Source organism: Pseudomonas sp. OV226 (assembly GCF_003148705.1).
Taxonomy (GTDB): domain Bacteria; phylum Pseudomonadota; class Gammaproteobacteria; order Pseudomonadales; family Pseudomonadaceae; genus Aquipseudomonas.
The window spans coordinates 1-57,671 of record NZ_QGGS01000026.1; the positions used below are offsets into that span (position 1 = coordinate 1).

48 protein-coding genes and 1 pseudogene (1 of these 49 running past the window's edge) are annotated in these 57,671 nt (G+C 59.9%); 9 read left to right on the plus strand and 40 right to left on the minus strand.

The features are described from left to right. The 5 genes and pseudogenes from C7534_RS27880 to C7534_RS27900 form a co-directional block, all read right to left on the minus strand. Nucleotides 1–1,280: pseudogene (locus C7534_RS27880) on the minus strand (hypothetical protein); the annotation flags it as partial. Nucleotides 1,281–1,921: 641 nt separating this feature from the next. After that, entirely contained in the window at nucleotides 1,922–2,500 is a 579-nt protein-coding gene (locus C7534_RS27885; protein ID WP_046027825.1) for a hypothetical protein, read from the minus strand. A gap of 230 nt (nucleotides 2,501–2,730) precedes the next feature. Continuing rightward, nucleotides 2,731–3,798 carry a lipocalin-like domain-containing protein gene (locus tag C7534_RS27890; RefSeq protein ID WP_109787737.1) on the minus strand — a complete coding sequence of 356 codons (1,068 nt, stop codon included), beginning with the start codon at nucleotides 3,796–3,798 and terminating at the stop codon, nucleotides 2,731–2,733. Further along, a complete protein-coding gene (locus C7534_RS27895) occupies nucleotides 3,788–6,259 on the minus strand; it encodes an ABC transporter permease (protein WP_109787794.1) in 2,472 nt (823 codons plus the stop codon). The genes C7534_RS27890 and C7534_RS27895 overlap by 11 nt, the downstream gene beginning before the upstream one ends. A 1-nt stretch (nucleotide 6,260) precedes the next feature. Continuing rightward, on the minus strand, nucleotides 6,261–6,929 hold the full coding sequence (locus tag C7534_RS27900) for an ABC transporter ATP-binding protein (protein WP_109787738.1): 669 nt from the start codon (nucleotides 6,927–6,929) through the stop codon (nucleotides 6,261–6,263). A gap of 138 nt (nucleotides 6,930–7,067) precedes the next feature. Here C7534_RS27900 and C7534_RS27905 point away from each other — a divergent pair, with 138 nt between their 5' ends. Then, nucleotides 7,068–9,041, plus strand: coding sequence for an alkyl/aryl-sulfatase (locus tag C7534_RS27905; protein WP_109787739.1), 1,974 nt, complete (start codon nucleotides 7,068–7,070; stop codon nucleotides 9,039–9,041). Nucleotides 9,042–9,160: 119 nt separating this feature from the next. Here C7534_RS27905 and C7534_RS27910 read toward each other — a convergent pair whose 3' ends face one another. The 5 genes from C7534_RS27910 to C7534_RS27930 all read right to left on the minus strand — a co-directional run bounded on the left by C7534_RS27910 (nucleotide 9,161) and on the right by C7534_RS27930 (nucleotide 16,408). Then, nucleotides 9,161–10,546 (minus strand): DUF1254 domain-containing protein, encoded by a 1,386-nt coding sequence (locus C7534_RS27910; RefSeq protein ID WP_109787740.1) that lies wholly within the window; start codon nucleotides 10,544–10,546, stop codon nucleotides 9,161–9,163. Next, nucleotides 10,543–11,892: a DUF1254 domain-containing protein gene (locus C7534_RS27915; RefSeq protein WP_109787741.1), complete on the minus strand. Its 1,350-nt coding sequence runs from the start codon at nucleotides 11,890–11,892 to the stop codon at nucleotides 10,543–10,545. The genes C7534_RS27910 and C7534_RS27915 overlap by 4 nt, the downstream gene beginning before the upstream one ends. A 153-nt stretch (nucleotides 11,893–12,045) precedes the next feature. Then, nucleotides 12,046–13,383 (minus strand): DUF1329 domain-containing protein, encoded by a 1,338-nt coding sequence (locus C7534_RS27920; protein ID WP_109787742.1) that lies wholly within the window; start codon nucleotides 13,381–13,383, stop codon nucleotides 12,046–12,048. An 11-nt stretch (nucleotides 13,384–13,394) separates the two neighbouring features. Next, nucleotides 13,395–15,221, minus strand: coding sequence for a DUF1302 domain-containing protein (locus tag C7534_RS27925; protein WP_109787743.1), 1,827 nt, complete (start codon nucleotides 15,219–15,221; stop codon nucleotides 13,395–13,397). A gap of 347 nt (nucleotides 15,222–15,568) precedes the next feature. Next, nucleotides 15,569–16,408, minus strand: a complete 840-nt coding sequence (locus C7534_RS27930; protein WP_109787744.1) for an AraC family transcriptional regulator — start codon at nucleotides 16,406–16,408, stop codon at nucleotides 15,569–15,571. 97 nt (nucleotides 16,409–16,505) lie between these two features. Between C7534_RS27930 and C7534_RS27935 the strand changes: the two genes are divergently transcribed. After that, nucleotides 16,506–17,429: a LysR family transcriptional regulator gene (locus C7534_RS27935; RefSeq protein WP_109787745.1), complete on the plus strand. Its 924-nt coding sequence runs from the start codon at nucleotides 16,506–16,508 to the stop codon at nucleotides 17,427–17,429. Between the two features lie 125 nt (nucleotides 17,430–17,554). Here the strand turns inward: C7534_RS27935 and C7534_RS27940 are convergent, their stop codons facing one another. Next, the gene (locus tag C7534_RS27940; protein ID WP_109787746.1) at nucleotides 17,555–18,472 is read right to left on the minus strand and encodes a LysR family transcriptional regulator; all 918 of its coding nucleotides are present in this window, start codon (nucleotides 18,470–18,472) and stop codon (nucleotides 17,555–17,557) included. A 71-nt stretch (nucleotides 18,473–18,543) separates the two neighbouring features. Between C7534_RS27940 and C7534_RS27945 the strand changes: the two genes are divergently transcribed. Next, the gene (locus C7534_RS27945) at nucleotides 18,544–19,614 is read left to right on the plus strand and encodes an AraC family transcriptional regulator ligand-binding domain-containing protein (RefSeq protein ID WP_109787747.1); all 1,071 of its coding nucleotides are present in this window, start codon (nucleotides 18,544–18,546) and stop codon (nucleotides 19,612–19,614) included. Nucleotides 19,615–19,724: 110 nt separating this feature from the next. On the opposite strand, the gene C7534_RS27950 is transcribed toward C7534_RS27945, so the two are convergent. After that, entirely contained in the window at nucleotides 19,725–20,999 is a 1,275-nt protein-coding gene (locus tag C7534_RS27950; RefSeq protein ID WP_109787748.1) for a glucarate dehydratase family protein, read from the minus strand. Beyond that, the gene (locus tag C7534_RS27955) at nucleotides 20,996–22,393 is read right to left on the minus strand and encodes an MFS transporter (protein WP_109787749.1); all 1,398 of its coding nucleotides are present in this window, start codon (nucleotides 22,391–22,393) and stop codon (nucleotides 20,996–20,998) included. The genes C7534_RS27950 and C7534_RS27955 overlap by 4 nt, the downstream gene beginning before the upstream one ends. Nucleotides 22,394–22,498: 105 nt before the next feature. On the opposite strand from C7534_RS27955, the gene C7534_RS27960 reads away from it, so the two are divergent. Next, a complete protein-coding gene (locus tag C7534_RS27960) occupies nucleotides 22,499–23,401 on the plus strand; it encodes a LysR substrate-binding domain-containing protein (RefSeq protein ID WP_109787750.1) in 903 nt (300 codons plus the stop codon). Nucleotides 23,402–23,544: 143 nt separating this feature from the next. Next, nucleotides 23,545–23,922 carry a hypothetical protein gene (locus C7534_RS27965; RefSeq protein WP_109787795.1) on the plus strand — a complete coding sequence of 126 codons (378 nt, stop codon included), beginning with the start codon at nucleotides 23,545–23,547 and terminating at the stop codon, nucleotides 23,920–23,922. Nucleotides 23,923–23,935: 13 nt separating this feature from the next. On the opposite strand, the gene C7534_RS27970 is transcribed toward C7534_RS27965, so the two are convergent. The 5 genes from C7534_RS27970 to C7534_RS27990 all read right to left on the minus strand — a co-directional run bounded on the left by C7534_RS27970 (nucleotide 23,936) and on the right by C7534_RS27990 (nucleotide 32,410). Beyond that, nucleotides 23,936–25,366: a sigma-54-dependent transcriptional regulator gene (locus C7534_RS27970; protein ID WP_109787751.1), complete on the minus strand. Its 1,431-nt coding sequence runs from the start codon at nucleotides 25,364–25,366 to the stop codon at nucleotides 23,936–23,938. Then, nucleotides 25,335–26,828, minus strand: coding sequence for a sensor histidine kinase (locus C7534_RS27975; RefSeq protein WP_109787752.1), 1,494 nt, complete (start codon nucleotides 26,826–26,828; stop codon nucleotides 25,335–25,337). Before C7534_RS27975 ends, C7534_RS27970 begins: the two co-directional genes overlap by 32 nt. A gap of 103 nt (nucleotides 26,829–26,931) precedes the next feature. Then, a complete protein-coding gene (locus C7534_RS27980; protein ID WP_109787753.1) occupies nucleotides 26,932–27,972 on the minus strand; it encodes an SCO family protein in 1,041 nt (346 codons plus the stop codon). Next, nucleotides 27,969–30,776 carry a multicopper oxidase domain-containing protein gene (locus C7534_RS27985; RefSeq protein WP_109787754.1) on the minus strand — a complete coding sequence of 936 codons (2,808 nt, stop codon included), beginning with the start codon at nucleotides 30,774–30,776 and terminating at the stop codon, nucleotides 27,969–27,971. Before C7534_RS27985 ends, C7534_RS27980 begins: the two co-directional genes overlap by 4 nt. 185 nt (nucleotides 30,777–30,961) lie before the next feature. Continuing rightward, the gene (locus C7534_RS27990; protein ID WP_109787755.1) at nucleotides 30,962–32,410 is read right to left on the minus strand and encodes a sensor histidine kinase; all 1,449 of its coding nucleotides are present in this window, start codon (nucleotides 32,408–32,410) and stop codon (nucleotides 30,962–30,964) included. Between the two features lie 288 nt (nucleotides 32,411–32,698). On the opposite strand from C7534_RS27990, the gene C7534_RS27995 reads away from it, so the two are divergent. Genes C7534_RS27995 through C7534_RS28010 form a run of 4 tightly spaced genes read left to right on the plus strand, consistent with a single transcriptional unit; the run spans nucleotide 32,699 to nucleotide 38,322 of the window. After that, on the plus strand, nucleotides 32,699–34,045 hold the full coding sequence (locus C7534_RS27995) for a hypothetical protein (protein ID WP_109787756.1): 1,347 nt from the start codon (nucleotides 32,699–32,701) through the stop codon (nucleotides 34,043–34,045). Nucleotides 34,046–34,080: 35 nt separating this feature from the next. Next, nucleotides 34,081–36,327: an Ig-like domain-containing protein gene (locus tag C7534_RS28000; RefSeq protein ID WP_109787757.1), complete on the plus strand. Its 2,247-nt coding sequence runs from the start codon at nucleotides 34,081–34,083 to the stop codon at nucleotides 36,325–36,327. Between the two features lie 60 nt (nucleotides 36,328–36,387). Continuing rightward, the gene (locus C7534_RS28005; protein ID WP_046027956.1) at nucleotides 36,388–36,849 is read left to right on the plus strand and encodes a curlin; all 462 of its coding nucleotides are present in this window, start codon (nucleotides 36,388–36,390) and stop codon (nucleotides 36,847–36,849) included. Between the two features lie 27 nt (nucleotides 36,850–36,876). Then, nucleotides 36,877–38,322, plus strand: coding sequence for a curlin (locus C7534_RS28010; protein WP_109787758.1), 1,446 nt, complete (start codon nucleotides 36,877–36,879; stop codon nucleotides 38,320–38,322). 71 nt (nucleotides 38,323–38,393) lie between these two features. On the opposite strand, the gene C7534_RS28015 is transcribed toward C7534_RS28010, so the two are convergent. From C7534_RS28015 to C7534_RS28120, 22 genes are all read right to left on the minus strand, one after another. Next, complete coding sequence (locus C7534_RS28015; protein WP_109787759.1) at nucleotides 38,394–39,776, minus strand: LLM class flavin-dependent oxidoreductase; 1,383 nt, start codon at nucleotides 39,774–39,776, stop codon at nucleotides 38,394–38,396. Between the two features lie 57 nt (nucleotides 39,777–39,833). Then, nucleotides 39,834–40,598, minus strand: coding sequence for an ABC transporter ATP-binding protein (locus C7534_RS28020; protein WP_109787760.1), 765 nt, complete (start codon nucleotides 40,596–40,598; stop codon nucleotides 39,834–39,836). 25 nt (nucleotides 40,599–40,623) lie between these two features. After that, nucleotides 40,624–41,409 (minus strand): ABC transporter permease, encoded by a 786-nt coding sequence (locus C7534_RS28025; RefSeq protein ID WP_046027960.1) that lies wholly within the window; start codon nucleotides 41,407–41,409, stop codon nucleotides 40,624–40,626. Continuing rightward, nucleotides 41,406–42,308 (minus strand): ABC transporter permease, encoded by a 903-nt coding sequence (locus C7534_RS28030; RefSeq protein WP_109787761.1) that lies wholly within the window; start codon nucleotides 42,306–42,308, stop codon nucleotides 41,406–41,408. The genes C7534_RS28025 and C7534_RS28030 overlap by 4 nt, the downstream gene beginning before the upstream one ends. A 4-nt stretch (nucleotides 42,309–42,312) precedes the next feature. Continuing rightward, the gene (locus tag C7534_RS28035; RefSeq protein ID WP_109787762.1) at nucleotides 42,313–43,425 is read right to left on the minus strand and encodes an ABC transporter substrate-binding protein; all 1,113 of its coding nucleotides are present in this window, start codon (nucleotides 43,423–43,425) and stop codon (nucleotides 42,313–42,315) included. Between the two features lie 36 nt (nucleotides 43,426–43,461). Then, complete coding sequence (locus C7534_RS28040; RefSeq protein WP_109787763.1) at nucleotides 43,462–44,373, minus strand: TauD/TfdA dioxygenase family protein; 912 nt, start codon at nucleotides 44,371–44,373, stop codon at nucleotides 43,462–43,464. 320 nt (nucleotides 44,374–44,693) lie between these two features. Continuing rightward, nucleotides 44,694–45,551 carry a CsgG/HfaB family protein gene (locus C7534_RS28045; RefSeq protein ID WP_109787764.1) on the minus strand — a complete coding sequence of 286 codons (858 nt, stop codon included), beginning with the start codon at nucleotides 45,549–45,551 and terminating at the stop codon, nucleotides 44,694–44,696. A 31-nt stretch (nucleotides 45,552–45,582) separates the two neighbouring features. Then, nucleotides 45,583–46,002: a curli assembly protein CsgF gene (locus C7534_RS28050; RefSeq protein ID WP_046027965.1), complete on the minus strand. Its 420-nt coding sequence runs from the start codon at nucleotides 46,000–46,002 to the stop codon at nucleotides 45,583–45,585. Beyond that, complete coding sequence (gene csgE / locus C7534_RS28055) at nucleotides 45,999–46,391, minus strand: curli production assembly/transport protein CsgE (RefSeq protein ID WP_109787765.1); 393 nt, start codon at nucleotides 46,389–46,391, stop codon at nucleotides 45,999–46,001. The genes C7534_RS28050 and csgE overlap by 4 nt, the downstream gene beginning before the upstream one ends. Next, nucleotides 46,388–46,927 (minus strand): type II secretion system protein, encoded by a 540-nt coding sequence (locus C7534_RS28060; protein ID WP_046027967.1) that lies wholly within the window; start codon nucleotides 46,925–46,927, stop codon nucleotides 46,388–46,390. The genes csgE and C7534_RS28060 overlap by 4 nt, the downstream gene beginning before the upstream one ends. Next, nucleotides 46,902–47,276: a type II secretion system protein gene (locus C7534_RS28065; protein ID WP_046027968.1), complete on the minus strand. Its 375-nt coding sequence runs from the start codon at nucleotides 47,274–47,276 to the stop codon at nucleotides 46,902–46,904. The genes C7534_RS28060 and C7534_RS28065 overlap by 26 nt, the downstream gene beginning before the upstream one ends. Before the next feature lie 4 nt (nucleotides 47,277–47,280). Continuing rightward, the gene (locus tag C7534_RS28070; protein WP_046027969.1) at nucleotides 47,281–47,754 is read right to left on the minus strand and encodes a type II secretion system protein; all 474 of its coding nucleotides are present in this window, start codon (nucleotides 47,752–47,754) and stop codon (nucleotides 47,281–47,283) included. Between the two features lie 2 nt (nucleotides 47,755–47,756). Continuing rightward, the gene (locus C7534_RS28075; RefSeq protein ID WP_109787766.1) at nucleotides 47,757–49,670 is read right to left on the minus strand and encodes a secretin N-terminal domain-containing protein; all 1,914 of its coding nucleotides are present in this window, start codon (nucleotides 49,668–49,670) and stop codon (nucleotides 47,757–47,759) included. Further along, nucleotides 49,667–50,188 (minus strand): hypothetical protein, encoded by a 522-nt coding sequence (locus C7534_RS28080; protein WP_109787767.1) that lies wholly within the window; start codon nucleotides 50,186–50,188, stop codon nucleotides 49,667–49,669. Before C7534_RS28080 ends, C7534_RS28075 begins: the two co-directional genes overlap by 4 nt. Then, a complete protein-coding gene (locus C7534_RS28085) occupies nucleotides 50,188–50,736 on the minus strand; it encodes a GspMb/PilO family protein (RefSeq protein WP_109787768.1) in 549 nt (182 codons plus the stop codon). The genes C7534_RS28080 and C7534_RS28085 overlap by 1 nt, the downstream gene beginning before the upstream one ends. Beyond that, nucleotides 50,723–51,268: a PilN domain-containing protein gene (locus tag C7534_RS28090; protein ID WP_046027973.1), complete on the minus strand. Its 546-nt coding sequence runs from the start codon at nucleotides 51,266–51,268 to the stop codon at nucleotides 50,723–50,725. Before C7534_RS28090 ends, C7534_RS28085 begins: the two co-directional genes overlap by 14 nt. A 1-nt stretch (nucleotide 51,269) precedes the next feature. Further along, entirely contained in the window at nucleotides 51,270–52,073 is an 804-nt protein-coding gene (locus C7534_RS28095; RefSeq protein WP_046027974.1) for a hypothetical protein, read from the minus strand. Continuing rightward, entirely contained in the window at nucleotides 52,054–53,760 is a 1,707-nt protein-coding gene (locus C7534_RS28100; protein ID WP_109787769.1) for a GspE/PulE family protein, read from the minus strand. The genes C7534_RS28095 and C7534_RS28100 overlap by 20 nt, the downstream gene beginning before the upstream one ends. A gap of 84 nt (nucleotides 53,761–53,844) precedes the next feature. Next, the gene (locus C7534_RS28105) at nucleotides 53,845–54,378 is read right to left on the minus strand and encodes a response regulator (protein WP_046027976.1); all 534 of its coding nucleotides are present in this window, start codon (nucleotides 54,376–54,378) and stop codon (nucleotides 53,845–53,847) included. 220 nt (nucleotides 54,379–54,598) lie between these two features. After that, nucleotides 54,599–55,552 carry a peptidylprolyl isomerase gene (locus tag C7534_RS28110; RefSeq protein ID WP_109787770.1) on the minus strand — a complete coding sequence of 318 codons (954 nt, stop codon included), beginning with the start codon at nucleotides 55,550–55,552 and terminating at the stop codon, nucleotides 54,599–54,601. 13 nt (nucleotides 55,553–55,565) lie between these two features. Continuing rightward, nucleotides 55,566–57,116 (minus strand): cytochrome c/ABC transporter substrate-binding protein, encoded by a 1,551-nt coding sequence (locus C7534_RS28115; protein WP_109787771.1) that lies wholly within the window; start codon nucleotides 57,114–57,116, stop codon nucleotides 55,566–55,568. A 7-nt stretch (nucleotides 57,117–57,123) separates the two neighbouring features. Next, on the minus strand, nucleotides 57,124–57,671 hold the 3' portion of the coding sequence (locus tag C7534_RS28120) for an SCO family protein (RefSeq protein ID WP_109787772.1). 73 nt of this gene lie beyond the right edge of the window; the window shows 548 of its 621 coding nt (coding positions 74–621); the start codon falls outside the window, past its right edge; its stop codon occupies nucleotides 57,124–57,126.

The window sequence follows — 57,671 nt, forward strand, 5'->3', positions numbered from 1 at the left end:
GATAAGCCTTGCCTGACATGAATCGACCAAGTCCTGTCAGAGTTAGACGACGGCCTCGCAGTAATGAACTGACACAACACATCAGCGTTTTCAGACGATGGGAATGGACAGTGGGAAGTGCTTGAGCGAGCGCGCTGTGTAAGAATCGAATAGCCTGCATGGGATCGGGATCTTGTTTTTGTGTGGTGCAATACAAGCTGCCGACCCATGCAGGTCTCTTCAATTCCCAACTTCTTGATTTCTCGTAGGAAAAAGCGGGGATTTCTCAGGGACAGATTTATTTTCACAAAAGATAATAAACCCTCCCCCGTTCTCGCTCTAAACCGAAACCCACCGCCCCACCGCCCCACCGCTACCGAACCCGGAATTTTAACCTCCAGACTTCCTAAAAACTGCTCATCAATCGAACGAAGCAAAACTTCCGGCCCCATCAACCCCAACTGAATTGCTTGAACCCCTGAACTGGCAAGCATTAAAGACTTAAACTCCGTTAACGGGCCTTTAACCACCTTGGTCTTAGTTAAATCCTTCTCATGCAACAAATCCGCAGATGCAAAAAACTCAGCCGTATCGAGTCCCAGGGCGGACAACTGGCCGGAGTCCTCCACATCAATTTCCGCATAATGTGTCGCCTGGGCTAAAAATTTTCGCCCGGAAACCTTCCCGTCGATGGCTAACAAAAAGAACGTGAAGGCTGTATTGCCCAAGCGGTTCCAGTCGTCTTCATTTGTGTTGCTGCCCTGAGTCCGATGAAGTGTTTTCACCCCTTTGTTAACCAACTCAAAATTCGGTTCAATCGCGTTAAATCTAGGCGGCCCATCGACTGAGGTGGTGTAGTGCCGGAGGGTAAACTTTTTATTCGATGCTTTATCCATTTGTTTTTGATTGGCTTTTTTATCAGAAAAAACCAGCGAGTCGTTTGTTACATCCTTCATGATGGTAAAGGGCAAAACTCTATCTGTTGCATCGTAGCCGGTCTTGTATTTGTCAAAGACCTCTTGAGCAGGAACAGATTTTCTAGCGATTGAAGGGGTCGGTGTCGACTTTTTAAGCGTACAAGCACCCGTGTGATTGGTCTTGCACTGGGGGCAGAGTTTAGGGATTTGAAAGGGAGCTGTTTTTGACGCCGCAGGTTTGGTCGCTGCGATCACCACGCCAGTGGGCACGGTGAAGGGAGGTGATGATGCAGAGGTTGCCCTTTGACCGAGTATTGGGCCTCGCGTTGATTTTTGATGACCGGAAGGATTGTTGGGGGACGCCGGTCGCAAAACGTTAGGCATTGGACTGTTCGATGGCGGATCAGTAGGCATAAATAAACTTACCCCAGACGTTGAGTGGTTATGAACCACGTTACATTTTGAGGCTTTGGTTATAGCAAAGAGGCACACTACAAAAATGTAGGAAATTTCCGAAGGAAATGAGGCCGGGCATATGCAGGCGGGAGCACCGCGTACGGGAATCTGATGGTCATTTGAACCGTGCGCTGGCCCCTTTGACCCATTGGCCCGACACATGCCCGACATCTGCATCAATGCGCCCTCGTCGCATTGCACGACACGACGACACCGCAGAGTGACTGCAAAAAAAACGGGCGATCCAGTGATCGCCCGTTTTTTATGTATTCATTGTCAGCACGTCGCATACGCACTGCCAAAAAGAGTTCGCCCAGTGAAACAGCCTCGGCATTCCATGCACTGGTAAAGAGCCATGACACTGGACGAACGGGGGAAGTTTAATAGAAGCAGGTGAAGATGTCCGCCTCGCGAACATGAAATTTATAAACACAATGTTTAACAACATGTCGGATGAAATACTATTCAGACGAATGAATAAAACTCACCAACCCGTTCATTAAAACTGATTGTTCTTGTACAAAAAGTTATACAAGAACAATCATTTTTTATAGAGCCAACACTCAATTTTAGTGTGCGCTGGTCACTTTCAGAAGGTCTGTGTAGGTGACAACAACGGTTTGCCCTACTTTCAGGTCCTTGAGTTTCGCTTGAACTTTCGGCTCTACCACTTCAACCGTTTTGGACTGGCCAGCCGGGTTTTCGAAGGTCAATTCATGTTTTGCCAAATCGATTTTGGTGATTTTCAGCTGAACTTGAACCTGACGGTAAGCTTCGCCGGCAGGCATGGAACCGCCCGGTGCCGCTCGGACTTCGCCCGTGCGCTCGGTGGAGCCTGGCAGGCCCTTGTCGACGTCGGTGTCGAGGTATGCCGCGACGGAGCGGGCAACTTCGACTGTGACCTTATCGCCAGCTTTGAGGTTGGCAAGGTTTTTCGCCTTGTCGGTCAGTTGCAGCGTCGTCTCGTTACCTTCTGGCCCTTTAAGGGTGACTTGATGGCTTTTGGCGTCGACCGAGACAACATCAGCGGTGATCGTTGCCGCTTCCACCACGTTAGACAGCGGAATGTCCGCCGCCATGGCGCCAAGGCTGACGGCAGACAGCAAGGTAGCAAGGGTGATGGCTTTGGTCAGTGCGTGGAGTTTCATAGGCGATACATTCCTTGGTAATAAATGACAACAGACCGCTCTGGCTCAGGCGCCGACGCGATCCGTGCCCATGAGCATAGACGCAGTTCAAGGAGTGTTCGAAGTTTCTTCTGCGAGGTATTCACCACCGTCGGTGCTATTGGCGCTTTCCTTGCGCCAGGTCAAGGGAGTGGCACGCAGCGCGTCGTGAACATGCTCGACTTAGCCCGCGATCTACCGAAAGCTGCGACTCAATACCCGGTCATTTCCAGATAGCCTTGCCCCGCGTGGCTGCCACTCAGTTGCACCGGCCCTTCCCAATAGGGAATGCGCAAATCCATCCAGGCGTTTGGATTAAGGGCGTTGAGGGTGAGGTCGAGGTGTTTGCCGGGTATTTTGATCGACCAGCGCACAGGCATCGAACGGCCAGCGACGTTGGCGGTGTCTTGCGGTGTGAGGCGGATGTCGTCGGCGTGCAATGGCTGCGTCTGCCCCTGAGCGTCGATCCAGGTGCCAGTGAGGTACGGCGCGCCTTCCTTGTTGCGCATGCGATAAAGCATCACCTGCTCACCGCTGTCCAGGTGCAGCGAGAACCAGTCCCAACCGGTCTGATTGGCGGTCAGCGGCTGGCTGCTCCATTCGCGGTCGAGCCAGGCCGGGCCGCTGACTTGATAGGTGTTGCCATCGATTTCCAGCGTGCCGCTGGCCTGGAAAAACGGTTGGCTGTAGTAGTACGACGCCTGGCCCTGTTCGGATTTCTGGCTGAAGCCTTTGTCGCCCTGAAGCACCGGCGGACGACTGGACATCAGGCGAAGTTGATAGCCAAAATCCTTGTCCCGGGCACTGAGTTGAAGATCCGCTAAAGGATCAGAACGTTGACTGCTGAAACGCCAGTCATCAATCCAGGCATCAAAAGGAGCCACGCTCACACCTGCCTGCCCCACACCGCCACGGGCATAGCGTTCGGCAGCATGATGCACCGTCGCCGACGTCACGGCGGCGTGCCCCAGCCAGATTGTCTGATTACCCCACCCCGCCACCTCGGGCGCTGCTTTCAAGGCGCTGCGAAACAGTGTCCATTGCACGCCGAACTCGCGGCCCTGCTCGTCCTTGAGATTGGCGGTGACGTACCACCACTCGATGCGAAAGCCGTCATGTGGCCCATGATCTTCCGGGAAGTTGAACACCCGACCGGGCACCACCGGGGTAAAAGCCGCCGCCTCGCCGCCCATACCCGCGAAGCCTTTTTCATCCGGCGCCGGGTGATCGCAGCCGCTCAACAGAAGCATCAGCAACACCACGCCGAGGTTAATCCTCATGAGCAAACGTCCTCAGCAGGTCCGCCGGTTGCGTGCGGTACAGCGAGTACAGCGGCCACGCCGACGCCAGTAATGTTGCGATCAAGGCCAGCCCCATCAACTGCATCAGTTGCAGCGGAAAAACCCGCAACGGCAGGCGCCAACCGAACGCCTGAACGTTGATCACCGCGTCCAGGCACCACGCCAGCGCGATCCCCAGCGGTAACGCCAGCACCAGCGTCAACAGCGCCAGCAACCAGGTTTGCCCGAGGTTGAGCAGCATCAATTGCCGACGCGTCACGCCCAGCGCCCACAACGGCGCCAGTTGCCCGAGGCGGCTTTGGCTTTGGGTCAGCAGGCTGATAAACAGCGCCACGCCCGCCACGCAGAGGGTCAGGCTGTTGAGTGCGGCGGTGGCGGCGAAGGTGCGTTCGAACACTTGCGTCGACCAGCCCTTGAGCCGCGCCTGGTCGACGATACGGCTGTCGTCCAGCGCGAACTGTGCCTGTAACGCGGTGATGAACGGGGGGATCGCTTCCGGCTCGATACGCAGATTAAAGCGGTTGGGGGCTTGCTGTGGCCAGCCCCGCAGCAGATGGCTGACATTGACCAGCAGGTGGCCCTTGGGATTGCCGTAATCGGCGTAGATCCCGACGATGCGCGGCGACCACGAACCGTTCGGCGTGGGAATCGTCAGGTGATCGCCGAGCCGCACCTTCAGGCGGCGGGCCAGTTGTTCGCTGAGCATCAGCGTGTCGTCCCTGGCCAGTTGATCCCATGGGTTATCGCCCAAGGCCTCCAGCAACGGCCAGTGCTGGCGATAGGTCGGGTGGTCGATCACGCCAAAAATATCCGCCGGCCAGCCTTGCAACTGGATCGAAACTTGCCAGCTAGGCAGTACCGCCGAGACGTGCGGTTGCTGTTTGAGCCACGTGTGCAGTTCGCGAGACTGCGCCGGGTTTTGCGGATTGATGTACAACTCGGCCGTCAGGCGTTGTTCGAGCCAGTTGCTGAAGGTCTGGCGAAAACCGGCGGTCATGCTGCCGGCGCCGATATTCGCCGCGAGTGCCAACAGCAGCGCCATCAACGCCAGACTCAGGGCCGGTAATTGCTGCCGGCAATCGGCGATAAACCATTGGCCAAGCACTGAATGACTGCGCGGCAATACCAGGTTGAGCGCGGCATTGAGCACCACCGGCAGCGCCAGCGCGGCGCCGAGCAACAGCGCCGCCATCAGTACAAAGCCACTGGCCAGGCTGTCGCCCCAGATCAAGGCGCTGAGCGCAATCACGGCCGCCATCGCTGCCACCCAGCCCTGGCGCCGCAACCAACGCGCATGAGCCTGATGCCAGGCTTGAGGATCGGCCAGCGCCAGCAGTGGCAAACGCGCCGCTCGCAGCAGACTGTTCGCGCCGGCCAGCAACGCACCGAGCACACTCAGGCCGACTCCGCTGAGCCACCACCACGGGCTGAGGCTCAACTGCCCCGCCACTTCGGCGCCGTACAAACCGCGCAGGCTGGCGGCGACGTCCGGTAACAGCACGCTGGCCAACAGGTAGCCGCTGACCACACCGGCGAGGCCGCCGATCAGCGCCAGAGCGCCGAGCTCAACCACCAGGCACGCGATGAGCATTCGGGCACTGACGCCACAGGCACGCAAGGTCCTGAGCAGTCCCCGGCGTTGTTCCAGCGCCAGGCCGATGGCCGCGTGAACAATGAACAAACCGACCACGAATGACAGAAACCCCAGCGCATCAAGGTTCAGGTGAAAGCTTTCGGTCAAGCGCGCGAGATTGTTCTCCTCGCCACGGGTCTTGAGCTGGAGTTGGCCCTTGAATGCCTCAGGTATCGAGGCGCTGAACCCCTTGGGCAACAACACTCGTGACAGTTGATCCGGCAGACCCAGAATCTGCTGAGCGAAGCCAATATCGACCAGCAAAACACCGGGCGCCATGTCGGTTTCAACGCGCAGCGGCGGCAATGCCACGCCATTCGCGTTCATCGGCCGTTCGCCTTCGTGCAGCCCCAACGCCTGCAAGGTCTGCGGTGAGATCCAGGTACTGCCCGGCGCACTGAAAAACTCGACAATCCGCTCAATCGGTAACGCTTGCCCCGCCACCGATGACCCGGGGGGCAGCGACACCGGCTCGATGCCCATCAGTTGCAAGCGCTGGTCTTCATGGCCCTTGAGCGTCACTCGGCCTTGCAGCACCGGCGACACCGGCCAGCCTGAACGGCGCAGTTCGACAAACAACCCTTGAGAAAACGTTCCGCCACCGGGCGCGCTGAGGCTGGCCTGTGGTTCGCCGCCGATCAACTGACTGGCGCGGGCATAGCTTTCCCGCGCCTGGCTGTTCAACGCCTGTACGCCCGTGAGCAAACCGGTGGCGAGACAGAGCCCGGTCAGCACGCTGAAAAATTGCACCGGATGCTGCCGCCAATGGCTAAGCAGCGCCCGTAGCGTCTCGCGAAAAACCCGCACCTCAGCGTTCGTCCGTGCCAGCCAGACGACCACCGTGCAACACCACCTTTTCCGCGAGCCGCGCAGCCACCCGTGGGCTGTGCGTGACCATTAATAACGTGGTGGGTGTGTCGTCGAGCAATTCCAGCAGCAACTTCAGCACCTCGTCACTGGTGGCTTCATCGAGGCTGCCAGTGGGTTCGTCGGCCAGCAGCAATGTGGGCTTCGACGCCAACGCGCGTCCCAGGGCGACACGCTGCTGTTGCCCGCCGGACAGTTGCTCGGGATAGCGGCGCAGCACATCGTTCAAGCCCAAGCGCTGCACCAGATGCGCCTGCCAGCGCGGGTCGTGCCGCCCCGCCAGCCGCGCCTGAAACGCCAGGTTGTCTTCGACGCGCAAGCTGCCGATCAGGTTGAACTGCTGGAACACCAGGCCGATTTCAGTGCGCCGCCAGTTGGCCAGTTGGCCTTCACTCATCTGCTCCAGACGATATTCACCGCTGCGGATGCTGCCCTGATCGACCTTGTCCAGGCCGGCAATCAAGTGCAGCAAGGTGCTTTTGCCGCTGCCCGATTCACCCATCAGCGCCAGGCTGCCGCCGGGTTTGAGGGTCAGGTCGACGCCTTGCAACACCGGCAACGGACCTTGTGGGGTGGCGTAGCTTTTGTAGACGCCTTGGACCTGAAGCATGGGCGAACCTGTTTGATCAACGTGAAGCAAGGATAGCGGCCCTGCATGTTTTTTGTCCGGTGCCGATTGCTGCCCTTCCCGCCTGCCCACTTACCCTCGGAGGCTGGTCTGACCATAACCATAAAAAACGGAGACACCATGCCTCGTTTCACTTTAAGCCCTAGTGGCCTGTTGGCCTGCCTGATTACTGCTTGCCTGGCGCAATCGGTGGCCGCCGCCGATGAACCGGTCGCCGCCAGCGCACAAACCGCGGCCAACAATGCGGCGGTCCTGCAACAACTGCCCTTTAGCGACCGCACCGATTACGAGTCGGTCAGCAAGGGCTTGATCGCACCTTTCAAGGGCCAGATCAAGGAGGCGGCCGGCAAGGTCATCTGGGATGTACAAGCCTATGACTTCCTGGCCAAGGACAAAAACCCGGACTCGATCAACCCCAGCCTCTGGCGCCTGGCGCAACTCAGTGCCCATGCAGGGCTGTTCGAAGTCAGCCCAAGGTTGTATCAGGTGCGCGGCCTCGACCTGGCCAACATGACCATCATCGAAGGTGACGACGGGCTGATCATCATCGACCCGCTGACCGTCACCGAAACCGCGAAAGCGGCGCTGGAGCTGTACTATCAGAACCGCCCACGCAAACCGGTGGTCGCAGTGATTTATAGCCACACCCACGTCGACCACTTCGGTGGTGTGCGCGGCGTGGTCGATGAGGCCGACGTCAAGGCAGGCAAGGTCAAGGTGTTCGCCCCCGTCGGGTTCATGGAACACGTCATGAGCGAAAACGTGTTCGCCGGCAACGCGATGAGCCGTCGTGCGCAGTATCAGTTCGGCAGCCTGTTGCCCCGTGGTGAGCGTGGTCAGGTCGACGCGGGCCTGGGCAAGAGCTCGCCGAGCGGCGGCACGGTCACCCTGATCCCGCCCACCGACTTGATCGAAAAAGAGCTGGAGACCCGCACCATCGCGGGCCTGGACGTGGAGTTCCAACTGACGCCGGGCACCGAAGCGCCGGCGGAAATGAACCTGTACCTGCCGCAACTGCGGGCCTTGTGCATGGCGGAAAACGCAACGCAGATGATGCACAACATCCTCACCCCGCGTGGCGCACAAGTGCGTGACGCCAAGGCCTGGGCGCAATACCTGGACAGCAGCCTGGCGCGCTACGGTGACAAGAGCGACGTGTTATTCGCCCAGCACAACTGGCCGACCTGGGGTGGCGAGCGGATCCGCACGTTCCTGGCCGATCAGCGTGACATGTATGCCTTCCTCAACGACCGCACCCTGCATCTGTTGAACCAGGGGCTGACACCGCTGGAAGTCGCCGACGCCATCAAGAAATTGCCGGGCACTCTGGACCAGAAGTGGTACACCCGGGGTTACTACGGCTCGCTGAGTTTCAACGTGCGGGCGGTGTATCAGCGCTACCTGGGTTTCTACGACGGTAATCCGGCCAATCTCAATCCATTGCCGCCGGTGGAAACCGCCAAACGCAGTGTCGAGGCCATGGGTGGCCAAGCGGCGGTGCTGGAGAAAATGCACGCGGCGATGGCCAAGGGTGATTACCGCTGGGCCGCGCAATTGGGCAACCAGTTGCTGTTCGCCGACCCGGAGAACCCGGACGCCCGCAAGGCTCAGGCCGAGACACTGGAACAGATGGGTTATCAAAGCGAAAACGCCACGTGGCGCAACATGTACCTGACCGGCGCCATGGAACTGCGCAACGGTGTACCAGCGCACGCCGGTAGCTCGGTGTCGGGGGACATGGTGCGAGCGATGAGCCCTGAAATGTTCTTCGATTTCCTGGCCATTCGCCTCGACAGCGACAAAGCCGTGGGCCACGACATGACCCTGAACTGGACGTTCGAAGACCAGAACAAGGACTTCACCCTGACCCTGCGCAATGGTGTACTGACCCACCGCGCCGGGCTCAACCCTCAGGCCGATGCCGGTGTGAGCATGAGCAAGGCAACACTGGAGCAGATCAGCCTCAAGCAACTGGACTTCCCGACGGCGATTCAGAAGGGGTTGATCAAGTTACAGGGGAACGGAAAGAAGATTGCGGAATTGATGGGTAGCCTGGATACCTTTACCCCGCAATTCAACATCGTCACGCCCTGATCACACAAAGATCGTTCCCACGCTCTGCGTGGGAATGCATCAAGGGACGCTCCGCGTCCCAACGGGCGTGACGCTGAGCGTCACGGGAGGCATTCCCACGCGGAGCGTGGGAACGATCATTAAGCCGGAACCACTTCAACCGCCGGCATCTTCCACCGCTGTTCAACCACTTGCTGTTGCGGCCCGTATAGCCGCAGCACCAGCGTAAACGCCCCACTCGCCGGCGTCGGCAGCCAGTTGCTCTGGACTTGGGGTGCCGAAGGCTGCATCAGCAACGTCAACCCGCCGTCCGCATCCGCCAGCAACGAATCGCGGCTGCTCAGGCAGTAACGATCAATCGGGTTGGCGACCAATTGCCGGTCCGGCAGGTCATACAAGGTCAACGACCAGAACTCGCTGGCCGGCGGCAATTGCCCCGGTGCAAAACGCAGTCGATATTGACGCCCGCCCTGTAAGGGTTGCCCCTGATTGTCCTGACGACTGCCGGTGTAGAACGCCTCTTCGACACTGTTGCCGTAGATGCCGACGTGCGCCGCGACCGCGCGGTTGAGGTAATTGCCGTGCAGCGCTTCGCGGGTGCCAAACAGGCCCAGCGTAGTGCGCACCTGGCTCACCGCGGTTTGCAGTTGCGCCTGGGAATCGGCGATTCCGGCGATTAACGCCTGACGGGTTTCCACCGATACCCCATCAACATCGAACGCCTGGCCCGGCACGATGCCGATGCGGGCGAAACGGGCACGTAATGCCCGCTCGGACGGTTGAGTCGGGCACAGCGTGAGGAGCTGATTCAATACGGCAATGAACGAGGGCCCCAATCCGCTTTTACTGTCCCACGCCGGCCAGTCAATTGCGGGCGCCGCGATCGGTGCAGCGCTGGCGGTGTATTCATGCAGGGCACGCAAACGGTATTGCTGCTGCAACGCGCGCACGGCCGGCAAGTCTTCGGCGTTTTTCAGGCCGGTACGCCCCAGCACCATGACAATCTCGGTCTCGCTGCGTAGCACGGCTTTGATTCCAGGTGGCGTCGGCAATTGCCAGTCAGGCCCGACGATCAGGTAATCCCCCGCCTCTCGACCGGTGCTGAGCACGCCGACGTAAGCAAAATTGTGCGTGTATTGGTCCACCAACTGGTGCACGTAATAGCGATCCTTATCGACCGCCGGCACACTCAGCACCTGCGGTTCGCTGCGCAAATCGAGCCAGGCCCAGGAGTACGGCGTGTCGTTGTTCGGGGTGACAATTTCGCGGTTCTTCGGGGTGTACAACTCGCTGTAGTGACGGAAGCGATTGAAGCCGCCGACGTATTCCGGCGCGGCGGGATTGAGCAGCTGTTTTTCCAGGGTCTGGTAATGCATGAGCATCGGGTAGGCGTAGATCCACGCCTCCTGCGCGATGGCTCGAAGGTCATCGGATTCTGCGGCCAACAACCAGCGTGGAAACACCAGACTGCCGCCCAGCACACCCATGCTGCCCAGCATGCGGCGGCGACTGAACATCATATTCATGGCTCAACCCTCGCAATCGTCGGCAGCTGATAACTGCCATCCAGCGCACCGGCCTTGGGCAGGTACAAACGCAACAACACATTGAACGGCCCCTCGGGGGTCGGCAGCCAGTTGCCCTGCTGTGCGGCGGTCGGCGCATCGGGTTGCAGCATCAAGGTCAAGCCACCGTCGGCGTCATAGTGCAAATCAGGGCTGCGATCACCCAGGGCGTAACGCTGGATCGAATTGGCGGCGAGCAACTGGGTCTTGCCGTCGTAGAGGGTCAACGACCAGAAGGCATTCACGGGCGGCAATTGCCCGGCGGGGAAATGCAGGCGATAGGTTTTACGCCCATCCAGCGTCTGGCCCTGCGCATCGTGCAAGGCCATCGGGTAGATCGCTTCCACCGGATCATTGGCGTAGATATAGCGCCAGGCGACCGCCGCGCGGGTCAGGTCGTCATCACCAAACTTGCCGACATTGGTTGGCGAACGAAACCAGCCTTGTTGCTCCACCGAGACCTGGCTCGACGCCAACCGGACGTGTTCGCGCCCAGCCTCGGCACCCTGGGCAATCGCTTCGCTCAGCGCTGCCGGCGGTTCGAACGCGGCACCCGGCTTCACGCCAATGGCCGCGAAGCGTTCAAGTTTCGAACGCTCGGTTGGCGTCCATTCATGCAGCGGCGCCAAGGTATTGAAGGTGGCGAACAATGCCTGGGCCGGGCCTTGTTTGGTGTCTTGATAGGCGGGCAATCGCAACGGAGCCAACGCTGCCGGTGCTACCCCGCCGGTCACCTTGGACAACGGCGCCAAGGCGTAGCCCGTCAGCACGTTCGCTGCGTCTTGCAGGTCCGCCTCACCCTTGACCTCGGTGCGCCCGAGCAGGAACACCAGGCGACTCGGCGAGCGAATCACACCCCTGAAACCGCTCGGTGTTTCACCGTGCCAATCCGGCCCGGCAATCAGGTAACGCCCGGCTGTGTTGCCGGTGGCGCGGGTGCCGATGTAATCGAGGTTGTCGGTGCGCATGTCGACCAGCTGGAAACTGTAGTAGCGCCCTTCCACGGCCGGAACGTCCAGCACCATGGGCTCGCCACGCAGGTCGAGCACAGCGCGTGAATAGAACGTGTCGTTGTTGGGCGACACCACTTTGTTGTCTTGCGGGCCGAGCAATCGCGGCTCGCTGTACAGCCGGTTGAATGGCAATCTGGCGGCGATGGCGCTGAGCACTTTGTCGTGCTCGACGGTGGCGTAGGCGAAGACGTAAGCCTCTTGCGCCAGCGCCTTGGCTTGCGGCTGATCGAGGGTTGTCGCATGAGCGCTGCCCAGGCTTGCGCCCAGGGCCAGAGCGGATATCCAGTAGCGCACGGTTGATCTCCTGGTGGATGCAAACACTGAAATCCTGTGGGAGCGGGCTTGCCCGCGATGGCGGAGTGTCAGTCAACATAGCTGCTGAATCTGAAGGCCTCATCGTGGGCAAGCCCACTCCCACAAGGACTTGCGGTGTGTGTGAGATACGATTTACTTGGCCCAGCGCCGCAGGTCCGACGGGGTGTAGTCATCGGTCTTGGCCGAGAAGCCGACGCGCATCGGTTCAGTCTCTTCGTTGGCCAGACCACCGGCGTAGTAGCGCCCGGAAATCAGGTCATAGGACGTTTCCAGCACGTTGTAGGTAAAGCCGTGGTCGTACTGCTGAATCGCGTGCAGTTCGCCGCTGCGCCACAGTTCGCCGCGACTGTCGTACTGGTCCGACTGAGCGATCTGCCAGCTGTCCTCGTCGACATAGAAACGTCGTTTGGCGTAGATGTGCCGGGCACTGGGCTTGAGCGTGGCTTCCACCACCCACACCCGGTGTTTCTCGTAACGCGCCAGGTCCTGGTTGACGTGGTTGGGCTTGATCACTTCGTCGTACTTGAGGCTGTGGCTGCCGATTTTGTAGCTGTTGTACGGGATGAACAGCTCTTGTTTGCCGATCAGCTTCCAGTCAAAACGATCCGGCGCACCGTTGTATCCGTCGATATTGTCGGCGGTGATCAGGCCGTTGCTGTAACGGGCGCTGTTGTCATAGGCGATCATCGGCGCACGGCGAACCCGGCGTTGACCCGGCAGGTATTGCCACGCGGAACGTGGCTCGGCCACCTGGTCGACCGGCTCGTGCACCAGCACCGCTTCGCCGGACAAACGCGCCGGCTCCAGCACCCGGCTCTTGAACATGAACAGGATGTTGGCGCCCGACTCCAACCCGCCGACGGTGTCGGCGAAGTTGATCAGCGACTGGTTGCGCACGTAACTGGTGGCGCCGTTTTCACGCACCAGCGCCGAGCTGCTGATGCGCTCGTAACTGCCGCCGCGATAACGGGTCATGTGGTTCCACATCACCTCCAGGCCTTCGGTAGGCAGCGGAAACGGAATGCCGTGCACATAGTCATGCAAGCCATTGCCGCCATCGGCCATGCTGGTTGTGGCGACGTTGTCGCGGCTCTGCGCCAACACCTCCTTGGGCAGGTTGGCGCTGCGATGACTCGGGTAGATGTTCATTTTGTAGCTGTCGGGAAAACGCTTGAACATCGCGATCTGCCCCGGGCTGAGAAACTTCTGATACTGCGCGACGTTTTTCGCGTCGATGGTGAACAACGGCTTCTCCGACGCATACGGATCGCTGTAGCCGCCCTTGCTGTCGACACTGCCGGCGTTGCTCGCCAGGCCGCCGGTCCAGGCCGGAATACTGCCGTCGGCATTGCCAGCCATTTCCGACCCCATGGGGGTCAGGGTTTTGCCCAGCGCGGCGGAATCAGTGCCTTTGGCCTGAGCCAGGCCGACGGTGCAGGCCAGCGCCAGCACGCACAATTGCATACGCATAACGGTTCTCCTTAGAAGTCTGCCTTGAAGCTGACGGATGCGAAATCGCGGTCGTCGAGGGTGCTGTAATCGTTGGAACCAAAGAAGGCGTTGTAGGCCAGTTCGACGCTGTAATCGTTCATGTAGACGCCGGTCAGGCTCACGCCCAACGCTTGCTGGCCTTCCTGGAACGGCCCTTGCGGATCGTAGGAATAACCGGAGATGTCTTGTCGCCAGTTGACCGCCGGAATCAGGTTGACGCCGGGCAGCACGTCGCTGTATTCGAGGCTGGCGCGCAGGCGATAACCCCACGACCACTCGGTGGCAAACCCTTTGTCGGTGCAGTACTGGTTGGTGACGCCCGAAGCCACGGTGTTGCACAGCGTGCCGTTGCGCGGCGCACTGCGGCCAAACGCAGAGTTGCGGCCCAGACGTTCGTCACCCAGGTCGTCGATGTGCACCACACCAGCCTCACCGAACAGGCTCAGGCGCGTAGCGCCCAGCACGTTGTCGATGGCCTGGGTGGCCGAGCCGGTCATCTGCCAGACGCCTTTGCGCACCCAACCGTCGTAGCGACTGCCATTGGTCGTGCTGAAGCCCGGTGGCAGGTCAACCCACGAACTGCCGCCCGGTCCGGAGATCACCGCAACGTTGATGTCCGGTGCGTTGATCGCCAGTGGCATGTTCGGCCGATAGCTCAATTCACCGGCCAGGGAAATACCGGTGTAGGGCTCGACGCCGTTGAGGCTGAGGCCGTACAGGTGAATGTTTTCCGGAAACGCCGCCGCATAACTCGGCGCCTGGACACCGCCGGGGAACGTGCCGGGCAGGCTGGTGTTCTTCGCGTTGAGGGTGAAATACGGCAGCCGCGAGTGATAGTTGATGTAGTAGATCGCCGCCTCGGCATCGTTCATCCCATGGATGATGTTGCGCAAGGCGAAGCCGAACTGGCCGTTGTCGGACGGTGATTCATTACCTCGGGCTGTGGCGTACAACCCCGCGGCCTGCATTTGTTGATCGGTCTGCACCTGACTCAAATACAACGGCCCGCAACCAGGCTGGATGGCATCGCTGCTGGCGAAGAACGTGCCGCAACCGTCAAGTACGCTGGGTCGCCAGTTGTACTGGTAGAAACCTTCGAGGTTGAGGCTGTCCGTCAGGCCGAAGCTGAAGGAGACCATCTCCACCGGTAACTGGCCTTCCTTGATTTCCACACCGGGGCGGTTGAACGCCGAGATGTCCAGCGGGTTGATCACGTTGATGCCGTTCTGGATCAGCAACGCCTCGCCCCACGACAACACCTGGTTGCCAACCTTGACGTTCAACGGGTGGTCGGCCACCTGGAAATCTTTCCAGACGTAGGCGTCGAGTGTCTTGAAACCCTGGAACTTCGACAGGTCATCCCAGCCCGAATCGTCGAAATCCTTGAAGCGGCCATTGCCGGTTTCGTAGGCGTGGTCGTACCAGTACTTGAAGCGAACGAACGCCCCCTGGCCCTGGCCATCGAGACTGAAATCGGTGAGGCCCTTGAATATCTGCGAGGTGGGGTCGCCCTTCTCGAAGTTCAGCCGGTTGTCGTCGGCGCTGACGCTGGTGCCGTTGGCGCGCACGCCTTGGGCTTGCAGCGCGTTGGCGCGGGTCATCAGGCTTTTGTCGGGGTTTTGTGTCGACCAACTGCTGCCCAAGGTCAGGGTGGTTTTGGTCGACAGGCTCCAGTCCTCGTTGATGTCGTAACTGGTGGCCTGGGCCGGCCCGGTCAAGACAGCGAGGATCGCCAGCGCAAGCGGTTGCGGGCGGGTGTGGCCAAGCCTGTGAAGTCGCGGTCGGACCCCGGCTGTGGCCGAGCTTTTTCTTATCATTATTAGGCTCCGGTCAGATTTACTCAGCCCGGACACGGTGCCCAACAATCAGTGCCGACACGCAAGCGATGGCCGACAAAAAGTAATCATCACCGCCACTTCGACCCGTAGCAGCTGACGAGCAGCGCGAGGCTGCGTCCGGCTCTGTAGCAGCTGTCGAGCTCCAGCGAGGCTGCGTCCGGCTCTGTAGCAGCTGTCGAGCTCCGGCGAGGCTGCGTCCGGCTGCGAAGCAGTCGTGAGATCAGGCGGCGTGGTGTTTCAGTAAGACCGCGCGTGCCGGATTCACGACCGCTTCGCAGCCGGACGCAGCCTCGCTGGAGCTCGTCAGCTGCTACAGACCGGTGTGGTTACAAGGAGAGGCGAAACTGTTTGGGGGTGATACCGAACTGTTTGCGAAAGGCCCGGATGAAGTTACTCGGCTGGCGGTAACCAAGGCGTTCGGCGATTCGTTCGATGGGTTGATCACCGGCCGTCAGCCAATGCCGCGCCATGTCCAGGCTGTCGCTGCGGGCGGTGTGCGCGGCGGCGGTTTGCCAGTGCCTGAGCATGCTTTGATGCAAGAACGGATTGGCCCCCAGCAGCGGTTCGTCGAGGCTGGCCAAGGGCAATGTCAGGCACAGGTGCGGCCCCTCATGCACGTCGATGCCGACGCTGCGTAACCACTGCCCCGCGGCCTGTTGCGGCGTGAGGCAGACCTCGACAAACACCTCGCCCGGCGCCCGTCCGACCCGTCGGGCGATGTTGCGCACCAGGGTCAACGCCGCGGCATCCAGACCGAAAAAATGCGGTTGCTGGTCCGTCGCGCGCAGGTGCAATCGGGCCTGCCCGTGCGCCTCTTCCAGTTCGGCCATCACGTAGTTGGTGACACGTGGCAGGAACTCGGTGAAACAGACCAGGCTGGCGCGCAGGGTCGTGGCGGAGTCCAGCAAAATGTTCAGCCCTTGCAGGCAATTGGTCGCCATCCCGTTGACCAGTTCACAGCCAAACGTCGCGCCCGCGCCCAGACGTTCACATTCACTCCAAAGCTTTTCGACGAGGTGCGCGGGAACCGGCAGCCCTTGCCCATCGTGGCACGACAAGTTGATGCCGGCCCGTTGCAGCAATTGCTCCCGGCACAAACCGGACTGTTGGGCGTGGCTGAGAATGGTGCGGGTAAAGGCGCTGGAAACGAACAGTTGATCAGGCATGGCAGGCTACGACGAGTAAACAGGGTTGTAGTTATGCCAGTGGTCGTGGTATCGATCCAATGCATTAAAAGTATTCCAGGAATGCAGGAGACGCATGATGGACCTACGCCAGCTTCGCCACCTCGTGGCGCTCGCCGATTACCGTAATTTTGGCCGCGCCGCCGAGGCGATCAATCTCAGCCAACCGGCCTTCAGTCGCAGCATCCAGACCCTGGAGCGGGACCTCGGCTGTGCCCTGGTGGAACGCAGCAGCCGCGAGTTCCGCCTGACCGGCCAGGGCGAACTGGTGTTGCAACACGCCCGGCGCTTGCTCGCCGGCAGCCAGGCGCTGCACAACGAACTGACTCAATACAACGGCCTGACGGGCGGCGAACTGCACTTCGGCTGCGGTCCTTACCCGGCGCAACTGTTGGTGCCTGAAGCGCTGGCGCAGTTCATTCAAGCGCACCCGGCGATTCGCACCAGCTTTCACCTGGGCGACTGGGAGCAACTGGCGCTGTGGCTGCGTGAACAGCAGATCGAATTTCTGGTGGCCGATTCGCGTTACTTCACCGGTGATCCGCAGTATCAGGTGCAACTGTTGCGGCCCCGTCGCGGGCGATTTTTTTGCCGCGTCGGCCACCCCTTGGCGACGGGTGAACGCCTGCCCCTTCGCGCCCTGCTCGACTACGCCGTGGTCGGCACCCGGATTCCGCCGATGATTCGCAAGATCCTCGCCGATGTGCAGGGCGAGCCGGACTTCAACCCCAGCGTCGAATGCGCGCAATTCGATGCGATTCGCCGGGTGGTCATGCACTCCGACGCCGTCGGCATCGCGACCATGGAAGCCCTCGATGAACTGGCCAGCCAGGGGCATATCCACTTGCTGACCTTTACCGACATCCCCAGAGATGACCCGGCCCTGCAGTTGCACTACGGCATCGTCAGCCGCCCCGGTCATTCTTTGACGCCGGCAGCGCTGGCGATGGTGGAAGCGATCCTGGCGGTGGACCAGCGATTGCTCGCGGTGGATCAGGTCTAACACCGCAAAACCTGTAGGAACCGAGCTTGCTCGCGATGGCGGCATATCAGTCACATAGAGGCTCAATGTTATGGCCTCATCGCGAGCAAGCTCGGCTCCTACAGGGGTTCTGCGTTGCTTTTGAATCAGGCGCGACGCGCAAATGACTGCATCATCGCTCGCGACTCACCCAAGGCGCGCAGCAGGCAATGCATTGCTTCTTCACGGCTGCGTTCAAAGCGGTAACGGCCCTCGATGTACAGCGCCAGCTTCAGTTCTACCGGTTCGTCCAGCGGCAACGGCACCTGTTGAAGCCCGAGTACACTGGCGACCCGACTCGGCAGACTCATGCCGAAGGGCTGCCGATCCGCGATCAGCTTGGCGGCCAGTGTGCTTTGGGTGTTCACCGCAATCGTTCGGCGCAGACCTTTCAAGCCCAGGTGCAAGTCCACCGGGCTGAGGCCGTCGCGGCGGCTGGAAATCTGAATCTGCGGTTGCTCAAGAAAGGCTTGCAGGGTGCGCGGCGGTTCCTTGAGCGCGGCGCCATAGGCAAACACGTAATGGTCGGCCGGCAACACCTGCTTGTGCAACCCGGCGAGCCCGGCCAGCGGTTGGTCGAGGTCGATGAGGATGTCGAGTTTGCCGCTGGCCAGCTCCTGCAAGGCATCGCGACGGCGCGGCTGGAAATAGCGCACCTGCCAGTCGGCCTGGGGGGATTCGAGCAAGGCATCGAGCAGCACCGGTTGCAGGCAATCCAGGCAGCTGATGCGTAACAACGGATTGTTCTGCCGCGCCGCCGGAATCATCCGCAAACCATCGCGCAATGATTCCAGGGCGGCGCGCACATAGTCCGCCAAACGGTGCGCGACCAGCGTCGGCGTCACGCCCAGACGGCTTTTGATGAACAGCGGATCGCCACACAATTCGCGCAGGCGGCGCAGCGCATTGCTCATGGCCGGTTGCGACAGGCACATCACTTCGGCGGCACGGGTGACACTGCGTTGCTGGTAAATGGCATCGAAGGCGAGCAGCAGGTTCAGGTCGAGCTGGCGTAAATCAAGCATGGTCTTGCTCCGGCAAATCGCTTAACGTCGAGCAGCCTAACCAGTGTCCCGGAACATGCTGTGAGCCCTACATGACAAAAAGCGATCAGCGACTGCCCCATCAACCAAGGTCCCATCAATCAAGACCGAATGCGTTTTATGCGCCGACCTTGCTGCCGGCCATCGAAGAACTGCTGGCCCGAGGCGTTGCCCGGGATACCCTCGAAGGTCTGTTTCGACGCAGCCTGTTCGAGCTGCGCACGCCCTTCATGCGCATTCCGTTGTTCCTGTCGCGGCGCTTCTGGACCTTTGCGCTGGAGCAGACCGGCGACCCGTTGATCGGTCTGGCGGCGGGCCGTCGCTTCGTTTCCACCGCCACCAACGGCCTGACCTACCTGTTCGACGTGGCGGCGTCACTGGAAAGTGCCTGCGCGTATTTCGAGCGGTTTTTCCCGTTCTTCAACGGGCATTTCCAGGCCCAGATCGTGCGCAGCGATGACGGTGTGGAATTGCGCCTGCTCGACTGCGGCAGCGTGAAAGCCGGTGCGGCGACCACCGATTACATCCTCATCAGCCTGTGCAGCATGCTACGCCGCAAGTTTCTCGCCAGTGGCCTGGAACGTGATCCGGTGTTGAGTGTTGGCCTCGCGTGGCCAAGGACCGCCAACCCGACCGATCACGAACAGGCGTTCCGCGCACCGGTGCATTGGGCACAACCGCACCCTTCGATTCGCCTGGACCGACAGTTGTTCGTGACCGCGCTGACGCCGGGCAACCATGAGCTGGAACACACACTGGTGGAGTTGCTGGAACAGACCCGGCGCAACAGCGAGCCTACGTTGCTGGAGCAAGTCAGCGACCATTTGATCGCCGATCTGGCCAGCGCCAACTGGCAGCAGTTTTGTAACGACCATCATTTGCTGGAACGCACGGCGGCACGCCGGTTAAAGGCGCTGGGGTGGAGTTTTTCGCAGCTGCAGGATGAGTACCGGCGCTGCCGCGCGGAAGATTTGTTGCAGGCGGCAGACCTGGAGTTGGTGGAGATTTCCGACCGGTTGGGCTACAGCGATGTGCAGAGTTTTAACCGCGCCTGTTTGCGCTGGCTGGGGTGTGCGCCGGGGGTGTATCGGACGCGGTGGGTGCAGCCTTCAGAGGTGTGTTGATAGGTGGGGCCTCATCGCGGGCAAGCCCGCTCCCACAGGTTTTTTGGTGGTCACAAACCGGGGTTTTCAGTGAACCTCTCGGCTCACTGAAAGCCACTGTTAGCTAGATTTCAAAAACGTGGCTTGATGGTTTTCCACTCAGGCTTGTAACGCTGCATCTGTTTCACATCATCGCGCTGGCGAATACCGCACGTCAGGTATTGGTCATGCAGCTTGCCCAATTGATCGTGATCCAGCTCCAGGCCCAACCCGGGCGCTCGGGTAATTTTCACGCAACCATCGACGATGGGCAGCTTGCCGCCCTTGATCACCTCTTCGTCCGGCTCCTGCCACGGGTAATGCGTGTCGCAGGCGTAATCGAGATTGGGCACCGAGGCGGCGACATGGGCCATGGCCATCAGGCTGATACCCAAGTGCGAGTTGGAATGCATGGACACGCCCAAACCAAAGGTCTGGCACATTTTCGCCAGCGCCTGGGTGTCGCGCAGGCCGCCCCAATAGTGGTGATCGGCAAGGACGATCTGCACGCTGTTCAAGGCCACACTGCGGCGAAACTCATCGAAATCGGTGACCACCATATTGGTCGCCAGCGGCAGGCCGGTGCGTTTGTGCAGTTCGGACATGCCTTCCAGGCCAGGCGTCGGGTCTTCGTAATATTGCAGGTCATCGCCCAGCAATTCGGCCATGCGAATCGAGGTTTCCAGGGACCAGTTAGCGTTCGGATCGATCCGCAGCGGGTAACCCGGGAAGGCCTTTTTCAGCGCCTTGATGCACGCCACCTCATGCTCAGGTTCCAGCGCGCCCGCCTTGAGCTTGATGCTCTTGAAACCGTAGGTCTCGATCATGCGCCGGGCCTGGGCGACGATCTGCTCTTCGTTCAGCGCTTCCCCCCAACTGTCGGGTTTGTAGGGCGAATCGATATGCTGGGCGTACTTGAAGAACAGATAAGCGCTGAACGGAATCTCGTCACGGATCGCGCCGCCCAGCAAGTCCACCAATGGCACGTTCAGCGAGTGCGCCTGCAAATCCAGGAACGCCACTTCGAATGCCGAATACGCATTGCTCACCGCTTTGCTGGCGTGAGAACCGGGTGCCAGTTCTGCGCCGGCGATGCTCGCCGGTTTGTTCGCCGCCACGGTGGCCTGGACGATGGCGCGCAGTTGATTGAGATTGAACGGGTCGAGGCCGATCAGCTTGTCTTGCAATTGCTGCTGGATCGCCAGCGCCGGAGCGTCGCCGTAGCTCTCACCCAGGCCAATGTAGCCATTGTCGCTCTCGATCTCGATGATCGAGCGCAGTGCGAACGGTTCGTGGATCCCGCTGGCGTTGAGCAGCGGCGGATCACGGAAAGCGATGGGGGTGACGGTGACTCGTTTGATTTTCAAGAGGCTGCTCCCTTTGAACCTGAACTCAAGGCGGGTTGACTGGTGGATGTTTTGCAGGCGGCGTCCTCGGCGGGTTTGCCGTTCAGCGAGCGCAAGGAGTCGCCACGAGGGGCCGTGCGAGCGAAAAAGATCACCACGGCCGCGACCAGGGATGTGGCGGCCAGGCCGTAAAGCCCACCCTCGATAGACCCGGTTTTTTGTTCGAGAAAACCGAACGCCGTCGGGGCCACGAAACCACCCAGGTTGCCGATGGAGTTGATCAGGGCGATCACCGCCGCGGCGATGCGCGCATCCAGATAGCCTTGCGGAATCGGCCAGAACAACGCCGAGGCGGCCTTGAAACCAATGGCCGCAAAACAGATGGCGACAAAGGCGAAGATCGGTCCGCCGGTGGTCGACATGAACATGCCGAACGCCGCAATCACCAGCGTCAACGCCACCCAGGCTTGCTGGTGTTTCCATTTGCTGGCCATGGCGGCGAAGCCATACATCGCGACGATGGAAATCAGCCACGGAATCGAGTTGAACAGGCCGACCTGGAAGTCGCCGAGGTTGCCCATTTTTTTGATCATGCTCGGCAGCCAGAACGTGGCGCCATAGATGGTCAGGGCAATGGAAAAGTAGATAAAACAGAACAGGGCAATTTGCTTGTCGGCCAGCAGTTTGAACATCGACGGCTTGATCGTCTGCGCGGCTTCGCGAGCTTGCTGTTCCAGCGCGATGGCGCCAGTCAGGGCGTCTTTTTCTTCGACGCTCAGCCATTTCGCTTCACGCGGATGGGATTGCAGCCAGGACCAGACAAAACCGCACAGGACGATGGAGGCGAAGCCTTCAATCAGGAACATCCACTGCCAGCCATGCAGGCTGAAACCGCTGACGTTCAGCAGCGCACCGGACACCGGGCCGGAAATGACCGAAGCAATGGCCGAACCGCTGAGAAAGATCGCCATGGCTTTGCCCCGTTCAGTCGACGGCAGCCACTGGGTGAAGTAGTAAATGATGCCCGGAAAAAAACCCGCTTCGGCCGCGCCGAGAATGAAGCGCAGTACATAGAAGCTGGTTTCGCCACGCACGAAGGCCATGGCCATGGCAGCTGCGCCCCAAGTGAACATGATGCGCGTCAACCAGGCACGAGCACCGTAACGCTGCAGCAGCATGTTGGAGGGTACTTCGAATATCGCGTAACCGATGAAGAACAGCCCGGCGCCCAGGCCATAGGCCGCTGCGCCGATGCCCAGGTCGGTTTCCATGTGGCTGCGTACGAAGCCGATGTTGACCCGGTCGATGTAGTTGACGATGAACATCACCACAAACAGCGGCAACACATGGCGCTTCACCTTGGCCGCGGCGCGGGCAAGCACATTCGGGTCCGGCGGACTCTGGAGGGTTTTCAAAGGGCGACTCCCGACATTGTTTTTTTAGGGACGAACCGATCATGGACGCGGCAATTGATCCCGTCTAATCTAAACTGGCATTCGATTGATACCCGGATTAGATCAATGTTCGAACTGACCCAACTGCGCTGCTTCACCACCGTGGCCACTGAACTCAACTTCCGTCGTGCCGCCGAACGACTGAACATGACTCAACCGCCCCTGAGTCGACAGATCCAATTGTTGGAGCATCACCTGGGTGTCGAGTTGTTCACCCGCTCCACCCGCAGCGTCGCCCTCACCGCCGCCGGCCGCGCCTTCTTTATCGAAGCGCAGAACTTGCTGGAGCGCGCCCAGCAAGCCGCCGTCACTGCCCGGCGTTTTGCCGAAGGCGACATTGGTTCGGTCAACATCAGCTTCGTGGGCAGCGCCGTGTACGAGTTCCTGCCCAAGGTCATAGCCGAAGCACGGCTCAAACAACCCCACGTCAAAATCGATCTGGCGGAGATGAACACCTACCAGCAGCACGAAGCCCTTCGCGCCCGGCGTATCGATCTGGGTATCGTCCGCGCGCCCTTGCTGGAACCGGGTTACGCCACCGAGTGCCTGGTGCGCGAGCCCTTTGTCTTGGCCGTCCCCAGTCGCCACCCGCTGGCCAGTGCCGAAACCGTGTCCGTCAAAGACCTCGACGCGCAACCGTTCCTGATGTACTCCCACGCCGCCTACCCGCCCTTCAACGAACTATTGACCGGCATGCTGCGCTCAGCCCGCGTCGCTCCGGAATACGTGCAATGGCTCGGTTCGTCACTGACGATTCTGGCGCTGGTCAACGCCGGAATGGGCCTGGCCCTGGTCCCTCGCTGCGCCACCAGCGTGGTGTTCAAGAACGTGGTGTTTCGGGATATCGATCTGGGGGAAGGCGTACAGAGCGAGCTGCATTTGATCTGGCGCGAGAACAATAACAACCCGGCGTTTGCGATGTTGCTGGAGGGGATTCGCAAGGCTGTGAGGGAGGGATGGGGGGTGTAAATGTGTAGATGGGCCGAGTGTCGCCGGGTTTGAGGGCTTGTGCGACCAGCCGCAATCGGCGCCTCACGGACGTTTTTTACACGGGAGCGCTATAGTTAATGACCTTGGGGAAACACGGGAAATCCGACTTCGCAGGTGTTGCCATGAAGACGTTCGAACAAACGCTGTTGCTTGCCCTTTGCCTGGTCGCCACCGGCGTGCACGCGGATGACAGCCTGATGGAAACCGACCAATCAAGCAGTGAATTCAACTATTACGGGAAGGATCAACCCTTTTCCCACCCGGTGCCGCCCTCCATGAGTATTGTTCCGCCGGGCGCGTACATTTCGTCTTCTCCACAAACGTTCATCCCGGTGTCGAGTCAGCACGTGTTCCACGACTCCCGCTTGCCGACGGTGGCGGACGCGTCGGTGCGAGTGTTCATTCGCACCTACGACGAGGAACACGGCGTCTACGTGAACCAGGAAGTCGAGGACCCGAGCTGCATGTTGTCATGCCTGCGCCAGGGCCCCGCCTTGTAACACAGGTCAATGCCTACCACTGGCGTTTGTCCGGACGTGCCAGGCCGAGTTTTTCGATCCGGTAACGCAGCATGTCTCGGCTCAGGCCCAGCAGCCGTGCGGACTTGGTGACGTTCCAGTCAGTCTTGTCGAGCATCTTGCGCACCATGTCGCGCTCGACTTCAGGCAGGTTCATCGACTCAGTGCCGTTGTAGATCGGGCGTGGTTCGTGGTTTTGCGGCTCATGCTGATACATCGGCGGGTCATCCACCAGGCTGAGGCAGACGTTCAACTGATGCGCGGCGATGGTGTCGCTTTGCGCCAGCAGCACGGTTTGCTCAAGCATGTTGCGCAACTCACGCACGTTGCCCGGCCAGCTATAGCTGAGCAGCAGTTCTTCAGCCTGATCACTGAAATGCAGGTTCGGTTTGCCATAGCGTTTGCCATGGACGGCTAAAAAGTGCCGGGCCAGTAGCAGAATGTCTTCGCCACGGGCATACAGGCGCGGCACTTTGATGGAGATGATCCGCAGGCGGAAGAACAAGTCACGGCGAAACTTGCCCTGCTGCACCATCTGTTCGAGGTTGCAGTTAGTGGCGCTGATCACCCGCAAGTCGACCTTGCGCTCCTTGACCGAACCGACTCGACGAATGGTCCGGTCCTCCAGGAGTTTCAGCAGTTTGGCTTGCAGCAACAAATCCATCTCACCGATTTCATCAAGAAACAACGTACCACCATCGGCCGCTTCCACCAGACCGACACGGCGGTCCTTGGCATCGGTAAAGGCGCCCTTCTCGTGGCCGAACAGTTCCGACTCCACCAGATTGGAAGGGATCGATGCGCAGTTGAATTCAATGAACGGGCCTTTGCTGCGCGGGCCGTCGAAGTGCAGCGCGCGGGCCACCAGTTCTTTACCGGTGCCGGTCTCACCCTCCACCAATACGGGCGGCAAGTCGGTGTTGGCCATGCGCCGCTCGGCGTCGAGCAACTGGGCGATGGTGTTCTTCAGGTAGTGCATCGGCGCCGATTCACCAATCAGTGCCTGCACGCCGGATTTCTGCGCCTCGCGCTCCTGATAGAACGACAACGTGCGCTCCATGCGATCAGTGGCCAGCGCCTTGTCCAGCAAGAGCTTGAGCTCAGGCAAGGCCACCGGTTTAGTGACGTAGTGGAAAGCCCCCTCTTTCATCGCCACCACGGCATCTTCGACATTGCCGTAACCGGTCATCATGATCACTTTCAGATCCGGCGCGCTGACGCGCAGCTTCTGGATCAAGTCGTGACCACTCATGCCAGGCAACGAGTTGTCGGTCAACACCACGTCAGGGGCGAACGCTCCCAATTGCACCAGTGCATCTTCAGCAGAATGGCAGACCGTTACCTCGAAGTCTTTACGCTCCAGGTAGGTCTGAATATTCTCGGCGAGGATTTCGTCATCCTCGACCAGCAATATGCTGTGCTCCATATTCCCCTCCCGTTGCCGCTTTAAAATTGAGACAAACGCGGGTTCCCTCCTGCTCCTGGCTGATCAGTTCGACCGAGCCTTCGAAACGCTCCATTATTCGTTTTACCAGGGCCAGGCCTACGCCCAGCCCTCCTTGTTTGGTGGTGAAAAACGGCTTGAAGACCATCTGTTGCTGCTGCTTGGTCATGCCTTTGCCGGTATCACTAAGGGTCATGCGCACATGGCCGGGTTGTGTCTGTTCGATATCAATACTCAATTGACCACCCTTGGGCATGGCTTCCAGGGCGTTGGCAAACAGGCTATTGAGAATTTGCGTCAGCAGCACCTGTTGGCTGACGACCGGTGGGCAGGCTTGAGGCGTGAATCGCACCTGCACGTTCGACCGTTTGATCAGCGCATCGAATGCACTCAGGGTGTCATCGATGGCCAGCACCAGATCGACCGTTTCGCAGTCGTCATTCATCGGCCGTAACGACACCAGCAATTCCCGAACCCAGCGTGACATGCGATCGACCTGATTGATGATGTCACCTATGTTCTTCTGCGCATTCTGGCTGGCGATTTCCTGGGCCAGTTCGGCGCTGGAACGAATGTTGGCCAGTGGATTACGCAAACTGTGTGCCACCGCCGAGGACATTTCCCCCAGGGCGACGAACGTTTCATTGGTGATCAATTGCTTCTGCTGGCTCTGCAGCAGCATCGAGGCACGGCGCACAATCCAGAACAACCCAAGGTAGATGACCAGGCCGCCGAGTACGGTTGCCAGCCAGATGGCCTTGAAACCACGCTGGATGCGCTCCACCAGGTCGACCGGTTCCTTGTAGATCTCAACCATGGCGACCACTTTGCTTCTGTCGGCATTGAACATCGGGATGTAATTCTCGACGAACAGGTATTCCGGCTCGCGCAGCAGCTTCTGCTCGGGACGCTCGTCATCGATTTCGTGGTAGCTGGTGGACACCAGCTCTTTCATTTCAAAGGACGAGTCCAGCTCATCATCGTCTTTGATGCGCACGCCGATCAACTCCGGGTTCGTCGACCAGACCACGGTACGATCCAGCGCGTACACCGTCGCCAACAAAATGTCCGGCAGGTGCTCCACGTGATCGAGAAATTCAATGCGCGCCGCCGCACGGGTGCCTGGGGACACGTCGGGATAAGCGTTGTCCAGCCGAGGGTCGAGCATCTCGCCCATGGTTCTGGCCGGGTCGATCAAGGCATGGCGAATTTCGGCGTCACCTATGGCTTGAATGAATTGCGCGGTCAGCATGGAATCGCGCTCGATGCTTTCGGTCACCACAAAACGCGTGGAGATATAGCCAAGCCCCAACGCCACGGCGGCAATGATGAAAAAGCTGGCCAGGGAAAACCAGCGCAACAGATTGAACTGCCCACCCCGGCTCTGGCCTGCGACAGCCGGTGTGATCGGTGCCGGTTCTTGTTGTTGTTCGAGTATCGGCATAGGGGGTGTCCTGGATGCTCGTATCTAGCCTGTTCAGCCGTGTTTCAGATCAGTGTAGGCGTCAATGACGGTGCCTGACTGAGCCAATGATAGTATTTCGCCGCTATTGCGCCTGCGCCGCTTGCAACGGCTGCTGTCGATCGGTTTCTTCCTGCAAAAATTCCATAATCGATTGCGCGGATTTCTCATCCAGACGCAGGTTCGGCATCGGGATTTTTTCGTAACGCTCGAACAGCTCCACGGCAATCGGGTCTTTCTCTTTCAGCATGCGGTCTGGCTCGCGAATCCAGCGGTTGAGCCAGGCCGGGTCGCGTTGACGGGTCACACCGATCAGGTCCGGGCCAATGCTGCGCATGCCAATGCCCTGGCCGTCCATCGGTCCAAGGCTGTGACACGACGCGCAACGGGTGCGAAACAGTTCTTCGCCATTGCTGGGCGGGCGAATTTCCGGGGCGTTGGCGTAGCTTTGTTCAACGCTGGCTTTTTTCCAGTTCTGCAAAGTGTTGGCCAACTGATCGGCCAGAATCCACGGATTCTCGAACGGTGATGCTTTCATCCAGCGACCGGTGCTCTGGTTGCCGACGATCAGGCTCAGGTTGTGGTCCTTGCTGCGCCCGTTGTCGACGCCTTCAATGAACAGCCCGAGTTTCTTGCGCAGCTCGGTGACGTCGGCAAATTCCCCGGTGAGGAATTTCCAGCCCGGCCCGACCTTGAAGCGTTGTGCATAGGCCTTGAGCACTTCAGGTGTGTCACTCAACGGATCAATGCTGATGGAGTAGAAAAAGATGTCCTGGCCGACCCGGTCGCCGAGCAGCTTTTGCACCTGGCGCAGGCGTGCGGTTTCCAGCGGGCAGGAGTCGCTGCATGAGGTGAAGATGAAGTTGATCACCACCACCTTGTCTTTGATCAGGTCATCGAAAAAGTGCACCTGCTGACCGTCCTGGTCGGTCAGCAGGGTGTTGGGGAAATAATCGCCGCCCCAGGGTGTCGCCGACTCCGTCGGCGCCAGCACACCCTCATGGGCCAGCAGCACCTGACTGGCCAACAAACAGACAACCAGTACCAATATCAGGTGCATGCCCAAGGCGCGGGAGCGCGGCGTGTGAATGTTCGTGTTCATGTCGGCTCCCTCGCGGCGTTTCATGGTTTGACCGTCACTTTAGGGCCGAAGCCGTCGCCAGTACGGAAGGTAGGCAGTGCGGCGGAGTTGACGTAGCGCACACCATCCCAACTTGGCAGCGGTGTTGGCATCAACTGGAATTGCCCGGGTTTTTCAATGTCCCAACGCAGCAGCATCGAGTTGTCTTCATGCTGGGTGTTGTGACAGTGCTCCATGTAGGTCCCGGCGAATTCACGGAAGTTGATCGCCATCTCGACGTTGTCCAGGCCATCTTTTTCCGTACCGATGCGGTACACGTCCTTACGCGCCCATTTTTCCCATTCCGGTGGCGCCTTGCCGCCTCGACTGAGGATGATCCCCTCCTCGAAGTGCACATGCACCGGGTGGCTCCAGCCACTGCCGCCGAGCTTGATGTTCCAGACCTCCAGGGTGCCGAAACCGGCAGCCCCCGCATCGGTCGGACCGTTAGCCAAGTGAGTCGCGGTGTTCAAGCGACGCGGGTCCATGTGGAAGCCGAAGCCGCCATCGGTCTTGACCGTCCACGGTGCTTCATCGGTGCCGTCCGACCGGCCGAAGGTGAAGGTGCGGTGACGTGCCTGAGCGAGCAGCGCCTTGTCGGCCGCGTTGTCGCGATGGATCTTCAGCGGGATCATCACCAGGCCTTCGGCTTTACCCGGTTTGGCCGGTTCGTAGAGTGCTGGGTCCATGGCCAAGTCTTGACCGGTATAGGCCTTGACGTTGAGTTGCAGGATTTTGCCCACCGCCGGGTCACCCTTGTCCCACATTGGTCCTTTGCTGGTTTGCTTGATCACCGCTTTGTAATTTTCGGAGAGCACGTCTGCCAGCGATACGGGCTCTTTCGGACCTTTACCGTCGTCATGCACCAACAGGTTGACGAAGAACACCTTGTCGCCAGGCTTGATGCCGTTTTTCGCGAAGTTGACGATGATGTCGAAGCGTTCGGCAATGCCTTGGGTCGGCAGGATCGCGTTGTGGTTCTGTTTGTCGCCGTCGGCGTCGAGGTCCATGGTGCCGTCAAATGGCACGCTGTGTTCCATGATGTTGCCGTCGTTGGCAATCATGTGGAACGGCACGCGGGCATAGGACACCCCCGAACCTTTAGGGCCCTGGAATTCGCCGCTGGTGCCTTTGATTTCCCGCACCATCGCCAGCTTGTAGTAACGCGACACCGAGCCATTGAGGATACGGAAGCGGTAGCTGCGAGCGCGCACATCCAGGGTCGGTTTCCATTGCCAGTTGACCAGCACCTGGTCACCGAGGAAGCCGTCGGTGTTGAACGGGTTGAACCACAGCTGACCGCTTTGATCCCAAGCCTTGTCGGCCACCACCAGGTTGACGTCGTAGTCGCGGTTACCCCACGGCAACGCACTGCCGCTTGGGAAACGCAGGTTGACGCCGTCGTTCACCGATTCATTGCCACGGTCCAGGGCGCTGTAGTAGTTCATCATCGCCGCGTTGCCCTTGTAGACGTTCTGCGCGGTGAAATCGAGCATGTGGTCGTGGAACCAGTGGGTGCTCATGGTTTCGCGCCAGTCGCCACGGATCTTGATCGTGCCGTTCTCGCAGGTCTTGCGGCTCGGGCTCATGTCATTGGTCCACAGGGTTTCGCCCGGTGCGCAAGGGAACGCCGCGCGTGGATCGTGCGCATCGGTGTTGATCGTGTCGTAGCCGGCCAGCTGGATCGGCCAACGATAGTCGTAATACTGACCAGGGAAGAAAAACGCGTTGGCATAACCGTCGCTTTCCGCCGGGGCGTGGCCGTTGTGTTCGTGGGTCGTGATGGTGTGCAGGCCAAAGCCCATGTTGGCCGACGGGTCGATTGGCAGGCCGTTGTAGTGACGCATCAACACCGGCTGGCCGTAACGCACCATCAGCAATTTAGGCGGCAACGTGCCGTCGAAGGTCCAGACCGAGTTGTGATTCTGCACCGGCATGTTCGGGTGGAAACGCGCATCGACGCCTTTGGCGGTGCCATCGGTGGCCTGTACACCGGCGACGTTGTGGTAGAGGCCACCGGGGCCAAACTCGCCCACGGCGTAGCCATGCATCTGATGACTGTCACGCCACCCGGTGTTGGTCCTCACCCCGGTTTGCACGGTTTTGTAGGCCATTTGCGGGTAGAACTCATTCCAGCGCTGATGTGACCAGCCCTTTCCTGGCGGACGACCTTCAGCCGCCGAGCCGATATGGCGATTGAGGAAAATCTCGATCTGCGCCTGCCAAGGGTTGCGGTCCACCACGTTGGAAAACTGACTGGGGAACGGCGTCAGCCCCGGTTGACGCATGAAGGCATCGAGTGCCGCGCTCGGTGGTGCACTGCGGGCCACACTGGTCGGGTCCTGCTGTGGCAACGGGCCGATCGCTGCCGGTGGAAACCCCAAGGGCGCCGCCGGTGTGGTGGGATCGAGTTTTTCCGGGCCGAACTCTTCAAACAGCACCAATTGCTGAGTAAAGGGCAGAGCACCAAACAACGGGCTCGGCTTGCCATTGGTGGGGTAATTGAAACTGGTCTGCACCGCAGGTGGCAGGGCATTTTCTGCGCGAGTTTCGTCGCGGTTGCCCTTGACGCCATCGGGCAAATCGAAGGCGTCCTGGTTGGCCTCCGGCATGCTCAAAATCGCATTCAACGCCGTGGCTTCGTCAGCCGGCTCATCGTAGTAAGCCGAAGGGTCGGAGGGTTCAGGCTGTCGCTCGTCATCGATCGGGCTGGCACGCAGACTCGCTGTGCCCAGCGTCATCGTCAGAACGACGCCAACAGGCGCCAATAGGCCAAACCATTTGTAGGGATAACGAGCTTTTCTTTCCATCACCAGCCGCCTCGAAGTCGTGAAGGGGGTAATGGGGTTTTGCAAAGAACTCGCCAGATTTGTAACTGATTTATACGAAAGTATTAACACGCGCTAAAACAATGGCTTATCAACATCAATGTGCCATATCCGGAAAAAACGACTGGGGCTTGACACCCGCTAACGGGGAAAGTTCATACCCGCTTTCAGGGAATCCGATTAAACGACAAGCGGACAGTAGTGCCCTCGCCTTCACGGCTATTGAGGGTAACTCCGCCCCCGAAACGATCCATGATTCGCTTGACCAGCACCAGTCCGACCCCCAGCCCGCCTTGCTTGGTGGTGTAAAACGGACGGAATGCCATGCTGCGCTGTTCTTCGCTCATGCCTTTGCCAGTGTCGCTCACCACCACGCAAATACCTTTGGTATCGGTTGGCTCTAGCGTGATGGTCAGGGTGCCACCCTCGTCCATGGCTTCCAGTGCATTGGCCAGCAAACTATTGAGGATCTGCGTCAGTTGCACCTGCTGGCTAAACACCATTGGCGTTTCCTTCGGCTGAAACACCACGTGAATCCCCGCCTTGGCGATTTGATGCTCGAAGGCCAGCAGACTGTCATGCAAACACGCCACCAGGTTCACCGGCTCCGCTTCATCGTTGAGCGGGCGCAAGGATTGCAGCAATTCCCTGATCCACTTCGACATGCGGTCCACCTGCCCGACGATATCGTTGATGTTCTTGTGCGCCGGGCCGCTGTCAAACTCCAGCGCCAGTTCGGCACTTGAGCGGATCGTCGCCAACGGGTTGCGCAGGCTATGGGCAACTGCCGAAGACATCTCCCCGAGTACAACAAAGGTTTCGTTGGTGATCAGTTGTTTTTGCTGTGTGGCCAATAGAATCGCCGCCCGCCGCACGATCCAGTACAGCCCCAGGTAAATCAGCCCGCCGCCCAACGCGGTGGCCAGCCAGATCAGCGCCAGGCCGCGCTCCATGCGTTCGATCAAATCCTTGGGCTCCTTGTAGATTTCGACCATCGCAGTGACGGTCTCGCGGTCGGCATCGAACAAGGGAATGTAGTTCTCAATAAATATGTAGTCCGGCGGCGTGACAAACTTTTGTTCCATACGCCCTTTGTCGACGCTGTGATAACTGGCAGATACCGGGGTTTTGGAAGCGAACGCTTGATCGAGATCGGTATCGGCATGAATCCTGGTGCCCATCAATGCCGGATTGGTCGACCAGATCACCATACGATCAGGCGAATAAATGTTGGCCAGGATCACGTCGGGCAAATGTGCGACATGGTCAAGGAACTCGCCCCGGGCACTGGCACGGGCCATCGGGTCGACGTCGGGGAAATCCTTGTCCTTGCGTGGGTCGAGCAGCTCGCCCATGGTCCGCACGTTAGGGATCGAGACATGGCGCACCTCCGCCGAGGCAATCGCTTCAATGAACTGGGAGGTCAGCAATGCATCGCGCTGCACGCTTTCGGTAATCACGAAACGCGTGGACACAGCCCCCAATGCCACCGCCACCGTGCCGATCACCGCCATGCTGATCAGCGAAAACCAGCGCAGCAGATTGAACGGCCGTTTGCGCGAGCTCAAGCGAATATCACCCTGTTCTTTGAGAAGGGCTGTTACTTGCGAATTCATGGCCGATGTTCCCCGGTACTCCCTATAGGGTTATAGCCCACTGCTCGGCGATTGCCCATTTCCGGGGGGCTCCCCCCCTCTTTTCCCCACCTACCCACTGGCCCCATCCACCCCCAAAAGTGGGGACAGTCGCCCGCTTCGGTGTCCGTCGCCGTCAGACCTTAGTAGCACCCCACGCCATCACTACGGGCCTCTGCCGCCAGTTTTCAAAGATTGGTATGGAAGTTGCCGACCTCACCCGCAACTGACCCGTCCCCGAGGGGCGGTACTCTGATAGAGGGAATACTCATGCACCCTTTACTGTCCAAAACCGCGACCGCCCTGGTCGTGACCGCTCTGGCTCAAGGCGTTGCGCACGCGACGCTGTTTGCCGTGGACACCGGACCCTACTTGCCCGCCAACGGCAATTTCGCTGCTTGGTACCAAGACACCCACGGCCGCACCCTGGACTTATGCCTGTCCAAGGCTGTCAGTTCCAGGGTACCCAGCGCCCCTGGCGCCCCGACGTACATGTGCTCGTTGATTCCCGCACCAGGTGTTTTCGACGACACCCAACCGATGGTCTTCCCGACCAACTTCCCTGACGAAGCGTTCTGGGCGACCGGCGAAACCACCATCGTCGATGCGGCCCGAGGCATCGATCTTACCTATGTCTCGGCAGTCGAAGCCGCCTTCAGCGGCGGCGACCCCGTGGAAGGCGACCAGATCAGCTTCGCGCGAATCCGCATCCGCATCGATGTGCCCGTTGCCGGGACCTATGTCGTGACCCACCCCTACGGCGTCGAAGTGTTCACCGTCGATACCCCTGGGCGGCGGGCGATCAACATGACGCGGGACATCGGCATCGGCGCAGCGAAAACCTATGACGGCGCGCTCAAGGGCGATGTCGGGCCATTCTTGCGCAGTGTCAACGGTCCTTATACCGAGACCAACCCGGTCAACGGCGCCGCCGAACAATTCGTCGGCGACCCGAACCTCACGGAAGCCGTCACCGGCAGCCCGTTCAACACCAACTACGTGCGCATCGAAGGTCCCAATGGCCTGGACTTGCGTACCACCCTCTTTGCTGTCTCCGGCAAGCTGTCCAGCGTGGTCCGGCCAACCCCGGTCATTGCGCAGCGCAGCACCTATTCACGGCATGCCGGCACCAGTGCGCCTGAGGCCCAGCAGGATGTTTTCGTCCTGGCCCCGCCGCCACCGGCGACTGTGACCCTGGACAGCAATAACCCGGTGCTGAACTTGACCGAAGCGGACAGCACCGGCCACTGGTATGCGCAGTCGTCGACCAACCCGACGTTGCCGAGCACCCTGCAAGTGACCGCCGACAACCACCTGGCCATCGCCAGTAGCACTCCCACTACCCTGTCGTCGCCCCTGACCGACCTTGTGGTGATTTCCCGTGCCGAGTACAGCCTGAACAGCGGACAAATCACCATCGTCGCCTCGACCAGTGATGAAACCTCACCACCGGTGCTCACCGCCACCTCGGGTACGGGAGTCGCCATTGGCGCCCTCATTGGCGATGGCGCAGTGAAAAGCCTGGCCACCGGCATCTCGCCGAATCCGCCAGCCCAGGTTCGAGTGACGTCATCCAATGGCGGCAGCGACACCGAAGAAGTGGTCATCGTGCAATGAACGCTCTCATGCCCAGATCCTCATCAGGAGGCATCATGAACAATTGGCCACGCCTGGCGCTCAACGCCTTGGGACTGACTCTATCGCTGTCCGGCAGTGCTTTCGCGCAACTCGCTGCCGTTGACCCCGGCCCTTATACCTTTGCCTCCGGGAAGTTCCCGATCTGGTATCAGGACAACAATCTGCTGTCGATGGAACTGTGCCAGTCCCGAGCCGCCAGCTCGCGGGTCCCCGTCAGTGTGCCACCGGCTTACATGTGTACCCTGCTGCCGACACCTGGCATTTTCGACGACACCCAGCCGATGGTGTTCCCGGATAACTGGCCAGACGAATCCTTCTGGTTCCTCGCAGAAACCAATATCCCCAACAACGCCGCAGGCTATGGGATGGACGCCTACGTCGCCGGGATCGAGGCTGCATTTGCCGGCGGAAACCCGCTCGACGGTGATCAAATCAGCTTCGCGCGGATCCGTATGCGGATCAACATTCCCGTCGCCGGCACCTATACCATCACCCACCCTTACGGCGTGGAAACGGTCAACGTCACCAGCCCTGGCCGGCGTGCGATCAACATCACCAGAGACGTCGGCGTCGGTGCGCCAGGGGTCTTCAGCGGCGCGGTCAACGGTGCCATCGGGCCGTTCCTGAAAAGCGTCAACGGGCCTTATACGGAAGTGAACCCGGACACCGGCGCCATCGAAACCTTCGTTGGCGACCCGAACCTCACCGAAGCAGTGACCGGTAGCCCCAACAACACCAACTTCGTGCGCATCGAGGGGCCCGCCGGGACTATCCAGGCCAACCTCTTCACCCTGTCCGGCAAAGTGCTCGACAACCGTGCGCAAACACCGGTGGACTTGAGCCGTGCCACTTACCGCCGCACCTCAGGAACAGGGGGCATCAACACCCGCGTCGAAGTCTTCGGTAAAGCAGACACCGGCTCAACCCTGTGCTTCCGCGAAAGCATCGCTCTGGTCCCCGGCCCGCCTGTTTCGCCTTGCCTGACCACCATGGTGGGTGATAACAACGGCGTGTTCTTCGGCCAGCATCTCCTGGTCAATGGCGCTGTGCCTCCCGTCGTCGTGATCACCGCCACCAACCCGACCGGTTCGACCCGCCCGACGTCCGTGTCGAGCAAACTCTCGGACGTGGTGAAAATCCAGACGGCTCGCTACAGCTGGAGCAATCACAGCCTGCTGATCGAAGCCACCTCCACCGACGAAGTGGGCATACCTGACATGGTTGCCCAGGGTTATGGAAGGCTGTCGAAGAACGGCACTCTGCAGAGCTTGACCGTCCCGGATCTGACGCAGCCACCGGCCACCGTTACGATCAAGTCGGCCGCGGGCGGCAGTGACACCGAGCCAGTGGTCGTCGTGGGCAAGGCACCGGACACCGGTGAGAACCAGGCTCCGATTTCCGTCGCCGACACGGGCAGCACCAGTTTCGGGGTGCCTGTCACCCTCAACCTGCTGACCAATGACAACGACCCAGACGGCAACGTGCCACTGACCATCACCGCACTGACCCCACCGGCGGCCGGGCAAGGCACCGTGGCATTGAGTGGCACAACAGCCGTGGTCTACACGCCACCCGCCACCGTCACGACACCGCTGACCACGACCTTTACCTACAAGGCCCAAGACTCTAAAGGACTGGCCTCGACCACCGCCGCGACCGTGACCATTACGGTGGCACCTAACCGGCCACCAGTGGCTGTCAACGATGCCGCTACGACCCTGGGCGTGGCGATACCGATCAGTGTGCTGGCCAACGACACCGATCCGGAAGGCAACGTGCCACTCAGCGCAGCCATCGTGAGCCAACCGGCGGCCGGTCGCGGCACCGTCAGCACCGACGGCACCGTCATCACCTACACCCCACCGGGCACGGTGACCACGGCCTTCACCACGACCTTTACCTACATCGCCCGGGACAGCTTCGGCGCCGCGTCGACGCCGGCAACGGTCACGGTGCAAGTCTCGCCAAGGCCTGCTGCGGAAACCTTCACGGTGACCACGGCCTCTGTGACGGCTCGCTCCAACAACCGCTTCACCTGGGACTTTGCGGGCACCTCATCGGTGACCACCGGCAACACCATCACCATCAAGGTGACCACCCCGACCGGGCTGGTAACCCTGGGCAGCACCGCGGTACCGGTGAACGGTCGCTGGAAGCTCACGGTGAACAACACCACCACGGTCATTCCGTCGGTTAATCCGACGGCCACCATCAGCTCGTCCCAAGGCACCGTGCGCTCGGTGTCGGTGGTCTCGAACTGAGCCCTCGCCCCATCCACCGTCACGGTGGATGGGGCAGGCCGTTTGACAAAGGATTGAATCATGAAAACGCCGACCGCCGCCCTGCTCTGCCTGCTCCTGCTTTGCAGCAGTGCGGGCGTGCGCGCCGACGACTTGATGGAAAACGACGACCTCGGCCCGGGCACCGACCTTGGCGAGTTGCCACCGCCGGTTGGCCAGCATGCGCTGATCGATCAGAACGGTCAGGCCAATGTCGCGCTGTTGCAGCAGAACGGCCAGTCGCTGCTCGGCACCATTGTCCAGTCGGGCAGTAATCAGGAAGCGTACATCCTGCAACAAGGCAACGACCTGATGGCAATGATCAACCAGCAAGGTTCGGGCAATAACGCCGCCATCACCCAGAACGGCAGCCACAACCGTGCGCAGATTTCCCAGAACGGCAACAACAACGACGCCAGCATCGACCAGGCCGGTACGGGGCTCTCCAGCGCCGTGACCCAGTCCGGCAACGGCATGAGCGTTTCGGTCAAACAATATCGCTAAGCACTGCATCACTTTGGAGGTTTCACCATGTTCAAACTGACGCCCCTTACCGCCGCCATCCTGGTCATTGTCAGTGCCCAGGCCATCGCCGATGACAGCGTTTCCAACCAGAGTCAGTTCGGTGATACCAACATCGCCGATGTCAAACAGACCGTGGCCCCGTTCAGTACCGCCACCCAGTTGCAACAGGGTCTTGGCAACGACGCGGCGGCGGTGCAAGACCACGCCAGCAGCACCATCGACCAGAGCCAGGCAGGTGAATACAACGCCGGCTATGCCGAGCAACTATACGAAGACGGCAGCACCATCACCCAGCAACAGGCTGGCTCCCTGAACGTCGCCCATGCCAGCCAGTCAATCGGTGTGGGTAGCAGCGAGGCGCTGCAACAACAGTCAGGCAGCGGCAACTTCTCGTTCATCTATCAGGACAGTCAGGACGCTACGACCGCCAAGACCTACCAGTTCGGTGACAACAACGAAGCCAACATCGAACAGACTGAACTGGGCGTCGCCAATAACGCGACAGTCATCCAGTACGGCAACGGCAACTACGGCACCGCTGAACAGACGTTCCAGACCAACGGCCAGATTGGCATCAACCAGGCCGGCAGCGGCAACTATGCCTACGGCGACCAGCGTGACGGTGACGGCAGCACCCTGACCATCAACCAGCACGGCGACCTCAACGGCACCGAAGTCTGGCAAGACAGCCAACTCGCCAGCGAAACCACCATCAATCAATACGGGCAGTCCAACGAAACCGTGGTCGACCAGAGCTTCGGCGAAAACAACTCCGCGACAGTGCTGCAAGTTGGCGACCTCAACGCCATCTACGCCGACCAGTTCGAGTCCCTCAGCTCGACCGTCGCGCTGTACCAACAGGGCACGGGCAACGTGCATTTCACCTATCAAACCGGCGACGGCCATGTACTCAACGCCACCTCGATGGGTGACGGTAACAAGGTCTACGCCAGCAACTGGAAAGGTCCGCAAGCGGGTGGCCAGTTCGGCAGCAACCAAATGGCAACCGTCAATCAGTACGGCAGCAACAACGTCGCCAACTTCACCCAAAAAGACACCGGCCACATCATGACCACCAACCAGTCCGGCACCGGGAACAAAACCACGGTCAGCCAGGCTGATTCCTACAACGAGCTGTACTTCGACCAGAACGGCAGCGACAACATCCTGATCTCCGACCAGCGCGGTGAGACCAACCTGGCGCAAGGCAGCAGCAACGGTTACGGCAACAGCACCGAGTTCGACCAGTCCGGCAGCAGCAACCAGGCATACACCGCACAATACGGCAGCGACAACATGATCACGGTCAAACAGGCTGACACCATGAACGTGGCCTATGTGACCCAGGGGGGCAGCGGCAACATTGCCAGCGTCGACCAAAGCGGCATGACCCAGACGGCAACCGTGCAGCAATATGGCAGTACCAACAAGGCCACCGTGCTACAGCAATGAGTTAATGGGGGGGAATAGACCGCGACCCTTGGTGCTGGGTCGCGGTTTTTTTATTTTGTCGGATAAAGAAATCAAACAAAATCTGGAAGCGATTGCACTCCGTTGCGCAATGGAGAGATCGATGAGGCGGACTTCAAGGCAAAACGCGAAACCGGGCGACTCAGACCATAATGCTCGCGCAGCGTACTGCCCGCATATTCAGTTCGGAACAGGCCACGCTTGCGCAGAATCGGCAGCACTTCATCGAGGAACACTTCAAAGCCCTCGGGGAACGCTGGCGGCATCACGTTGAAACCATCAGCAGCGCCACTGCGGAACCACTGCTCAATCAGGTCGGCAATCTGCACCGGCGTACCGACCGGCACCCAATGCCCGCGAGCACCGGCCAGGCGATTAATCAGCTGGCGCAGCGTCGGCTTCTCGCGGTCGACGATGTCGATGATCAACTTGAAGCGACTGGACTGGCTTTCGCTGCTGTCGAAGTTGATCAAGTGGCGCGGGAATGGCGCATCCAGATCGTGACCGGACAGGTCGACCCCCAACATGCGGCGTAGCTGGCCGAGTGAAACGTGCGGCAGCACCAACTCGTTAAGCTCATCGAACTTGCGCTGGGCTTCGGCTTCGGTGCTGCCGATGTACGGGCTGATGCCCGGGAGAATTTTCAGCTGACGAGGGTCACGCCCCACCGCCTTCGCCCGGGCACGGATGTCGTTGGCGAATTCAGTCGCGCTTTGCAGGGTCTGGTGCGCGGTAAAAATCGCTTCAGCATGCCTGGAGGCGAAATCGCGGCCATCCTCGGAAGAGCCGGCCTGCACCTGCACCGGTCGACCCTGCGGGGAGCGTGGCGAGTTGAATGGGCCTGCGACCTTGTAGTGAGTGCCCACGTGGTTGATCGAATGCACCTTGTCACTGTCGGCAAACACCCCGGAAGCCTTGTCCAGCACCAGTGCATCGTCCTCCCAGCTGTCCCACAGGTCACCGACCACCTGCACGAATTCTTCGGCCTGGGCATAGCGGTCATGAGCCGACGGATGTTGCTCCAGGCCAAAATTGGCGGCGGCTGCCGCCATCGACGTGGTGACGATATTCCAACCGGCGCGACCCTTGCTGAGGTGGTCCAGCGCACTGAACGAGCGAGCCAGGTTGTAGGGCTCGCTGTAGGTCGTGCTGGCCGTGGCGATCAGGCCTATGCGTTGGGTCACCGCGGCAATGGCCGCCAGCCAGGTAATGGGTTCGAAACGAATGCGCAAACCTTCACGCCCGCTTTCGGCCAGTGACGGCGAGTCAGCGAAGAAAATCGCATCAAGCTTCTCGCGTTCAGCGCGTAGCGCCAATTGCTGGTAATAGCCGATATCCATGGAGAATTCCGGCACCGACTGTGGGTGACGCCAGGCGGCTTCGTGATGGCCGTTGGGGTAGATAAAGAGGTTAAGGCTGAGCTGGCGTTCGGACATTTCCCGTTCCTTGAAAAAACACGCTTAAAAAGATGAGCTCGCGCGCGGCGCAAAGGCTTAGTGCAGCTCGGCGAAATCACTCAGCACATCGTCGCGCAGGGCGATGAAGCGGCTGTCACTGCGGTTGCGCGAGCGCGGTAGATCGATGTCGACAATGCGTCGGATGCGGCCGGGATTGGGCTGCATGACCACCACCCGATCGCCGAGGAATACCGCCTCATCCACATCGTGGGTGACCAGGATCATGGTGATTTTTTCCTTGAGCCAAATGTTTTGCAGCTCGCCCTGCAGGCGCGCACGGGTCAAGGCATCGAGTGCACCCAGCGGTTCATCCAGCAACAGCACGCTCGGTCGGTTGACCAGGCCGCGGGCTATCGCCACGCGTTGCGCCATGCCGCCGGATATCTGATGCGGATAGGCATCGATAAAATCGTGCAAGCCGACCAGTTCGACGTGCTCGCGCACAGTGTCGCGTTTCTGCCGGGCGCTCAGGGGTGAGTTCTTGAGGCCAACAGCGACGTTCTGCTCGACGTTGAGCCAAGGGAACAAGCGGTGATCCTGAAAGACGATGCCGCGTTCCAGGTCAGTGCCGTCAATGGGTTTGCCATCGAGCAGGATGCGCCCGTCGTATTCTTCGTCCAGGCCAAGTATCAGTCGCAGCAGCGTGGATTTGCCGCAGCCACTGGCGCCGACGATGCTGATGAACTCGCCCGGTGCAATGTCGAGCTGGATGTTGTCGAGTACTTGCAATTGAGTCGAACTACCCGGTCGGGAAGCGAAACGCTTGCTGATGTTTTCCAGGGTCAGGCCGTTGTTGAGCATGTTGCGATCCTTTTGAAAGTGCCAATCAACGAGGAGCGATGCCATACAGGCGCTGCATCCGCCGCTCAAGTGTCCGCGCCAATGCGTTGAGGCCCCAGCCCACCAGGCCGATAATCACCATTCCAAACAACACCAGGTCCATCATGAAATGTTCGCTGCCATCAATCAGCGTGTTGCCAATCCCCTCCCCTGATACCAACAGGTACTCCGCGCCGATGGTCGCCAGCCAGGAATAGACCAGCGCCAGGTAAAGCCCCGTGAAAATCGACGGTAAGGCGGAAGGCAGCATCACCCCGATGATGGTTTGCCAACGGGTGAAGCCATACACCCGCGCCACCTCCAACAGGTTGGGGGGGACGTTGCGCAAACCGTCACAGGTATTCACCACCACCGGCACCAGTGCGGCCAATGACAAGAACACCACCTTGGCCACATCGCCCAGGCCGAACCACACCGAGATCAACGGAATCCAGGCGAATAGAGAGATTTGCTTGAAGGTATTGAAGCTCGGTCCGACTAATCGCTCGAAATACCGCGACAGGCCCAACAGGCAACCCAGTACCAGGCCCAGCGTGGTACCGATAAAAAAGCCACTGAGGTTGCGCGCCAGGCTGGCAGAAATTGCCCGCCAGAATTTGCCCGAGGCCATTTGATCCCAGGCCGTAGCAGCGACTTTTTCTGGCGAAACGAACAGCCCCGATTGGCTCCATCCCTGGTTTGATGCCAGCCACCAGACGGCTATGGCGGCAATGGGCAAGATCCAACCGCGATATCGGCGGCTACCGCGACCGACTGACAAGATCGCACTCATGACAGGCGCCCCCCGGCAGTTGGCCGCCCCCGATTGAGGCGTTTCTCCGCGTAATCGAAACCGCGGTCTATCACCAGCCCGAGTGCCCCCACCACCACAACGGCCGCCATCACCAGGTCCAGTTGAAATAGCTGACGCCCGTAGACGATCAGGTACCCCAGCCCCTCACTCGATGCCACCAATTCGACCACTACCAGCGATAACCAGGCTTTGGTGAAGCCCAGACGTAAACCGGTAAACAACGTCGGGATCGCCGCAGGCAAGACGATGGAGGTGACGCTTTGCCGACGACTGAAACCGTAGGCCCGGCCGACTTCCAACAACCCTTTGGGCGCCTGGCGGAAAGCCTGCAAGGTACACAGCGTGATCGGCACCAAGGCCGCTTTGGCAATCAGCACATACTTGAGCGTCTCACCGATACCGAACAGCAACAGGGCAAACGGTAACCAGCCCAATACCGGTATTTGCACCAGTGCGTTGAAGGTGGGTAACAGATAATCCTCCAGGGTCCTGGACAATCCCATGGCCAGGCCCAGAGCGATGCCGATCAAGGCGCCCAATGTAAATCCGACGACCACCCGCTGCAGGCTGGCAGACGCGTTGAGCCAGAGATCACCGCTGGTGACCAGGTCCGACAAGGTCTGGTAAACGTAGACGGGTGGTGGCAGAACCTGCTCTGAAAGCCAGCCGCGTTCCACCCCCAGGTACCATAAGCCCAGCAACACCAGCGGCAACAGCCAGGGCAAGGCCTTGTCACCCAGACTGACGCGCCAGGCTGAGGTGCGCGACACCTCAACCTTGCGTACTGGGCGGGCCGCTGACGGTGGAAAACGTTTGACGTTATCGTTCGGTGCCGGCGCCGTGTACGGCTCTAGTCTGACGGTCTGTGCCCTGGCCATTTGCCTAGCTCCCTTGCTTGCTGGTCGCGGCCGCTACTGCATTACCAGCCGGCTGTTTGCCATCCGGTCCGTAGGGCGTCCAGTAATTCTCAAGCCCCTTGGTTTTGAGGGATTTTTGCAAATAACGGGTCTCGAACCAGCCATCGATACTGACGGGGCGACGGATCAGTTTTTCTTCCTTGGCTTGATCCGCCACAGCCTGATAGCGACTCAGCAGGAAGTTGTCGACCAGAGGCGAAGCCCTGTCCCTGATGCTGACCCCGGTAAAGTCGGCGCGCAGTGATTCTGCGGGCTCATTACTCTTGGCCCATTCAGTGAAGACCGCGTCACGATGGCTGTCTTCCGACGTCCATTTCGCCGCGTCCACTAGCGTATCGACGACCTTTTGCACGTTGTCCGGGTGTTCTTTTTCATAGGCCCCCCGAACCACCAGTGCAGTCTGCCGGGTGTAGCGCACATCCTGAGTGGGGTTGTCGTAAACGATGTCGATCAGACCTTTATCGCGCAGTTTGAACAGTTCGCGACCGCCAAATGCGGCATCTACCCCATTGGATACCAATGCAGCTTGAGTGCTGCCGGTATCGAGGTTGATCACCTTGATTTCGCGTTCGGTAAGACCGTGCTCCGCCAAGAGGTTGATTGCCACCAGGTGGCCGTTGGTGCCACGAAACAGGGCGACTTTTTTGTCTTTCAGATCCTCAATGCTTTTGATGGGAGAGCCCTTGGGCACGGCCAGGTAAAGATTGGCGCGTACACCCAATGCCGCCAGCAACTTGGTGTCCAGTCCATTGGAGCGCCCGACGACTGCGGGCAGATCGCCCTGGTAAGCGAAGTCGAGTTGCTGGTTTGACAGGGCTTCGTTGACGGCCGGACCTGCCCCCTTGAAGAAGAACCATTGCACCTCGGTTCCGCTTCCAGCGAAGGCTTTCTCCAACAATTGCTGGTTACGCACGATGCCCAACGTCGAGCCACTGAAGGTGACCGGGTCACCGCCGCCAGCCGTCGCTACACCAATACGCACTACATCAGCCTGGGCCAACGGTACCGTCAGTACCACCGCGAGCGCGGCAGCGATGCGGCCCTTGCGAAACAGGAAATCAGCTTTGAATGAGGCCATGGACACGTCTTCCTTGAATCAATGAGAGTCGGCCGGTCAGGCGGCGAGATGTTTTTTGTCGGCTTCGGTTTTCGGCGAGCGGGTGTCCGGGCTTGGCTTGATCGCCTGGCTCAAGCGACCATCCACCCCCACCGGCACATCACCGTCGATGGTGGTCCGGCGCACGATGCGCTGGGCGTCGCCGTAGTCGTTGATCGCAATGTGCTGCGTGGCGCGGTTGTCCCAGATCACCACATCGCCCTCCTGCCAGCGCCAGCGCACAGTGTTGTCGACATGGGTAATACGGTCGTGGAACAAGCGAATCAGTTGTTTCGAATCACCATGACTTACGCCCTGTATCTGTTTGACAAAGTGCCCCAACAACAAACTTCTTTCACCCGACTCCGGATGCACCCGCACCAATGGATGTTCGGTTTCGTAGACTTCAGCCGCAAACTGTTCGCGATAACGTTTAATACCCGACTCATCGGTATTACGCGGCGCCGCATAGTCATATAAGTTGGTGTGTAACGCGCGCAGATTATCTGCAAGTTGTTTTAATGGCTCGGGCAAATCAGCGTAGGCTGCCGCCGTATTAGCCCATACCGTGTCGCCGCCGTAAGGCGGAATGACCACACCGCGCAAGATGGATATTTTCGGGTAATTGGCAACGAAGGTCACATCGGTATGCCAGGAATTGGCCCGGGTTTCCTTGGCATCAAGGTTCAGAATGGCGGTGCTTTGCTCAGCAGAACGTACGGTTGGATGCGGCACCTGGTCACCGAAGCGCCGGGAAAAGGCTTCGTGTTCAGCGTCATCCAGATGTTGGTCGCGAAAGAACAGAACTTTGTATTTCAGCAGTGCTTGATTAATAAACTCGAATTGTTCAGCACTGATATGTCCATCTAATTTAACGCCTTCCAATTGCGCGCCAATTCGACCCGCGACCGGTTTGATTTGAATTGCCATCGAGCTACCTCCTGTCTCACGAGTTGTTGTGAGACAGATCATAAAGACATAAAAGCAGCCCTGACTAATCACAAATTATTATAAAGATATAAGTGCATCCATATGCTTAAGCCTCGATTAAATTCAGCGAAAAGCTATAAGACCACGGTTATTAGCTAATTACTTTTTAGTTGAATAGACGAACGAATATCGATACGAGTATCCGTTTCGATAGCCGTCTTTGAGAAAGGGTATCAATCGGCCAATCGCAGCCAGCTTCCCTACTTTGACCCGGGTACATCAAGGGAAGAGCCAGGTCGACCCGAAGGCCGCCCCGGCGCTCACTCACTCTCCGGATCAACCTTGGTCTGAGTCAGGTACCGGTCCAGCGTCGCATTAGCGTCAGGCGTATTATCCCCCGCCACCTGCCACAACTTCCGCTCAATCCCCTGCGCCAGCAAATGCCCCACAGCCGACTCAATCGCCGACAACACACACAACTGCGCCGGCTCGTTCGTGGTGTACCCCACCTCAGCCTCAAGCAACTTCTTGAACTCGATAAACTTGAACACCCCCGCACTGCGGCCAACGGAATAAATCGTCTTGCTCGTCATCACGTTAGCCAGCACCTGCCCACTGCGCACATCCACCGCCCGCAAGTTCACCGTCACCTGATCCACCCGATACTCCCGGGAAATATCGATCCCCAGATAACGCGCGCCCTCCCCGCCACTGCGCACATTGGTGTCATAGGCAATGACCCCGCCCTCGAGCATCATGTTCGCCGCTTGCAGCGGAGGCAGCTCACCCTGGATATTCACCGGCGTATTAGGTTTTTTTTGCGAGGCACGAATGATCTTGCGCTCGGTCAGCAGGTTCTGCAGACCTTCACGTTCCAGCACCACAAACCAGCCGCTGGCCTGCAATGCATCCATCAACATACTCGCCGCACCCTGAGTCACACTGGTCGAAAACGAACTCGCCGGGGTCGGTTTGTATTGCCCCGTCTGATCGCGAAAACCGTACACCACTGCCATCAACCGGCCCTTGGGTCGAGGCAAGGCCAACAAGTCGTAATAGGTCGACGCCCGAGGTGTCAGGGTCGGGGTTTCGGTGTCCTGCTCGGCCGACATCGGCTGACGCAGATTACAGCCTTGCAACATTGCCACCATCAGCCCTAGCGCTATTATTTTTTTCATATCCCTAACTCCCCATCGTCCCAAAACCCCCTCAAGGGGCCAGGCCATTCACCTGAATTTCCGACACTTCACCGGTCGATCGGTCCGTCACTTCAATGGTCAGTGCACCGGAGTCATCGACAACGTTGACGATAAAAGCGTCGGTAGAAAGGCTCCCCGAGTTGCCCGAGGATATGTTGTCCAGCACTTGCCCCAGCAAGCGTGATTGCAACTGACTGGTGAACCGCTCCAGGGCCGAAGTCCCGGCCACAGCGGTGCGGCTTTTCAGGTCAGGGTCGTCGTAGTCGTTCTGCGCCTGGGCGTTGTTGAGCAGCCAGGTGCCGTTCAACGGGTTGCCGCCGAACGAGGGGTTGATGGGGGTGTAGACCAACTCCGTGGCCTGGACCACGCTACCGCTTCCAAGCCCGAGCAGTAGCATGCCGGTGCACTGCAAGAACGTTTTCGTTTTCATAATTCGTCCCTCTCCAGGTCCGTAGTGTCTTGCAATAAAGCCTCCAGCTTCTGCCGGACAATCTGCGCGCGGACCAAGTCGGCTGCCTCATAGGCCTCGTCCTTGAGTTCCACGGTGTTTGGCGGCAGGAAGCGCCGATAAACCAGCCGCTGCCGAAATTCCACGGTCACCAGGCTGCCCCAACGCGCCGATGGACGTTCGCGGACCACCAGGTTGAAATCCATCCGGCTGGAGGCACGCAGTCGTTCACTGAACGAGTAGTAAAAGTCGTGGCCGATGTGCGAGATCGTGTCATCGACGATGAAACCGAGCATTTCGTCCTCTTCAGCGGCGCTGGCAAAGGACGCCACGCACGTGAGGATCACTGCCGCCAGCCAGCGCCTCGTCATGGCGCCAGTGCCTGAGGGGTCTGGGACTGAGGCTTGGGCCCGGACGCACCATCATTGAAGGCTTTCTCGGCCACGAACTGCCAGTCCTTGTAGCTCGCCATCCCGGCGAAATCGGACCATTGACTGGGGAAGTCAGTCTGCTTGAGCGGCGTGTCCGTCGAGGCGCTGCTGAGGCCCGTGATGCGCCCATCGAAACCGCGCATCAACTCCCATTCACCTCCTCCGTTAATCGGGTCCGGGTACAACTGCCGCAGATGGTGCTTGGGCGATGGGAAACGCTCGTCCTGTATCAAGTCGGCCAGCTCTTTGGGGTACTGCGCAAGACCTGGCGAACTGCGGTAATAGCTGCGCAGTGCCTGGGCGTATTGGGTCCCGACCCACAGCAATTGGCGTTCGCGGTCCCGGCGCGAAGCGGTTGCCCACAACTCGCCGGCACTGGCCAGGCCCATGCCCATGATCATGATCAGAAACAGCACACCGAGGTAAGTGAACCCCGCCTCGTCGGCCGGCTTACCACTCGGAATACAGGCTGCCATCATGCGCCCTCCCGGTGGCTCCACTTTTGATATCAGCCACCCCGCCCGCCACGCCGTCAGGGGGCGCGACCAAGACCCAGGTGTCCTTGCGCTCGGCAATCGGATCCGTCGGTGAATTGCGCAGATAACGCTTTTCGACCAGTTCATCGAGCGAATCGGGATAGCGCCCTGTGTCGCCGTAATAGTGGTCCAGCGCTTCACGCATGGCCGACAGGCTCTGGCGCAACGTGGTCTCTTTCGACGCTTCAAGGCTGTTGAAGTAGCGCGGCAAGGCGATGGTCATCAACGTCGCGATGATTGCCATGACCACCATCAGTTCCAGTAGGGTAAAACCCTTTTCTCGACGCATATGCTCACCACTCCCGGTACGCGATGCCGTTGAGCCCTTTGCCGCGGGTCTTGGAGTAAACGTCAAAGACGTCTTCGCCCTCCTGCGGGTTTTCAGCCGAACTGTCATAAGAGCGCACGCCCCAGCCACCGTCGTCGTCACGCTTGACCGTGGCCAGCGGGTCATGAGGCACCCGACGCAAAAAGTAGAACTTGGCCCCCTTGGCGCTGCGCACATCGCGCACGCCTTCCACCAACACTTTGAGGTTCGGTGGATAACCGCTGCTGTTGAGCGTCTTCTCGATATAACCGGCATCAAAGGCACGTTTGTAGGCGTCGATGGCGTCGCGAATCTGGTACAGCGCGGCGCGCATCTCTTGCTCTTTGCCCCGACGCACCACGGTCTCGGTCAGCGGCGCGGCCATGCCGGCCAGCAGGCCGATCAGGGCCAGCGTCACAACGACTTCGATCAAAGTAAAACCACGTTGCGAGGCGTTCATGATCAAGGCTTCTCAATGGTCACTTGAGTGGTAGCGGCCGCCACCGGCCGGCCAACGGTCACTTGAGTGGTGGCAGCCGTCACCGGCCGGCCAACAGTCACTTCGGTGCTGATGCCAGTCATTGGCCGATCAATGTGCTCATTCTGGATCTGCGGTTCCATCCGGCGGTCCGGGGCCTGGATGTGCATGCTGGTTTCGGTACCGGTCGTGAATTCCATGTCCGATGGGCTCTGGTACGGCAGGTTGCGCACGATCCGCGGGGTAATCGACAGCACCAACTCGGATTTGCTGACGTCGTCCTTGTTGCTGCCAAACAAGCGGCCCAAACCGGGAATGTCGCCAAGGCCGGGAATCTTGTTGCCGGTGCTGCCATGGTCATCACGCATCAGGCCGGCGAGAATCTGGGTTTCACCGTCATGCAGACGTAGCGTGGTTTGTGCATTGCGGGTATCGACCTGGACCGGAATGGTGCCCTGAGCGGTCGGCGTCAGCGGCGTGGCGTTACTGACTTCCAGCGCGATCTTGATCGCCACTTCGTTGTTCAGGTGCACGATGGGTTGCACTTCGAGCTTGAGACCGACGTCAAGGTAGGTCACGCTTTCGGTGATCACCGGGCCCTGGGTCGAAGGCACCGAGGTGGCGCTGATGATCGGCACGCGCTGACCGATGTGGATGCGCGCCTGTTCGCGGTTGCTGACCCGAATCACCGGGCTGGCCAGGGTGTTGATGTCTTTGTCCTGGGCGTTGATCTTGGCCTGAGGCGATGGGTTGATGGTGATCCGGCTGGAGTCGATGCCTTTGAGTTGATCGAGAACGGACACCGCCGAACCATCGCTATTGATCACGCCGAAGGTGTTCGGCCATTGCAGGCCAAGGTCGAGAATCCGCTGGGTGGCGACTTCCATCACTTCCACTTCCAGTACCACTTCCGGATTGGACTGGTCTTGCGATTGCAGGAGCTTTTCCGCCATGCGAACGGCGTCTTCAGTGTCGCGCATGGTCAAGGTGTTGAGGCGTTCGTCGACAAACACGTCGCGGGTCTTGAGCATGGTTTTGACCATGTTCAGTGCGGTGTTCGCATCAATGCTGGTCAGGTAAAACGTGCGCATCACCAGCTCTTGGTAGTCCTTGAGTTTCTGTGGTGAATCCGGGTAGATCAGCAACGTGTTCTCATTCACCACTTTCTGGTGCAACTGGTTCTGTTGCAGCAGCAGTTGCACGGCGTCCTCAATGCGCACGTCACGCACGAAGATCGTGGCTTTCATGTCCGGGCGCAGGTCCTTGTCGAAGATGAAATTCAAACCTGCCACCTGGGACAAGACTTCGAAGATGGTTTTCAAGTTGGCGTCGCGAAACTCCAGGGTCACCGGCCGGTCCAGACGAGTACGCAGCTGTGGGTACGGCACCACGTTGCGGCTCTGCACCAGGCGGATGTTGCCTTGCAACTCCATGGCCCCCTCGTTCTTGGGGTCGAGTTCGAGGATCTGTTTGACCTGACGGTCGGCACCGTAGATATCGCCACGGCGCAGATCGCCACGGGCCAGTTCGAGTTTTTCATCCATGCTGCGCAGGTAGTCGAGTTGGTGCAGCGCGTCCTGGGCGCGACGGTTGTTCGGCTCGATGTTCAATACCCGGTGGTAGGCCATGCGCGCCGAAGCAAAATCGCGTTGTGTGCGGTCCATGTCTGCCTGGGTCAATAACGTCTTGACTGCCAGGGCACGTCCGCTGTTGAGGGCTATGTGCAGTTGAGTATCGCGAGGGTCTTCGCGCAACCCTTCCTCAATGCGTGCCAGGCCGGCTTCATACTGCCCTGATTCGATCAGTGCAGTGGCCTCCTGGTTAGCGACCTGCGCCGAACTGCACGCAGCCAGCGCTGCAGTGATGCAAACGCTCAACAGCAAACGGGATCTGTTCATTGCGCGCTCCCCACAGACAAAGTCTGGGACAAATGCAGAGGCAAGTAGACAAAGCTGAGTTCCATATCGGATATCCGCTCGATCTTCCATGTGTCGTCGATCACATCCCCTTTGCGTACGACGTATATTTTTTCGCCGCTCAACAAAAATATTTGCAGGTCGGAATGGTCATCAAGCTTGCCAACGAACTGGAATGGCATCGGCGGTACGCTGGGGGCTTGTACCACCGGGGTCTGGTTGACGAGTTGTTGTTCGGTGACGCTGGCCAGGGTCGGCGCCGGCTTCCAGCTGCGGGAGGAAAACAGGTCGCCGGAGGGGCTCAGGTCCTTGATCACCGCCGGTTTGCCATTGGCGGAGACCGCTGACAGCGCGCCCCCGGTTTTGTTTTTGCCGGTGGTTGCCACGGCGGTGGACGAATCATCACCGTCGTCCGCCTGCTGGAAGTATTGAGGCCCCCAGGCCAGCCCCGCGGCCACGCCGAAGAACGCCACCCAACCCGCTACACGTTTGGTATTCATCATGACCTCGACAGGTAAAGGGTCATGCGGATCCGCCCGGTCAGGTCGGTGTCGGCGATCTTTTTACGCTGCAACTCCAGGTCCTCCACCACCACCGCCGGTAACTGGCCGAGCAAGGCGTGCAGGAAGCGCCGCAGTTGCGGATAGCTGCCCCGCACCGGCAGCAGAATCTGGTAACGGGCCAGGTGCGTCTTGGGGTCGATGCCCAGTGAGTACTCACCGCGGCTCAGGGTGATGTGTTCCTGCGTGGCCAGTGCGTAGATTTTGTCGATGGCCACGGTGGCCTGAGGCTGGGCCGGCAGTTTGCTGCGGAAGTCGTCGAGTTGGCGCTGCGGCACCACCGGGGCGGCGACGCTGCCGTCTTCAACCTTGGCCAGGTACTCGCCGGCTTCGCGGGTTTGCTGGCTCAGCTGTTGCAGCGCTTGCCAGTCCGGCATCAACGCGCCCAGGCCATACACCAAGCCGACCACCAGCAGCGCCATGCCCGCCAGACCAGGAACGCCCAGGCCTCGCAGGTATTCGTGGACGATCAATCTAGGGATTCGCATCGCCGATCTCCCAACTGGCCGACAGGTTGAATTGCACCGGGTGTTCCGGCACGTTGGCGACGATTTCGTGGCTGAGCAACGACACGTCGGACAGCTCTTCGCTGGCTTCCAGACGCTGGTGAAATTCGAGCATGGCTTCCAGATCCCGCGCCTCGGCGCTGATCCGCACCTGACCTTTGCGTGCGTCCGGGGTCAGCGCCAGCAAGGCGATGTTGTCGCGCGGCATGGCTTCGAGCATGGCGAACAGACGCTCCCATGGCCGGCGCAGTTGCTGTGAAACCTTGCGCATTTCCGCCAGGTTCTGTGCCTGCTCGCGGGTTTCGGCCGGGGTCAGCGTGGGTTTGCTGCCGGTGTCTCCGGTGAGGACACGCTGGGCGTGCTGCAAATGTCCTTGCTGCTGCGAGGCCTCGTCATTGAGGTGTTGCTGGACGAAGACGCACACCAGCGCCAGTACCACGCCACCGCCCAGCAAGCTCCAGCCCAATGGACCGGAACGGCGACGCGGCTGGAAGTCGAGCATCAGCGGGCGCATGTCAGGCCACCGCCCGGGACATGACGTACAAACTGTCGCGTACGGATGCCTGGTCTTCTTCAAGGGTGCGCAACTGCACGCCCGGCACATCTGGATGTGAGTCGATGCGGGCCGGCGCATGCAGGTAGAGATGGAGCGGCCGTTCGCTGGTGGAGGCCTGCAATTGGCTTTCACGACCGATCAGTGCGGTCAGTGCGGCATCGCTGTCACTGCTGCCCACCGAACGCACCGACACCCAGCGCCCTTCCCGCGCCAGCAACAACACACTGCGCACCGGTTCGGCGACCACAAACAGAAAGTCGCCGTGGTCAAAACTCTTGTCGAAGTGGTTGAACGCGGCCATCAAGTACGGCTGCACCGAACGCAAACGCAGACCGCGACCGCTGACCAGGCTGCGCAGGCGTGTCAGCAGGTCTTGCGGCAGTGCGGTGGCGATGCGGTCGTAACCCGCAGGTTCGGCCGACAGCACCATGCTCCAGGGCTGGGTGGGAACGCCATACAGGTCTTCGAAACACAGTTGGGCGAACCCGAGCAATTCGTCGGGGGTGCTGATCGCTTCGCTCCAGGGCACCAGGCAAAAACGACTGAAGTGCCCGGAGATCACCACGCAAAGCTCCGCACCGGCAGGCGCGTGCTCGCCCAGCAAACGGTCGAGGGTTTCGAGGGCGACGGCCCAGGCATGGAAGCCTTCGTCGATGAAACCGACGCTGCCCAGCCACAGGGTTTCGCTGCCACGGCGCTGGCCAAGGCCAACACCACTGGCGCCGAGTACGGCGACATATCGATCACGAGATAAAAGTGACACGATTGATCTCCTCCAGCGTGGTCCGCCCCTGCTGCACCAGTTCCAGTGCCGACTCGCGCAGCAGGCGCAAGCCACGTTTGCAGGCGTGGGCCTTGATTTTCGAAATGGGTTGGCGCTCGACAATCATTTGCCGCAGCTCGTCGTCCAGGTGCAGCAGCTCGGCGATCGCACTGCGCCCGCGATAGCCCGTGCCCCGGCAGTGGCCGCAGCCCTTGCCATGCACAAACTGGTAATGCCCGACCTGTTGAGGGTCGAGGCCCGAAGCCAGCAATTCATCGTCGGTAGGGGTGACAGGCGCGCTGCAACTGGCGCAGACCAGTCGGATCAAACGCTGCGCCAGCACCGCGTTGAGGGCCGACACCAGGCTGTAGGGGTCGATTTCCATTTGGGTGAAACGGCCGATCACGTCGAACACGTTGTTGGCGTGGATGGTGGTGAACACCAGGTGCCCGGTGAGCGCCGATTGCACGGCGATTTGCGCGGTTTCAGGGTCGCGGATTTCACCGACCATGATCTTGTCCGGGTCATGACGCAGGATCGAGCGCAAACCACGGGCGAAGGTCAGGCCTTTCTTTTCGTTGACCGGGATTTGCAGCACGCCCGGCAGTTGATATTCCACCGGGTCTTCAATGGTGATGATCTTGTCCACGCCGTGGTTGATCTCGGTGATCATCGCGTACAACGTGGTGGTTTTACCGCTACCGGTAGGCCCGGTGACCAGCACCATGCCATAAGGTTCGCTGGCCAGGCGCCGTAGTTGGCGCAGGGTTTCTTCTTCGAAGCCCAGCGCCTGCAATTGCACGCCGCTGACCTTGTCGGCCAGGTCCTGTTTGTCGAGCACCCGCAACACGGCGTCTTCACCGAAAATGCTCGGCATGATCGATACCCGGAAGTCGATTTGCCGGCCACTGATGCCGATCTTGAAGCGACCATCCTGGGGCACGCGTTTTTCGCCGATGTCCAGTTCGGCCATGACCTTGACCCGGGAGATGACCTGCTCGGCGAACTCGCACCCCTGGATTTTACTGATGTTGTTCAGCACGCCATCGATCCGGTATTTGATCACCAGACCGCTGCCGGTAGTGCCCAGGTGGATGTCACTGGCGTGCATTTTCAAGGCGTCGTAGAGGGTCGAGTTGACCAGTTTGACGACGACGCTGGAGTCTTCGCTGATGCTGGTCAGGGACAGGCTTTGCAGGTTATCGATTTCGATGGTGCCATCGGATTGGGCATTGAGCGACTCCACCGCGTGGAAGCTTTCTTCGTGACGGGCCAGGTAGGCCTTGAGGTCATCGGCATGCACCAGGTACAGCGGCGCACCGTGCAGGCAGTCGTCGATCCAGGCCAGGCGCGCCGTATCAAACGGGTCGGCAAACACGCCAATGACCGCATCGTCGTGGCGCAGCAGAATGAATTCGCGCTTGAGGCATTGGGCCAGGGTGACCCGGTCGAATACCGGGGTGGACTTGAACAGGCTGTCGGTGTCGAGCACCGGATAATGCAGGGTGGTGCCCAGGCACTGGATGAAGGGCATCGGGGCCAGTTCGCATAACTCCCCGAGGGCGTCCAGGACCCGTTCGCCGGAACTGCTGGCCAAGGCTCGCGCCTGAGCCAATTGCTCACTGGAAAAACGAGACGGCACACAGTCCAACAACGCCGGTTCGACGGCAACCAATAGACGGTCCATGGCAAGCTCTCCAACGCCCGGGGCTTTGAGCCCTGTCGGCGCGGCGAGTCATCGCGGCGGATGCCGGAACGTCTTGTCGCGCCATTACTCCCCGGTGAGCAGTTGTTCGTCGTCTGGCGCCATGGAGGCCGATGTACTACGTCGGCGATCCGCAAGCACCCAACTACCGTCGTACAACTGCAGCGGGAAACTCTCGGTCCTGCTCTGGCGTCGTTCGACGAAGCCTTCAGAACTGCTCACACCCGCTTTGGGTTCGCGTTGCCTCCCCAGAAGATCAAGTACTGCACGCGCCAATTCCGCCAATGGAAACGGTTTGAACAGAATGTGGCTGACTCCCAGTTGCCGGGCCCGCTCGCATACCTCTGCGGTTGGATGCCCTGTAATCAGCACAAAGTGACACTTCTGTTTCTGGCGGATGGCATCGAGCACCTCAAAGCCTTCCATATCCGGCAAGCGGTAATCGAACACCATCACATCGGGTGCGAAATCGTCAGCCTCTACGATTCCTTGTGCACCATCGTGAGCAATCCGGACCTCCAACTCTTGCGCCTGCAGGTAACCCTGGAGGTTTTCCGCAAGAAGTTGCTCGTCATCAACAACCAGTATTTTGTTCAACAAGGTCGACTCCTTGTAACCGCAGGTCCGAAATTCGTGCCTGGGAGTACGCGCCTTCAATCAGGCTAACGCACACTTCATGCCAGACTCGGAGCCGGTTTTTCGCCGACTCATCTCTTTGATTTCCGTGACAAATCTTTTTCGCCCGCGTACCCCTTCCCCCAAACACGGGGAAGCGCTTGAATTTACGCGCAAGCTTTCCCCACTTTTGGGGGGAGTACATTCAATCATCATCAATCCGCTCGATTCGATTACTTGATCGAAGTTGCGCCAAAACCTGTAGGCGAGCCTGGGCCTGATGTTGTCGGGCAAGGTAGGCCCGGACCATTTCAAGACCCTGCTGCTCTGAGACATCGGCCGCCTCCACGTGGTTCTGAAGAAGTATTAAGTGCCAGCCCAATGACGTGCGCACGGGCTCACTGACGGCACCCGGCGCCAGGGCAAACGCTGCCGCTTCGAATTCAGGCAGCATGCGCCCACGAGGGAAATAGCCCAGATCGCCGCCTTCACTGGCAGAAGCGTCTTCGGAGCCGGCCCGGGCAACGCTGGCAAAGTCTTCACCCTGGCTGATTTTCACGCGCATCCCGCTTAAGCGTAGACGTGCCGCTTCAACCGTGGCGGCATCGGCGCCCTGGGGCACTTTGATCAGGATGTGCCGGGCCTGGATTTCTTCGGGCCGGCCCATGTCGGCGCGATGTTCCTGGTAAAACGCCCGGACCTGTTGTTCATCCGGCTGGCCCACCTGGATCAGGTCGGCAAAGATTCGCTGGGCCGCCAGCTCCCGGCGGGTGTATTCGGTAAAGCTGGCCTCGTCAAACCCGGCATCCTGGAGCCTGCGGGCAAATACCTCGGGGCCGCCAATCGCTTGCCGGGTCTGTTCGACCTGGCTCTGCACTTCCGTATCGCTGATCACCACGCCACGCTTGACCGCTTCCTGCCACAGCAATTCCTTGTCGATCAGCGCTTCCAGCGCTTTCTGCCGCAATTGTTTGTATGCCTTGGGGTTACGAATATTGCCCACCGCCCGGCCCTGATCCTCCAGGAATTCGGCGAAGTAACGCTCCAGGCGAAACTCGGAAATCTCTTCGCCATTGACCCGCGCGGCAGCCGGGCCGTTAGTGCAGAACGCCACAGGGACCCACATCGTCAGCAGTATCAGTACCGTGTTGAGTTTCATGATCGGCCTCCGGTCAGGGCATGGCGGCAATGGGTTTGTAGGGGGCAACCAGGAAAAAGCGCTGGTCGGGCAGGTCCACCGTGACGACGTGTGCTCCGCGCAAGCCCAGGCGACGGCCCGGGCCAAAGCTGATCAGCGGGGTCAGGCCGGTATCGAAGTCGTGCAGACCTTCCAGGGCATTGATGAGCTTCTCGCGGCTGGCATCACGTCCGGCCTGCTTCATGCCTTCGCTGAGCAGCAGCATCGAACTGAAGGCGCCCACTTGCAGCACCGCGTGCTGACCGCCAAGCCCCTGGTTTTCGCGCAATTGCGTCAGCGCCAGGCGCCCGGCCAGCGTCCAGTCACTGGGCACGAACGGGTAGGCCAAAAACAACCGCCGGGAAAACCCGCTGGGCACTTGCAACACGTCACCGGCCACCTGATTCGAAGCCGCAAACAGGTAAGGCACCTGCCCCGCCGTCTGCAAACGCTCGGCCAAACGACTGAAGTGACTGCCGCTGCCCAGGTAAAACACCGAGCGCGAGCCCAGCGGCAGGTCGTCCTGCGCAGAGTCGTAGGCTTGCAACCGCACGTGTTGCCAGGCGTGATCTTGCAGGTATTGGCCGAGGTTCTGCGCCGCCAGCCGCTGGTTTGGTTCGTCCGGGTAGGTAATTAGCGTCGGGCCCTGGAGCACACGCAAACTGGTGGCGGCGTAGTCAGCCAGGGCGATCAGCTGTTCGCGAAGACCCGGCAGCGGTTCGAAAATCTGCCGGCTGGACTGCGCCGAGCCTTGCAACGAAAGCGGCCCGATCAACGGGACTCCGGCCTGTTCCAGGCGTGCCGCCAGGTCCGAATCCAGCGCTGGCGCCAGCGGTGCGATCAGGGCGAACACCTGTTCCTGTTCAATCAACTGGCCTAGCGCCTTCTCGGCACTGGCGCGGGTGGGGCCAGGATCGAGGATGGTCAGGCGCAATTGCCGGCCATGAATCCCCCCCGCCGCATTAATCCGCAGCACGCTGCCCTTGAGCACGGCCGCCACCGTTGCGCCCTCTTGCGCCAATGGTCCCTGACTCGGCAACAACGTGCCCAGGTGCAACGTGTCAGCGGTCAAACCGGGATCGCGGTCATCGGCCACGCGTTTGAGGTACGCCGTCAGATTGCGCTGATCCTTCATCGACAGCACGAACCGGGGCATTGCCGGGTCGAGCTGATTGTTGGCTGAATCGCGACCTTCCTGAATGGCACGCGCCAACGCACCCTCGGTGTAGGCCGGATAATCGCGGCCATTGATCTGTTCCTGGCCGTAGCGGCTGGAAAGGCGCGACCAGCTGATGTCCGGTGGTCGCACCCCGCCTTCCGGCCGTCCCTGTCCGTCGGCCCCATGGCAGTTGGCGCACGGCAGGCTGCTGGCGGGCAGCACTATATCGGCCGCACCCACTCGGGCCATGACCGGCTCTCCACTCTCGGACACACCTTCGCGGTACAGCCGCTTGCCCGCGCTTTCGCTCGGGCTCAGCGTCAACGCCTGGACGGCGAAAGGGACGCCGCCCAGGAGCAACAGGCCGAGAATCAGGACAGTTTTCATGGCGCGCTCAGCGACCGGCCACGGGCATGGTCAGCAACTGCAAGCGCTGAGCAATGGCGGCAGCCGGAGCATCGGGACGGATTTTGCTCCAGCGCTTGTTGGCCACATCACCGACGATCAACTGCGTTGAATGCTGTTCGGGGGTCGGCACGATCTGGCCGATGCGCCCCAGGACAAGGTCCATTTGCGCCTTGTCGCCGGTAAGAAAAAACCAGTGGGGCCCATCGACGCCCTGTTTCAAGGTGTAAGCCTTGAGTACCGCTGGCGTATCGCGCAGCGGGTCACTGGTAAGGGAGATAAAGGTGATGCCATCCGCCTTGTCGCCCAGCAACTCACGCACTTCCTTGAGTTTGCGGGTGATCAGCGGGCAGGCATCGTTGCAGCTGGTGAACATCACGTTCAGCAGCACCACGCGGTTTTGCAACGCGTCACTGTAGAAACGCAGGGTTTCGCCGTTCTGGTCCTGTAACGGCGTGTCGGTGAACCAGGTTTTTGCGTCGTGCGTGCCGGTCGCCGGTTGTGCGCCAGCCACCGTTGGCGCGGGTTCTTCGTGCC

Excerpts from the sequence above, each read along its gene's own strand:
- C7534_RS27885 (WP_046027825.1), bottom strand. The coding sequence starts at position 2,500 with ATGAAACTCCACGCACTGACCAAAGCCATCACCCTTGCTACCTTGCTG.
- C7534_RS27890 (WP_109787737.1), bottom strand. The coding sequence starts at position 3,798 with ATGAGGATTAACCTCGGCGTGGTGTTGCTGATGCTTCTGTTGAGCGGC.
- C7534_RS27900 (WP_109787738.1), bottom strand. The coding sequence starts at position 6,929 with ATGCTTCAGGTCCAAGGCGTCTACAAAAGCTACGCCACCCCACAAGGT.
- C7534_RS27905 (WP_109787739.1), top strand. The coding sequence starts at position 7,068 with ATGCCTCGTTTCACTTTAAGCCCTAGTGGCCTGTTGGCCTGCCTGATT.
- C7534_RS27910 (WP_109787740.1), bottom strand. The coding sequence starts at position 10,546 with ATGAATATGATGTTCAGTCGCCGCCGCATGCTGGGCAGCATGGGTGTG.
- C7534_RS27920 (WP_109787742.1), bottom strand. The coding sequence starts at position 13,383 with ATGCGTATGCAATTGTGCGTGCTGGCGCTGGCCTGCACCGTCGGCCTG.
- C7534_RS27925 (WP_109787743.1), bottom strand. The coding sequence starts at position 15,221 with ATGATAAGAAAAAGCTCGGCCACAGCCGGGGTCCGACCGCGACTTCAC.
- C7534_RS27930 (WP_109787744.1), bottom strand. The coding sequence starts at position 16,408 with ATGCCTGATCAACTGTTCGTTTCCAGCGCCTTTACCCGCACCATTCTC.
- C7534_RS27935 (WP_109787745.1), top strand. The coding sequence starts at position 16,506 with ATGGACCTACGCCAGCTTCGCCACCTCGTGGCGCTCGCCGATTACCGT.
- C7534_RS27940 (WP_109787746.1), bottom strand. The coding sequence starts at position 18,472 with ATGCTTGATTTACGCCAGCTCGACCTGAACCTGCTGCTCGCCTTCGAT.
- C7534_RS27945 (WP_109787747.1), top strand. The coding sequence starts at position 18,544 with ATGACAAAAAGCGATCAGCGACTGCCCCATCAACCAAGGTCCCATCAA.
- C7534_RS27960 (WP_109787750.1), top strand. The coding sequence starts at position 22,499 with ATGTTCGAACTGACCCAACTGCGCTGCTTCACCACCGTGGCCACTGAA.
- C7534_RS27965 (WP_109787795.1), top strand. The coding sequence starts at position 23,545 with ATGAAGACGTTCGAACAAACGCTGTTGCTTGCCCTTTGCCTGGTCGCC.
- C7534_RS27970 (WP_109787751.1), bottom strand. The coding sequence starts at position 25,366 with ATGGAGCACAGCATATTGCTGGTCGAGGATGACGAAATCCTCGCCGAG.
- C7534_RS27975 (WP_109787752.1), bottom strand. The coding sequence starts at position 26,828 with ATGCCGATACTCGAACAACAACAAGAACCGGCACCGATCACACCGGCT.
- C7534_RS27980 (WP_109787753.1), bottom strand. The coding sequence starts at position 27,972 with ATGAAACGCCGCGAGGGAGCCGACATGAACACGAACATTCACACGCCG.
- C7534_RS27985 (WP_109787754.1), bottom strand. The coding sequence starts at position 30,776 with ATGGAAAGAAAAGCTCGTTATCCCTACAAATGGTTTGGCCTATTGGCG.
- C7534_RS27990 (WP_109787755.1), bottom strand. The coding sequence starts at position 32,410 with ATGAATTCGCAAGTAACAGCCCTTCTCAAAGAACAGGGTGATATTCGC.
- C7534_RS27995 (WP_109787756.1), top strand. The coding sequence starts at position 32,699 with ATGCACCCTTTACTGTCCAAAACCGCGACCGCCCTGGTCGTGACCGCT.
- C7534_RS28000 (WP_109787757.1), top strand. The coding sequence starts at position 34,081 with ATGAACAATTGGCCACGCCTGGCGCTCAACGCCTTGGGACTGACTCTA.
- C7534_RS28005 (WP_046027956.1), top strand. The coding sequence starts at position 36,388 with ATGAAAACGCCGACCGCCGCCCTGCTCTGCCTGCTCCTGCTTTGCAGC.
- C7534_RS28010 (WP_109787758.1), top strand. The coding sequence starts at position 36,877 with ATGTTCAAACTGACGCCCCTTACCGCCGCCATCCTGGTCATTGTCAGT.
- C7534_RS28015 (WP_109787759.1), bottom strand. The coding sequence starts at position 39,776 with ATGTCCGAACGCCAGCTCAGCCTTAACCTCTTTATCTACCCCAACGGC.
- C7534_RS28020 (WP_109787760.1), bottom strand. The coding sequence starts at position 40,598 with ATGCTCAACAACGGCCTGACCCTGGAAAACATCAGCAAGCGTTTCGCT.
- C7534_RS28025 (WP_046027960.1), bottom strand. The coding sequence starts at position 41,409 with ATGAGTGCGATCTTGTCAGTCGGTCGCGGTAGCCGCCGATATCGCGGT.
- C7534_RS28030 (WP_109787761.1), bottom strand. The coding sequence starts at position 42,308 with ATGGCCAGGGCACAGACCGTCAGACTAGAGCCGTACACGGCGCCGGCA.
- C7534_RS28035 (WP_109787762.1), bottom strand. The coding sequence starts at position 43,425 with ATGGCCTCATTCAAAGCTGATTTCCTGTTTCGCAAGGGCCGCATCGCT.
- C7534_RS28040 (WP_109787763.1), bottom strand. The coding sequence starts at position 44,373 with ATGGCAATTCAAATCAAACCGGTCGCGGGTCGAATTGGCGCGCAATTG.
- C7534_RS28045 (WP_109787764.1), bottom strand. The coding sequence starts at position 45,551 with ATGAAAAAAATAATAGCGCTAGGGCTGATGGTGGCAATGTTGCAAGGC.
- C7534_RS28050 (WP_046027965.1), bottom strand. The coding sequence starts at position 46,002 with ATGAAAACGAAAACGTTCTTGCAGTGCACCGGCATGCTACTGCTCGGG.
- csgE (WP_109787765.1), bottom strand. The coding sequence starts at position 46,391 with ATGACGAGGCGCTGGCTGGCGGCAGTGATCCTCACGTGCGTGGCGTCC.
- C7534_RS28060 (WP_046027967.1), bottom strand. The coding sequence starts at position 46,927 with ATGGCAGCCTGTATTCCGAGTGGTAAGCCGGCCGACGAGGCGGGGTTC.
- C7534_RS28065 (WP_046027968.1), bottom strand. The coding sequence starts at position 47,276 with ATGCGTCGAGAAAAGGGTTTTACCCTACTGGAACTGATGGTGGTCATG.
- C7534_RS28070 (WP_046027969.1), bottom strand. The coding sequence starts at position 47,754 with ATGAACGCCTCGCAACGTGGTTTTACTTTGATCGAAGTCGTTGTGACG.
- C7534_RS28075 (WP_109787766.1), bottom strand. The coding sequence starts at position 49,670 with ATGAACAGATCCCGTTTGCTGTTGAGCGTTTGCATCACTGCAGCGCTG.
- C7534_RS28080 (WP_109787767.1), bottom strand. The coding sequence starts at position 50,188 with ATGAATACCAAACGTGTAGCGGGTTGGGTGGCGTTCTTCGGCGTGGCC.
- C7534_RS28085 (WP_109787768.1), bottom strand. The coding sequence starts at position 50,736 with ATGCGAATCCCTAGATTGATCGTCCACGAATACCTGCGAGGCCTGGGC.
- C7534_RS28090 (WP_046027973.1), bottom strand. The coding sequence starts at position 51,268 with ATGCGCCCGCTGATGCTCGACTTCCAGCCGCGTCGCCGTTCCGGTCCA.
- C7534_RS28100 (WP_109787769.1), bottom strand. The coding sequence starts at position 53,760 with ATGGACCGTCTATTGGTTGCCGTCGAACCGGCGTTGTTGGACTGTGTG.
- C7534_RS28110 (WP_109787770.1), bottom strand. The coding sequence starts at position 55,552 with ATGAAACTCAACACGGTACTGATACTGCTGACGATGTGGGTCCCTGTG.
- C7534_RS28115 (WP_109787771.1), bottom strand. The coding sequence starts at position 57,116 with ATGAAAACTGTCCTGATTCTCGGCCTGTTGCTCCTGGGCGGCGTCCCT.